Raw genomic sequence first — 57,671 nt, forward strand, 5'->3', positions numbered from 1 at the left:
ATTTGCGATTGCTACGCTGTAGGAACTTTGCTTATAGTTGCTGTGAAGGTAATCATTTTAGGAGTTTCATTAACAAATACATTAAAATTATCGGTCATATATTTTGCCTCTTGAAATTTTTCCACATTAAGGTTGATTTTAATATTAGTGAACTATATCTTGCAATAATTTTATGGTCTACGGGATTTTGAGATATTAAAAAGCAAAAACCACCGCAGTTTATCTAGATGCAGTGGTCTTTTATTTTCTTTTATTTAACCGTAATCGTTGGATCCCAGTAAAAGTAACCGTACAGAATCTGTTTGTTACTGTCATTCGGATCTAAAATATAAAGTCCAAACTGTACATAGAAATTCTCTGTTCCTGTAGCTTTTACTTTAGAGTCGATACTCGCAAAAGTAATATCAGCGCTGGCGGCAGGAAGACCGTTTTGAGAATTTAAATTAGGTACCGCAGCCTGTCTTCTTTCAACAGAATTGTACATAAAGCTGTTAAAAACCTGATCACCGGACCAGTATTTAATATTGTAGATGATCACAGCATCATCAGAATTTTGATAGATTGATGTTCCTCTGAAAGAAACTATATCTCCGGCTCTCGCACTGAAGTTCAGATCAGCTGTGCCCTGTCCGGAAATAGCGTTGGCATTTGAAACGATCATATGCTGACTGTTATGATCAATTCCTGTAGGATTATTAGGATCCTTACTTGGATTTGGATAAGTAGATCTTACATAATCTGTGTCAATAACGATCAGGACATCAATTTCCTGACTGGATGATTTTAGTTCTATATCTTCCATGATATTTAGTTTTTGTCTGGTGTTTCTTACTCGTATGGCTTTTCAGATTCCGCCCCGTTATTTAAGTGAATCCGGCTTCACCTTCTTGGATGTAATTACAATACAAATGTATACTGCTGAAAATGAAAATAGTAGAGTGAAAATGCTGAAATTTATGATTAGGTATTTGTACTTAATTAATCTCTTTGTAGTGATTTTTTATCAGCCCAAAAAAATACCCTGAAAAATTTGACTTTCCAGGGTACCCATTTTATAATGGTTAAATCTAATTTTCGTTTAAAAAGAAACCTCGTTCACTTCTTTTCCTCTCTGAAAATTCATTGTTTTCTGGCTGCCTTTATAGGCAATGTTGACAATGTTGATCTGCTTAGGAAAAGCGCTTAAAAGGATCGTATTTTTAATCTTTAAGGTATTGATATCCGAAACACCTCCGGTTTCAAAATATACCCATACAGTTTCTCCGCTGACCTGACTTCCTGTGAAGGTAATCGTTTTAGGAGAGCCATTGACAAATACATCAAAATTATTGTTCACATATTTTTTTACCTCTGCTTCAAATCCTGCCGTATTAGGGTTGATTTTAATAGCGTCAGAGATATGGCTTGTATTCATTTTTGTGGTAAACTTCAATGTCTTGCTTCCATCAATATAGTCCACTTTGGTCATTGAAGAGAAAAAGTCTACATACATAAAACTCATTAACACAAAAAATGTTAAAATTCCTGATATATATAAAAGTTTTTTCATCTTAATTAATAGATTTACAATCATAGTTGTTCGTTATAAGTCACAAATAATATGCCAATTAAAAATTTACATTCACAGAATACTTGTCATAAAATGCTTTAATATGTGCTACAGCCTCATCAGCAGTATCTACCACACGATAAAGTTCAAGATCATCTTCGGCAATCATTCCTTCTTTTAACAGAGTTGCCTTAAACCAATCCAGTAATCCTCCCCAGAATTCGCTTCCTACTAAAACGATTGGAAATTTTCCAATTTTATTGGTCTGAATCAGAGTCATCGCTTCCGTGAGTTCATCCAGCGTTCCGAATCCTCCAGGCATTACTACGAATCCCTGAGAGTATTTTACAAACATTACTTTTCTCACGAAAAAGTAATCAAAATTCATGGAATAAGATTTATTGATATAAGGGTTGAAATGCTGTTCAAAAGGCAGATCAATATTAAGGCCTATGGATTTTCCTTTAGCATTAAAAGCCCCTTTATTCCCCGCTTCCATGATCCCCGGGCCGCCTCCGGTAATAATTCCGAAACCTAGCTTGGTAATCTTTTCAGCAATATCTACAGCCATTTCATAATATTTGTTCTCCGGCTTCAGTCGGGCAGAACCAAATATAGAAACACATGGACCGATTTTAGCCAGTTTTTCATAGCCGTCTACAAATTCAGCCATGACCTTAAAGACCATCCAGCTGTCCTTGGTGATTGTTTCATCCCAGGTTTTCTGTCTGAAACTGTTATGTAGTTTTGTTTCGTTAATATCAAGTTCCGGATTTATTAAGCTTTCATCTCTGGTTTCATCAATTTCCATTGCAAAATTTATTTAAAGTGTTTTTCGGCTTCTATTACGGATGATGGTCTTCCAACGTCAATAAGAATACTGTCATGTACAAAACCATGTATGTGCTCGGTTTGCATCAGATCCAGATATTCTTCCATAACAGAGAATTTGCCTGTTCTTTTTATTTTTTCAAAGATGACAGGATTAATACAATGAATTCCGCTGAAAGCAAGGGCCTTAAAACCTTTATTGAATTCAGCCAGTCTTTGCTCTCCGGTTTGCACATTGAGCCAGCCTCTCAAAACCATATCATCATTGAAAAGGAGTTTTCTCGAACTTTCTCTGTCCGAAACCGCTAAAGTAGCAAAATCTTTTATCTTTTTGTGGTATTCTACCAGTGCATTGATATTCAGGTCGGTGAGAATATCAGCATTCATGATTAAAAAATCTTCTCCGTGATCAAGAAATTTTCTTGCAAATATCAAGCCGCCACCTGTTTCCAGCAGTTCGCTGGTCTCATCAGAGATTTCAATCCTGCATCCGAAATTATTGTTTTTCTTCAGGAAATCAACAATCTGTTCTCCGAAATGATGAATGTTGATAACAAAATCCTTTATTCCGAAGCTTTTAAGGTAATTAATATTTCTTTCGAGAAGTGGAACTTCATTCACTTTTGCCAAAGCTTTCGGATGGTGATCTGTAAAAGGTTTCAATCTGGTACCTTTCCCTGCTGCGAAAATTAGAGCTTTCATTTTTTATAATTGATAAATGGTAATTGATGAATGATAATACTTTGTATCATCAATAAATGAAATTAAATCATTTATCAATGATCACTTATCGTTTATTTATTCAGTTGCGGTTGTTCATCGTGTTGAAGGGTGACCTCAGTACCTTCAGGATATTTTTCTTTGATAAATTCTGCAATTTTTATAGCACAATATACCGATCTGTGCTGTCCGCCTGTACATCCGAAATTAATCTGCAGATGTTCAAAGCCTCTTTCCAAATAATTATCAATATTGATGGAAACGAGAGATTTTACCAGTTCTAAAAACTTTGGCATTTCCGTTTTTGTTTCCAGATATTCCTGAACTCCTATGTCATTTCCGGTCTGGATTTTATATTCTTCAACTCTTCCCGGATTTAAAATTCCGCGGCAGTCGAAAGCGAACCCTCCGCCATTTCCTGAGTTGTCTTTAGGGATTCCTCCTTTTTTGTATGAAAAACTGTGTATCTCGATGTGTAGCATATTCTTTTTTATCTTTTTTAAACCATTAAGGTTTATTTAGTTATCTTAAAATTGCTTTGTATCTGCTCAGATATTTCGATCTGTCAGTCTGAGCGGAGCCGAAGACTTACTTATTTATTATTTCCTCAATTTTTTGCTTTGCCTTCTCTGAGGTCAGTTGCTGAATTACTTTCTGCAGTTCCGGGTAATTGTTCATCTGTTGCCATGAGTCTGCAAATTGAGTAATATTCTGAATTCCTTGCTCCAGACTGGCCATGAAATGCTGTTTCCTCTGTATCATCCCCCGGAATCCGTAGGCTCCCAAGACTTGCAGAAATCGCATCATTTGAATAGGCATCACTGCATTTCTTAACTGAACCTTTGTTTCAGTATCTTCAAACTGCTCAATATAATATTCCAGCATTTCCTGTTTGAAATCGTCCGGGAAATTAGCTTTAGCCTGAAAAAGAAAAGAGATGACATCATACATTAATGGTCCTTTCATTGCCGATTGGTAATCGATGAAAGAGACCTCATTTCTTTCATTCACCATGATATTTCTTGCCTGAAAATCGCGGATCATAATTCCTTTAGGGTCAAGATTTTCAATAAGTACAGCAATTTTTTTGAACTCTTTAAGGAGAGTCGACTTGTTGTATTCAAGCTCCAGAAAATCGGCGACAAAATTTTTAAAGTAATACAAATCATGAATCACAGGAAGCTCATCATAGCTTTCATATTCAAAGGTTCTGGAAAAGTCGATTTTACCCTGGGTCTGCATCTGCAGTTGGTAAAGCTTTTCTAAGGTCTGCTTAACCAAAGATTGTACAGTGGGAGACAAGTGATCTTTTGCAATTACCTCAGAAAGAGTTTGCTGCCCCAAAAATTCCTGGATATACATCTTTCTGTCCTCTGAAACAGCAAGGATGGAAGGAGTATTAAGGCTCAGATCTGAGAATATCTGGGAATAGTAAAGAAAACTTTCATTTTCCGGGATATTTTCATTGTACGTGATAATGTATTTCTCGGTACCGGCAGCGGCCAGAAAATTGACCCTCGCGGAGCCGCTTTGAGCTAATGTGCCGAATTCGGAAGATTTTTTACCTACATGGTTTTCAAAAAATCGTTTTGCGTTTTCAGAAGTCATAATATGGAACAAATATACTAAATTAACGTGAGTTGGAAATTATAGTGTAAAGAAGTGATTAAGAAGGTGGAAGAGCATGAGAATGGTGGTGTAGAATTTTGATTTTATTGAATGTTTTTATGAAAAATTTTAAGCCTTATAGGCCAGATCGGTTGTTTTTTACTTTTGGTTTTTAACTTTCTTTATTCAAATTCAGGATATTACAGGCTAATTTTTATCTTTGTAGTATGCTGAAAGACTTTAAACCTGTTTTAGGTATTTTATTGCGTTTTATTGTTATCTACCTGGTGTTGCTTTTTGCCTATCAGTTTTATCTGAATAGTGGGAAAGACTCCGGATTGGATTCTTTTTCAAGAATGATTGCCAGTCAGGTAACTTCTCTGCAGAACGCGATAGGTTATCCTACAGAACTTTATGACGATGTAAAGAACGAGCAGGTTTGGTTTTATGTTAAACAGAATTATGTGACAAGAATGGTGGAAGGGTGCAATGCCGTTTCTGTCATCATTTTATTTGTATCTTTTGTTTTTGCCTTTTATAAGGGAATGAAAACTTTTGTTTTTGTGGGAGCAGGACTAGTGTTATTATACATGATAAACCTTTTGAGAATAGTAGGGTTAAATATCGTGATGTCCGACCATAAGGAATATGGAAAGATGTTTCACGATTTTATTTTTCCTGCTATTATGTATGGAAGTGTAGTTGTCCTTTGGCTGATCTGGATTAAATTTTTTGCCTTAAAACATGAAAATTCTTAGCTGGTTTCTGGTGATCGCAGGCGTATGCGGATTGATAGGAGTAAGAGCTTTGGAAGGAACTCTTTTTTATGACCCTTTTTTAGACTACTTTCACGAAGCCAATAAACATATTGAATTCCCTGCCTTCGAATGGGGAAGACTGATTGCTGGTCATGTTTTCAGATTTATTTTAAATCTTTTTTTTTCCTGTCTGATTATTTACGGTTTATTCAGAAATAAAGACTGGACAATACAGGGAGCAGTGATGATGATTGTCGTCTTTGTCATTACATTACCGATTTATCTGTATTGCATTCATAGTAAATTTGAAATAGGATATCTTTTTTCCTTTTATATGAGGAGATTCGTGATTCAGCCATTAATTATACTGCTGATTGTTCCGATGTTTTATTACAGAAAACAGATGATCAGTAAAGAAAGCAGGAAAAGCTAATCTGAATTTTATTCTTCCTCAATAATTGTGTGTTTATCCACACTCGTTACATTTTCCGGAGTCCATTCTACACGTTTGACGAAATCTTTTTCGCGGACAGGGCAGTCCTTGATCTGGCATACCGGGCATGAAATTGGTTTACAGTCATCCATATGAAAATTGAATTCAATCGTACGTTTAATGTTTTTGGCAAGGAGAATAATGACTTTTTCCATTTCATCATGAGCATCACGAAGGTCATAATACCATGGCAGGGTAATATGCGCATCAATATGTAAGGAGGAACCGAATTGCTGGATTTTCATATTGTGCACATCAATCCATTCTGTTTGTCTGTTTTCTTCAAGGATTTTAATCACCTGATTTAATATTTCAGGATCCTGCTCATCCATAATACCACTCAGAGATTTTCGAACGATTTTATAGCCTACAAATATGATGTAAAGCCCAAAACTTAATGCTACTGCGGAATCCAGCCAATAGATTCTGGTGAAGTACACAATAATTAAACTGGCAACTACTCCTAGAGTTGTAATGGTATCGGACTGAAGATGTTTACCGGATGAAATAAGAACCAGAGAATTTTCTCTTTCTCCTTTTTTTATGGAAATATATCCCAGAAGATAATTCACAACCGCGGTGGCAGCAATAATCCAGATCCCAAGATCAATTTTGCTCAGCGTTTTCCCTACAATAAGACTGTGAACACCTTCATAGATGATCATAACACCGGCTATGGCAATCAAAGCTCCTTCAATACCGGAAGTTACGAATTCTACTTTTCCATGGCCATACGGATGGTCATCATCTTTAGGTTTGGCTGCAAGATGGAGAGAATAGAGCCCCATGAATGCACTGATGACATTGACGATACTTTCCATAGCATCAGAAAACACAGCATCAGAATTGGTTAGCTTCCATGCAATAATTTTTCCGACAAAAAGGATGATTCCGAATGTGGCGATGAGCTTCTGAAATCCTATTTTCTCTTTATGGGCATTTTTCTGGGTGTTCATAATTGTGTTTGATAAAAAAAAGAATCTCAATTCTGAGACTCTTTTTAATTTTGTTAGTTTATACTAAGTTGTTTGCTACAAGGTATTCTGCGATTTGTACAGCGTTGGTTGCTGCTCCTTTCCTCAGATTGTCTGCAACGATCCAGAGGTTGAGCGTTTTAGGCTGAGACAAATCCCTTCTGATTCTTCCAACGAAAACTTCGTCTTTTCCTTCTGAATATAACGGCATCGGGTAGTGGTTGTTTTTCACATCATCCATTACAATGACACCAGGAGTTTCAGATAAGATTTTTCTTACTTCATCCAGTTCGAATTCATTTTCGAATTCAATGTTTACACTTTCAGAATGTCCTCCCTGAACCGGAACTCTTACAGCAGTTGCTGTTAAATTAAAGGTATCGTCTCCTAAAATCTTCTTAGGCTCCTTCATCAGTTTGATCTCTTCTTTTGTGTAATCATCATCAGCAAATACATCACAGTGTGGTAATGCATTTTTGAAGATCTGATAAGGATATACTTTTTCAGTAGATTCATCTCCGCTGATTTCACCGTTTAACTGGTCTACAGCAGCTTTACCTGTTCCTGTTACAGACTGGTAAGTAGAAACAATCACTCTTTTTAAATCATATTTTTTGTTCAATGGCCCAAGAACCATGACCAACTGAATGGTAGAACAATTCGGATTTGCAATGATTTTATCTTCTTTTGTTAAAACATCAGCATTGATTTCAGGAACGACTAATTTTTTGTCAGGATCCATTCTCCAGGCAGAAGAATTATCAATTACTGTTGTTCCTGCTTCTGCAAACAGAGGAGCGAATTCAAGCGAAGTAGATCCACCTGCAGAGAAGATAGCAATATCCGGTTTGGCAGCTATAGCGTCCTTCATGCTTACGATGGTAAATTCCTTCTGTTTATACTTCACCTTCTTGCCTACAGATCTTTCGGATGCTACCGGGATTAATTCTGTTACAGGGAAGTTTCTCTCCTCCAAAACTTTAAGCATAACTTGTCCAACCATTCCTGTTGAACCTACTACAGCTACTTTCATTGATTTAATTAAAAATTTAAGATTAAACTATTTATAAATTATAACGCATATAATTTTTTTGTCTTTTTAAGCCCCGAAAACTCTTGTCCAAGGGAATGCAAATGCAAATAAACCTACTGCAATCAGTCCCATAATTACTACTCCTAAAGAAATAGTATCATTGGATTTTACTTTTTTGTTGACGATTGTCATCAAAACTGCCGCAATAAGCATAGAGAATGGATGTTCAACATACTGGAATCTCAATGCCGCATTTTTCATTACTTCTCCCATATTTAATCCTTTGCTGAACGTGGTGATCAACATAATGATTCCCAATAAAAACTGAACGTGGAAGAAAATCATCGTGAAAAGTGTTGTTTTCTTCAAAAATTTGTTCACTTTTCCACTGAAACCGAACATGGTAGCCAAAAGTGCAATAACAAATAATGTTACCAAAAGAATTTCAAGATACCCGAAACCTTTATGGGCATTAAGTAAAATGTTGTAAAAATCCATAATCCTATTTTTTTGTACACAAAGATAACAAAAATCCCGGCTCAAAGCCGGGATTGATATTGAGAAAATCTAATATTGTGATATTATTAGAAGTTGAATGATAATGTTGCTGCCCAGGTAGTTCCGAAACCGAAATAAGCACGGTTACCAGTTGCTAGACCTTTGTACATCATACCAAGTTGTTCGTAAGTCTGATTTTGTGAATTAAGTGTTTTTCCATCAGCCAGATATTTTGGTTTATCATCAGCAAATACACTTGTAGCAGAATCAGAAATATATACAGTATCAAATAGGTTGTAAACGTTAGCTCCGATTGTGAAGTACTGAGCTTCGTTTTGTAATCTGATTTTGTAAGAGAAACCTACATCGAATAAGTTGAAGTCAGGTAATTTCAATACTCCTCTATCCTGTGCAGAAACGTTAGTAAATGTTCCTGCATCAATAGTAGAATAAAGTTTACCCACATATCTCCATGTTCCGAAGATATTAAGATCTTTTACCGGTTTTACAGTAAGTCCTAATGATGCAGTCATCTGAGGGATACTGTTATTGCTTGAACCTCCTACTTTTACTTTATCTAGGTATAGCTCGTTACCTGCTGAACCAGCTAAAGTAACAGGATTGTTGTTATCATCGAAAGAAGCTACACTAGCATTTCCTTTATAATAGTAATCTCCCCAAGAGAACATCCCCTGAACTTCCAAGAAACGGTTAGGTCTGTATACTCCATCAAATTCTACTCCCTGGTGAACTTCAGTAATTCCATTGATTTCAGAGTAACCTGTAGTAGTCGAACCGTCTGCTAAAGTGAAAGTCTGACCTGTTTTTCTCAACCATCTGTCTTTCCACTGTGTTCTGTATACGTTAACATTTGCAGTGAATTTTGCAGATCTGAATCCATATCCAACTTCAGCAGAAGAAATTTTCTCGTTAGTCAGATAAGGATTAATAAGTTGTTGGTTACTTGGATAAACTGTGTTAAGGAAAGGTTGCTTGCTGTAATATCCTAGGTTAGCAAAAACGTTATGTTGTTCATTAATATTATAGTTAGCTCCCCCTTTAATGTTATATCCGAAAAGGTTTTTAAATCCTGTTTTCGTGTTTACAGTCTGACCTTTTACTGTACTTCCGTCTACTATAAAGTTATCAATTCTCTGGTAACCTTGATTAGATACGGAACCTTGTAAGAATGCAGATAGATTGTCTTTAGTATATTCTACCTGTGCAAATCCACTATACCAAAGAACTTCTCCGTCATTGCTATATCCAATCTGGTCTTCAGATGGAGCTAGTTTACCTCCAAAAGGATTCCAGCTAAGTTTTTTATAATCATAAGTATTGCTTACGATTCTTGGAGCAAAATTTTGGTTTGCCTTGTCTTTATATCCTGCTGCTCCATAAAGATCACTAATAACCTGATAATGGTAACCATAATAATATCTGTCATCTGTTCCTATCGAGAAATTCCAGTTGTCATTGATTTTATGTTGGAAGTTTGCTAAGATACCATACCAGTTGTGAGAGTTGATACTTGATCTACGAATTAAAGTACTTCCAGCACCCGCAGTATTTAAGTTAACAGCTGCGTTAGCTGCGAAAATAGCATCGTAGTTAAAGTGACCAGCCGTATCGTAGAAATCAGTCATTCCTTTTCCTCCTACTTTACCTAAATCACCTGTTCCACCACCTCTACCGTTAGACATGTATAAAACAGTACTTAATTTAGACTTTTCACTCATTGTCCAGTCCCAGTTTAACATCATTACTGGTTTAGAGTAATAGTTAGATCTGTTTGCTAAAGCAACTTTGTTTCCTGAAGCATCAGTGTAGTAACCAAAGTCAGAGTTATATCTTCTGTAAGGACTTTTTCCATCATATTCAGGATTATAGTTGATATAATTTTGAATTGTTGGAGCAAAAGTTCGTTGATCGTGCCACTGAGGAGCAGATGTTATGGTAAACTGTAAGTTATGCTTTTTGTTGATTTCATAACCTAATGCAAAGAAATATGCATAAGATTCATAATCTGTATTTTCAATATAAGTACCTCCGGCTTGTCTGCTCATTAAGAATGATGCTGAAACACCATCTTTAGATTTTCCTGTATTGTAAGAAAATGAAGTTTTTAAATAGTCGTTGTTACCAACACCTAATCTGATTACCCCTCCTTTTTTCATATCAGCAGAACGGGTAAGGAAGTTTACTGTTCCTCCTACAGAAGCAATAGCTAATTTAGAAGACCCTAAACCTCTCTGAACCTGTAATGTACTTGTTACATCGGATAATCCGGTCCAGTTTGAGAAATAAACAGTACCACCCTCCATATCGTTAACTGGCATACCGTTTACCATTACAGCGATGTTTCTTGATTCGAAACCTCTGATTGTAAGACCTCCATCACCAAAACCACCTCCGGATTTTGTAGCGTAAACAGATGGAGTAGTGTTCAAAATCTCAGGTAATTCTTGGTTACCTAATCTTTCTGCAAGTTGTGCCGCTTTAATTGTAGATGCAGCAACAGGTGTTTTTCTATCTTTAGCGATATCCGTAACACCTCTTAAGATTACCTCCTCAATATCTTTGGACTTTTGTACTGTGTCCTGAACTTGTTGAGCGTAATAAACACTAGCTGTAGATAAAGTAATTACTGCAGTTAGTATCGATTTGTTGATTAATTTCATAATCGTTAGTAATAATTAGATTTAATTTTCTGCAAAATTCGCAAAATTAAATTTAACTATTATTAACTCAATGTTAATTTTTACTCAGTCTTAATAATGTTAAAGTGTTAAAAATCAGTATTGTGGCTAAAAATTGAATTTTTGTATGAAAAAAGTCATGTTATTGAATTTTTAACAAACTGGGGGTGTTTTTGTTAAAAATTCAACGCTATTTCACTGCTTTGAGACTCAAATCTATATTCTCAGCAGAGTGGGTAAGGGCTCCTACAGAGATATAGGTAACACCTGTAGAGGCAACTTCTTTCAGCATATCGCGGGTAATTCCTCCTGATGCTTCAGATTCACAAGAACCGTTGATCATTTTTACAGCCTCCTTCATCGTTTTTACATCCATATTGTCTAACATGATTCTGTCAACTTTAGCATTGATAGCTTCCTGTACCTCTTCAAGATTTCTTGTTTCAACCTCTATTTTTAACTTTTTCTTATTCTTTTTAACGTAATCCTTTGCCATTGCTACTGCATTGGTGATGCTTCCGTTGTAATCAATATGATTGTCTTTCAGCATGATCATGTCATAAAGACCATACCTGTGATTGGTTCCTCCGCCAATAGCCACTGCCCATTTTTCACACATTCTGAAATTGGGAGTCGTTTTTCTTGTATCTAAAAGTTTAGTTTTGGTTCCTACCAATCGAGAATCCCACTCATGGGTAAGGGTAGCGATACCGCTCATTCTCTGCATGCAGTTGAGCACAAATCTTTCAGTAGAAAGGATAGATCTTGCACTTCCCGTAACTATAAGCGCTACATCTCCGAATTTACATGGAGTTCCATCTTTAATGAAAACTTCAACCTTCAGGTTTTTGTCAAAAGTGTGGAAAATAATTTCTGCCAGCTCAACGCCTGCAAGAATACAGTCCTGTTTTACCAAAAGTTTAGCACTTTGTACAAGATCCTGTGGAATAGTAGATAGGGTAGAGTGATCCCCATCCTGAATATCTTCTTCAAGAGCGTTTTTTATAAATGTCTTTAATGCTTTATCTGTTACGTATGCTGGTCTTTTCATTGTGTGATTTCTGTTAGGCTAAGTCTTTATTGTAAAATGCTCCTTTATTCTCCGTCATTTCCATAGATTGGGTAATGATGAGATGGGCAACGGTTGTAAGGTTTCTTAATTCCGATAATTGGGGGGAAAGAATAGAATAGTGGTATATTTCATCTACAGCAGCGGCAATTTCCTGGTGCTTTTGTAGTGCCATATTCAGACGTCTGTTGCTTCTTACAATTCCTACCAGATCGCTCATCATTTCCTGAAGCTGCTTTCTGAGATAGCTTACGATGACCATTTCGTCCATGATTTTCATACCTTCTTCATTCCATTCCGGAACGGCTTTCAGGTCATCAAAGTTGAAACTGTTTTCATTCAGAAGCTCTACTGTTTTCATCGCGGCATTATGCCCGAAAACCAAACCTTCAAGAAGAGAGTTTGAAGCAAGCCTGTTGGCACCGTGTAGTCCTGAGTTGGTACATTCACCCACAGCAAAAAGATTTCTGATGGAGGATTGTCCGTCTCTGTCTACTTCGATACCTCCCATTAAATAGTGGCAGGCAGGTACAACAGGAATCAGCTGAGTGAAAGGATCAATTCCTTCATCTTTACATTTTTTATAAATATTCGGGAAATGTTCCAGGAATTTTTCATGGTTCATTTCCTTGCAGTCTAAGCCGACAAATTCGTCTCCGGTAATTTTCATTTCGGCATCAATGGCTCTTGCAACGATATCTCTTGAGGCTAATTCTTCACGTTCATCATATTTATGCATGAATTTTTCGCCCCTTTTGGTTCTTAATTTTGCTCCGTCTCCACGAACGGCTTCTGAAATCAAAAACAACATTCCATCCATTTTGCTGTACAGAGCTGTCGGGTGAAACTGGTAATACTGCATATTGGAAACCTTTCCTTTGGCACGGGCAACAAAAGCAATTCCGTCCCCTGTTGCAATCGTAGGATTGGTGGTGTTTTTGTAAACATGTCCTGCGCCTCCTGTGGCAGCAAGCGTTATTTTAGAAGTAATTTTTTTGATGGTTTTGGACTTCTCATCCAGAATGTAAGCACCGTAGCAGTGGATGTCTCCTTCGTTAAGTTCCTTTCCGGGAACATGGTGCTGTGTAATGATATCAATAACGTAATGATGATCCAGGATTTCGATATTCGGACTGTTATTGGCAGTTTCCAATAAAGCTCTTTCGATTTCAAAACCTGTAATATCTTTATGATGTACGATCCTGTTTTCAGTATGGCCTCCTTCTCTTCCTAAAGCAAATTTACCGTTCTTCATATCGAACTGTGCTCCCCATTCTACAATTTCGTTGAATCTCGCAGGAGCTTCTCTTACCACCATTTCTACGACGTCACGTTTGTTTTCACCGTCACCGGCACGCATGGTATCATCTATATGTTTCTGGAAATTGTCATTCTGAAAATCTGTAACGACGGCGAGACCGCCTTGTGCATACTTGGTATTGCTTTCGTCTTCATCAGACTTGGTTACAATAATGATTTTGGCATCAGGGTGCTGTTCAGAAACTTTAATGGCATAGGAAAGTCCGGAAATGCCGGAACCGATTACTAATACATCCGCTTTTATCATATGCTGGCTTTAGGTACAATCGTTTAAAATATTAAATAAATTTAAACAATTTTTCGTTTGGTTTTCTTACTTTTTTCATGTGCTGGAAATGATCTTCTTCGGAGCGGTAACCTAAAGCGAGGGTAACGGTTACTTTTTCTGTTTCAGGATTGATCTTCAGAATGTCTTCTATAAGATCCTGGCGGAAACCTTCCATAGGACAGGAGTCTATATTTTCAATAGCAGCGGCATACATAAGATTGGCCAATACTATATAAGACTGTTTTTCTGCCCAGTTGAAAATTTCATCATGTGTTTTCTGGTTAATATGCTGATTAATGCTGTTTCTGAAAGGATCAAGTTTTTCCATTGGAGTATCCCTTACTTCAGAAATATGATTAAAATAGCCCCGGATATAGTTCTCTTCTATAATTTTTTTTGAAATAATAACAATAAGATGAGAACAGGTGGAAATCTGAGATGGATTATAAAAGGCGGGAATTAATTTCTGTTTCATCTCCTCGCTTTCAACAATCACAATTTTATAAGGCTGAAGTCCCAGCGAACTGGCAGACAGCTTTCCTGACTCAAGAATGTTGTGAAGGGTTTCCTGAGGAATAATCTGATGATTGAATTTTTTTACAGAATATCTTCTGCTTAAAGCTTCCAAATAATTCATACGACAAATTTAAGCATTGAATATGAATAAAGAGTCTTTAAAATGAAATATCTCCTGCCTGTTCATACAAAAAAATCACCCCGGCCGGCGGGGTGATTCTTTTGATGTGTCGGAAAGTGTAATTATTCTCTGTTCTTTACAACAATCCAGCCTGAGAATTTTATCGGAGTACTGTTTTTATTATTTTCATTCCATGAAACAGAATACCAATAGTTTCCTGTAGGAACTTTTTTACTTCCATTGGTAGTTCCTGCCCATTTGTAACCATTGGTTTTATCGGCCTGGAACATTTTATAACCATACCTGTCGAAGATGGCTATTTCCAGGTTTTGTTTATTGGCCAAAGCTGAATAATCTATAAAATCATTCTTGCCGTCATCGTTAGGTGTAATAATATTGATAAGGTTAGGTACTGTAATATTGACTTCAACAGGAACGCAGTTATAACCGTCTCTTACATATACTTTTGCTTCTCCTCTGGCAATATTGGTAAACACATTGGAATCCTGCCAGTTGATATTATCCATAGAATACTGATAAGGAGGAGTTCCGCCATTGGCATATACTGTTACCGTACTTCCCGAAATATCAACCGTTGTAATAACCGGATTATCGGAAGGGTATACTGTTACTTTCTGGGTTGCAACACAATCTCCGGTTTTAAGTTTTACCCAGTAAGTTCCTACCCCTACATTTTTGATAGATTGAGTAGTAGCTCCTGTGCTCCATTCGTAGCTTTTGAAACCTGCGCCTGCATCTAAAGTAGTTGTATTTTCTATACAAATTGTCTTGTCTAGCAAAGTTCTTGAATAAACAGGAGGGATTACCGTTAATGTAACTTTAGCAATAGAATAACATCCGTTTGAGCTGAATACTTTAATATAAACTACACCGTTAGGAGCAATGTATGCTGCCGGAGTAGATATTGCATTGGTTCCACTGATGGCATCTGTCAGCGATGGATAGTATTCTTTTGTAAGTCCGCCCTGAGAAACGACAGCTCCTGTAAGATTAAAGGATGCCATAGACGGGTTGGTCTCAATAAAGCAGGATTTTATTTCAACATCATTCACAACCACAACAGGGTAAATATTCAATGTAATTTTAGAAGTACTCACACATCCCTGAGGAGTTGTTACTTTTACATATATTGTTGCTGCTGCAGACGCATAGGCAGAAGGATTTGTTATCTGGTTCGTACCGTTATTAAGGTCGTATAAAGTAGGATAGAATTCTTTGGTAACTCCGGCAACAGTTGTTACAGCAGCTGTGTTGAGGTCAAATGTTGCTGTCCCTGCATTATTGTTATTACATCCGGTCAGACTGGCATCTGTTGCTGCAAATGGTGTGGGGTTAAGCTGGATAACACCGTCGCCATTATCGCAAAGAGTAGACGTAGGATCCTTAACTACCACTTTGATCGTCGTATTTCCTGAATATTGAAAACTTGATGGATTGGCGATAGGCGTTGAGCTTCCCAATACATAATATGTGAAAATATAATTTCCGGGATTATTTACAAATTGGGAATTATAAGAAGTAAGGTCTACTGTACCATTTCCTGTAGCGGGATTTGTACAAACGAATGGGGTTATGGTATTGCTTAGGATAGGAACTTTATCTACAAATACCTTAACATTTTTAATAGAATGTCTTGCACTGGCACCTCCGGTTGCTGCAGAGAAACCAAAATATCCCTGCGACATTCCTACGGCACCTCCGGAAGGAGCAAAAGACTGATCTACAATAAGAGCACCGTTTATTCTCACTTTGATAATCCAGTTTGTCGGGTTGGTAAGATCTGTTTCTCCATTTACCTCAACATGTCTGTAAGTGTCTCCTACAAACGGATTGGTAGCAATAAGATCAGGGGAGTGAAAAGTGCTTCCCGGAGTCGTGTTGAACTCAATATTGTTCCCGGCTGTATTATTGGTACCATAAAGAATGTGAACTTTACTCATCTGGCCTTCAGTGGTATTGTTGAAGATATCAAAACCAACCATGAGCCCGGAAGCATTGGCCGGAATTCCCAGTCCTCCTCCTGATACAAATCCTGTTGGTGGATTAGCGAGATACCAGAAGGTGAAACCGTCTCCTTTTCCAAATTGTGTGGTTCCGTTTCCGTCTATTCTGAAATCGAATTCCACTTTCCACTTATCACAATAGCTCAGAGTGATAGGAGTGGATAATTTTACGGCCCCGTATCTGCTGGTCTGATCGGTTGTCAGTCTTACAAAGTCTCCGCTTACTACAGCATCAGAGACGAGGTCCCAGCCCGTTGTATTTACAGGGTTTCCGGTAAGTTGATAGGTTTGCGAAAGAAACCTTCCCGGCAGGCATAATAAGATAGCCAGTAAAAAAAAGAGTATATTTTTTTTCATAGTGGATGGATTATGATGTTATTGCTTCTTGATATAAAATTGTTTTTTAAGTTTAAATTATTAGTGAAAAATTAATATCTGATCCCAATCTCTGTTTGGGCAAATTCTGTTTTTTAACACCGAAACTACCCCAAATGAGGTAGTTTCTGATAGTAATTTTATTCCCTGTTTTTAACCAATACCCAGCCTGAGTATTTTGTTTCAGTATTGTCTTTATTGTTTTCGTTCCATGAAATGGTGTACCAGTAAGTTCCTGTAAGAACCTTTTTACCGGAAGCTGTGCCGTCCCAGGTGAAATTTCTCATTTTTCCGGCTTCATACAATTTATTGCCATATCGGTCGTAAACGATGAATACAAGATTCTTTTTGTAAGCCAGCGCTGAATAGTCAATAACATCATTTACATTGTCTCCGTTTGGAGTGATGGCGTTAATCAGGTAAGGAACGGTAATCTGAACTTCAACAGGGGTACAGTTGTAAAAATCTTTTACATACACTCTTACTTCGCCTCTTGCTAAACCTGTGAATATATTGCCAGGCTGCCAGTTCACTCCATCCAGAGAAAACTGATATGGAGGTGTTCCACCTGCTACATTTACTGTTATGGTGTTGTTGTCAATATCGATGCTGGAAATCACAGGATTTGCAGATGCTTTTACATTGACAGTCTGCGTAGTGATGCAGTTACCGGTTTTCAATTTTACCCAATAAGGACCTACTCCTACATCTTTAATCGATGAAGTTGTTGCTCCCGTGCTCCATTCATAGCCGTCAAATCCAGGTCCGGCATCCAGATCTGTTTTTTCTCCGATACAGATGGTTTTGTCTTTCAGGACAGAAGACGTTACAGGAGGTAATACAATAAGGTTTATTTTAGCAATATTAAAACAGCCGTTGGCATCCGTTACTTTAGCATACACGGCAGTAGTTGTAGATAAATACTGAAGAGGATTCATGATTTCATTGACTCCGTCCAGAGCATTCGCTATAGAGGTGTAATATTTTTTGGCAGCACCAGCACCTAAACTAGTAACATCTGCGGTAGTGAGATTAAAAATAGCACTGGTAATGTTATTTTCAATAAAACATGATCTTAGGGTAGCTTCCTGCACAGGAGTGTCCGGGTAAAAGGCCAGCGTGATTTTTGCTGTACCTGTACATCCCTGAGGGGTTGTTACTTTTACATATACTTCTCCGGGAGCAGAGAAGTAGTTGCCGGGATTTTGAATTTCATTCGTATCTGCATTAAGGTCTGCTAACGTTTTGTAGTATTTTTTAACAGCTCCGGGAACACCTGTAACATTTGCTGTATTCAGGTTGAAAGTGGCTGTTCCTGCTTTGTTATTGTTACATACCGTAATCGTTTTGTCTTCCGCTTTGAAAGGAGCAAGAACCAGCAAAATTTTACCGTCCGGATTATCACAAAGCAGCCCTGCATTATCTTTAATAACAACTGTTACTGTTGAGTTAGCGTTGAACTGATAATTGGTCGGATTAGCAATAGGTGTAGAACTTCCAAACGGATAATAGGTAAATGTATAATTGGAAGGGTTGCTGACAAATTGTGAGTTGAAAGTAGTCAGGTTTACAGATCCGTATCCGGTTGTAGGGTTGGGGCAGAATGACTGTGTTGCTGAATCCTGTAAAATAGGAACTTTATCCGTATAAATTTTTACATTTTTAATGGAATGTCTTGATCTTGCTCCTCCTGTAGATGCTGAAAAACCAAAATATCCTACTGTCATTGCAGCAGCAGTGCCTGAAGGCGCAAAAGACTGATTACAAATTACGTTACCGTCTATTGTTATCTTTATGATCCAGCTGGTAGGAGCTGCGGGATCTACCTGTGCTGTCACTTCCACATGTTTAAAAGTGGTTCCCTGAAACGGTTGTGTAGTATTCAGATCCGGTGAATGGAAAGAACTTCCGGGAACATTAAAGAACTCAACGTTATTGGTGTCTGTTGTATTTTGAACCTGCCCGTAAGCCACGTGAACTTTGCTCATGGTAGCAGTTGTGGTATTGTTATAAGTGTCAAGTCCTACCACAAGACCCACTGCATTTTGAGATACCCCAAGCCCGGATCCTAATACGCTGGCAACAGGAGGGTTGGCAAGATACCAGAAGGCAATTCCATCACCGTTGGAGGTTTGGTTGGAGTCCATTCTGAAGTCAAATTCCACTCTCCATTTGTCGCAATATTTTAAATTGATGGGGTCATTCAGCCTGATAGAACCGGACTGGTTGTTGGTATCCGGTGTAAGCTGAATAAAATCTGTGTTTACCTGGGTGGGAGAAACCATGGTCCAACCGGTAGTTGTTACCGGGTTTCCGATAAGCTGATAAGTCTGGGCAAAGGACTTCCCGGCTATACAGAGTAAAAAAACAGATAAATACAATAATAGATTTTTATTCATTTATAATGGGACTTAGATTAATATGTAAAGATATTAAATCCCAGTTAAATAATGTGTATTTAATGTTAATTTCGCTTAAATTTTAATAATATTTTAAAAAAATACTGCTAATTATGAGATAATGGTGAATATTATAGTATCTATTAAGTATTTACATTAATTAAATTAAAATAATGAATTGTTGTCCAGCCCTTCAAAATAAGTATCGATTTCAAGATCGGGAGAGCCCGCTGCAGCAACGGCCAATTTGTCGCAAAGCTCGTTTTCAAAGTGCCCGGCATGACCTTTTACCCAATGCATTTTTGGGGAGTGTTTGTTATACAGCTCTACAAATTTTTTCCATAGATCTGGATTTTTTACGTTTTTCCAGCCTCTTTTGATCCATCCGGCAATCCAGTTCTGGTTGATCGCATCAGATACATATTTGCTGTCTGTGTAAACGTGGATATCGTTTTCTGTAGATTTCAGTTTTTCCAATGCTGTAATGACCGCCAGAAGTTCCATTCTGTTGTTGGTCGTTTTCCGAAAGCCTTTGGAAAATGTTTTCTGGTAATTTTTTTCAGGAACACGCATGAGAATTCCATATCCGCCTTTTCCCGGATTTCCGCTGCAAGCCCCGTCGGTATAAATTTCGATTCTCAAACCTGTTTTTTAAAAATGGATGTATTGACTACAATTAAACTGATCTAAACTTGAGTCTTTCTTAAAACGGGAAATCATCATCGTCATCAAAATCATTCATTGAAGAACCGGAAAGTTTTGAGCTGTCCGGAAGATCAAATGCTGCTCCTGGCTGAATCGTTGTTTTAATCTTGTCAAAGCCGCTTGGTTCTCCAAAGTTGGAAGGATATCCTCCTCCGGCACCACCATCAAATGCTGCTTCAATATCACCGAATTTGGCAAAATGTTTTAAGAAAGATAATCTGACATCTGCTGTAGCACCATTTCTATGTTTTGCAATGATAAGTTCGGCCTGGTTTTCAGTAGAAGTTTCCTGTCCTTCTTCATCATTATCCCAAACGGTAATTTTATAATACTCCGGTCTGAAGATGAAAGATACGATATCCGCATCCTGCTCAATTGCTCCGGATTCCCTCAGATCTGAAAGCTGAGGTCTTTTTCCGGGACGGGCTTCCACACTTCTTGAAAGCTGGGAAAGAGCAATTACCGGTACGTTAAGTTCTTTTGCAATCGCTTTTAATGAACGTGAAATCATGGAGATCTCCTGTTCACGGTTTCCAACTCCTTTTCCACCGCCACCGGCTGTCATCAGCTGAAGGTAGTCGACCATGATAAGTCTCACTCCATGCTGCATCACTAATCTTCGGCATTTTGCACGGAAGTCGAATATGGAAAGGGAAGGTGTTTCATCAATATACAAAGGAGCGTTTTCCAGTTCAGATACATTGGAAAACAGTCTCTGCCATTCTTCATCATCCAGGGTTCCTTTTCTTAGTTTCTCTGAGGAAATCCTTGTTTCAGAAGCAATCATCCTGGTGATAAGCTGTACTGAGGCCATCTCGAGAGAGAACAGAGCCATAGGAATTTTGTGGCCTACTGCAATATTTCTTGCCATGGAAAGAAGAAAGGCTGTTTTACCCATCGCCGGACGGGCGGCAATAATGATGAGGTCAGAATTCTGCCATCCTCCGGTTTCCTTATCCACATCTCTGAATCCTGAAGGAACTCCGGAAAGTCCCTGCTTATCTTTTAACGATTTAATCGTATCAATAGCTTGTTTTACCAATGAGTTGGCAGTATCGAATCCTTTCTTGATAGTTCCATTGGTAATCTCGAAGAAAGACTGCTCTGCCTTGTCCAGAAGTTCAAAAACATCTGTAGATTCTTTATAGGAAGAATCAATTACGTTAGCAGAAACATTGATAAGGCTTCTTAAAATATACTTTTCAAGAATAACACGTACGTGATATTCGATATGGGCGGACGAGCTTACTCCCATGGTGAGGTCAATAATGTAATGATCACCACCTGCCTGGCTCAGCTTGTCTTCTTTTTTTAAATCCTGAATGATGGTCATTAAGTCTACCGGGTGGTTGCCTTCATACAATTTGAGAATAGTAGAAAAGATGACCTGATGTCTGGGATCATAAAATACCTCCGGGGTAAGAAGGTCAATGGAGTGGTCAAGACCTTTTTTGTCAATCAAAAAAGTTCCGATAACCAGTCTTTCAAAGTCCACTGCATTGGGAGGCATTTTTCCATCCGCAATAGACAATTCTTTTGCAAAGTTTCCGTGTGTCAGGGATGATAATGTTTCTTTCTGCGCCATGGTGCAAAGATAGTTTATTTAAAAAATAATCAAAAAATAGTATTCAACAAATTATTAGCAGTCTTTCGTAAAATGCTGTAAACAGGAGGTTGGTCTTGTTGATAAAAAAAATCACCCCGGTCTGAGGTGATTTTTCAAAAAAGATGAAGTATAACTTATTCTTTATTTTTTACCAATACCCATCCTGAATATTTAGTTTCGGTATTGTTTTTATTGTTTTCATTCCAGGAGATCGTATACCAGTACGTTCCTGTTGGAATTTTCTTACCAAAGGCAGTTCCGTCCCATGTAAAGTTATTGAATTTCTTCGCTTCATGAAGCTTGTTTCCATATCTGTCATATACAATGAAGATAAGGTTTTTCTTGTAAGCTAATGCTGAATAGTCGATAACATCATTTACATTATCTCCGTTCGGGGTAATGGCGTTAATAAGATTAGGAACTGTTATTGTTACCTGGATAGGTGTACAGTTATAAGTATCTTTTACGTATACCGTATTTTCTCCTCTTGGAAGTCCTGCGAATGTGTTGGAATCCTGCCAGTTAATACCATCTACGGAATATTGATAAGGAGGAACTCCTCCTGTAGCTGTTACAGTAATATTATTGTTGGTAATTTCGATTCCTGATACCACTGGCTGAAGGCTGGCATGTACACGTACTTCCTGAAGAGTGAAGCATTTCCCGGTCTGAAGCTTTACCCAATAAGCACCAACACCTACATTGCTGATAGATTGTGTAGTTTCACCAGTGCTCCATTCGTAGCTTACAAATCCAGGACCTGCATCCAGGGTAGTTTTGGCTTCAGCACAAATTGTTTTATCTTTTAATACCGCTGATTTTACAGGAGGTAATACTACCAGGTCTATTTTAGCAATTGAATAACACTGTTTGTCATTATCCACTCTTGCATATACTGTTTTGCTTTCTGAAAGATAGTTTAATGCTGCTATAATAGGATTTGTCTGTGCTTTCGCATCAGCTACTGTTGTGTAATACTTAATAATAGTTCCGGTAGGGGTTGGAACAGGTACACCAATATCTGCTTTGGAAAGATCAAATGTCGAACGCGTCACATCATTATCGATGTAACAGTTTTGGAGTACAGCATCTTTAAGCACAACCGTTGGGTAGAATAATAATCTGATGGTTGTGGTGGCAATACATCCGAAGGAAGAAACTACCTTTACATAGATGGTAGACTCAGCAGAAACATAGTTGGCAGGATCTGTAATTTCATTAATATCTGCATTCATATCTGCCGCCGTTTCATAATACTTGATCGTTGCTCCGGTTCCTCCAAATACATTGGCTGTTGTTAAGTCATATTTTGCAGTACCCGCTCCGTTGTTGTTACAGGAGTATAAAGTAGCCGAATTGGCAGAGATACCCACATTCACAAACTTGAATTTTCCGGTTATGAAACATCCGTTGATAGGATTGGTCGGATTGGTGGGATCCTGGTATACGATTCTGTAATAATATATTGTGGTTCCGTCTACGGTAGTTACTGTAAGAGGATTCTGTCCTGTAAGGGCGTCGTTGGTTGTTTTGTGATAAGTAACCTTGAAGTTCGTGCTGTTACCATTAATAATCGCTGCAGATAACGTTGTAAAATCAAACTGGGTAGGTAACGCACAAACCATCACCTGATTAGGATCGGTAGGAGTAGCTCCCGGAATACCCGGCGCAATAAATGGATTAGGAGAAAGAACCGGATCATTAAATGCTGAACTTAAGCTTGCAGTCCCTGTCCATTCTAAAGAAAAACCATTAACAGATCTACTGAAGTTGTCAATAACCAGATAATAAGTCTGGCCAACTAACACATCCATATAAGGACTCCATTTACCATTGTTCATGCTTGATGTAACACCTGGAGGATTGGTAGGAAATACCGCTGGTGGAGCAAGAGTCAGATCGAGACCTGTATCTCCTGAAGTACCGCTATAGTTACATCTTATGGGCTGTATGAAAACGTGATCCGCATTCTGTAACGAAGCACAGCCGTTAGCTGTTGGTCCGTAAACTGCAAAATCATAATCATCATCCTGATCGTTAGGTTTTATTGTAAATGCCAGTGTTCCTGGTGTGGATACTGTGAAAGTGTACCAAACTGTATATCTTTCATTGGTACTGAGGCATCCACCGTTCTGGTTAAGAATTTCTATTATATTCCCCGGGCCTGAAGGGGTGTATGAAATGTCAGAATTACCACAGATGGGAATTGCTGTGACACAATCTGACTGTGAAAAGGCCATTTGCGTTATCAATAAAATAAAAAGGAGTAATATTTTTTTCATTGTTAAAACTTTTTTTTGTTAAACAAACTTGAAATCAATAAATGTTTATCATTATTTGTAAAAGAAAAAGCCGCCAAAGCGGCTTTTTGTATTCTGAGGTGTTTTATTCTCTGTTTTTTACAACAATCCAACCAGAAAACTTGAAAGGAGTATTCTTCTTGTCATTCTCGTTCCATGTTACAGAATACCAGTAGGTGCCTGTTGGTATGTTTTTGCCGCCAATTCGGCCATCCCATTTGTAACCATTGGATTTGTCTCCCTGGTGGATTTTTGTTCCATATCTGTCAAAGATACTCAAAATAAGATTCTGTTTGTCTGCCATCGCAGAATAATCTACAACATCATTGATACCATCTCCGTTTGGAGTAATCATATTGATAAGATTAGGAACAAGTACCGTAACTTCAATAGGCTCGCAGTCATAAGCATCCTTTACATACACTTTGTAAGTTCCTCTTGCTACATTAGAGAATGTATTGGAAGCCTGCCATAAAATTTTATCCATAGAGTACTGGTAATCCGGAGTTCCTCCAATAACATTGATCGTTAATGTAGTGTTGGAAATGTCAACATTGGTAACAACCGGCTGCTCAGAAGGATATACCGTTACTTTTTGAGTGGCAACACATTCCCCTGTTTTTAATTTTACCCAGTAAACTCCTACGCCTACATCTTTGATGGACTGTGTTGTAGCGCCAGTACTCCATTCATAGCTTTTGAATCCAGGTCCCGCATCCAAAGTGGTAGTATCTTCCATACAGATGATTTTGTCTTTCAATACACTGGATGTTACCGGGGCAATTACAGTTAAACCAATCTTTACCACTACATAACAACCTCTGGTGTCAGACACTCTTACGTATACTAAACCACTTGGTGCAATATAATTAGCATTTAAAATCTCGTTGGTTCCGTCAATTGCATCGGTCAGTGAAGGGAAGTATTTTTTAGTGATACCTGCCTGGGGCGTAATAACAGCAGCATTATCAAGGTTGAATAAGGCTGTGGAAGGATTCGCTTCAATAAAACATGATCTTAATTCTGCATCTTTCGCAATGATTTGCGGATAGAACTTAAGCGTAATTTCAGCAATATCACTACATCCGAATACCGAAGTTACCTTTACATATATTTTACCCTCTGCGGAAACAAACTGATAGATGTTGGTAATCTCATTAATTGAGTTATTCAGATCGTATAAAGTATAATAATATTTCTTGGTTGCGGTGGGGTCAGGGAAAACATCTGCAGTCGTAAGGTCATAAGTTGCCGTACCTGCATTATTATTGTTACAGCTTGTTAACGTTACGTCTGTTGCCTTGATGGTACCATCTTTGAATTTAAATTTACCGGTCTGTCTGCATTTATTAATAGGGCTGTCAGGATTTGTCGGGTCAGTATAATTGATACTGTAGAAATAAACACCAACAGGAGTTACCGTTTGAGGACCCACAAGAGGGTTGTTGCCGGTTAAGGCATCATTTTGACTTGTATGATAGCTGATGCTGAAATTTGGATTGCCGTTAAGAATTCCTGCTGATAACGATGCAAAATCAAAAGTCGCCGGATTAGAACATATGATGACTTCTCTTGGGTCATTAGGGTTAGCCCCTGGGATTCCCGGAGGTACAAATGGGTGAGGCTGTATATTCGGATCGGTGAACGGAGAAGATAAAGTAGCCGTTCCGCCCCATGATAATTTGAATCCGTTAGCTGTTTCTCTGTGGTTATTCACAATGATATAGTAAGTCTGGCCAGGCAATACATCCATGTATTTTACCCATTTGTCTCCTGTAGCGGTTTCACTAAGATCTGTAGAGGTCATATTAAGACCTGTATTCCCACTTAGTCCGGAATAGGAACAACGTATCGGGGTACCAAGGTTTGAGCAGGATTTGTCAGGCCCGTAAACACCAAAGTCATAATCGTCACTCTGGTCGTTAGGGATGATTTCAAAGGTAAGGGTTCCGCCTGTAGCTATAGTAAAAGAATACCATACCGAGTACTTTTCGTCAGAAGTTAAACATCCGCCCAGATCTTCGGCAATGTCTCCGTGACCGCCTGGTGTATATGAAATGTCAGAGTTACCGCAGACCGCCATTGCAGTACCACAATCTGACTGGGCAAATAAAATATGTGAAAATATGATTAAGAAAACAAGTAATGTTTTTTTCATGAGAATTAATTTTTAAAAACAAATATTAAAACTGTTTAATTACTAAAAATTGCTGTTTTTTATCTGATATAAAAGAGTGTTTCACTATAATGAATTTCCAGATCTTTCATAATAAAAAAACTGATCGTCCCAATTAGCTCAGGAGATCATGCATTTTACTTATTGTTAGTTTGTTCCGATCAGTTGTTTTCCCCAGTTGGGTGAACTGGATGCAGTGCCTGATGTTTCAAATTCTTTGGCTGCTTTTTGATAAAACTTTATAGCTTCAGCCTTGTTTCCCTGCTTTTCAGCAATTTCAGCTTTCAGAAAGGAAAGTCTTGGATTGTTCTTTAAAGTTGTTTCTGCCTTATTCATGAAACTTGTCACAGTCTTTAATTCCTTTTGAGGATCTGCCGCTGTTTTTATTCTGATTTTCTGAAAATGAATAAGCGCAAGAAGAAGGTTTACTTCTCCATTGTTCTTTTCAGAAGCAAGGGATTGCATGGCCAGTTTTCTTGCAGTCTCATTAGGCTCTCCAAGAGGGCTGTTCGGACTGTTATTTAAAAGGAAATTCGTTTTAATATATAATGCTGCTGCTGCATAATAATTAGCCTGCCATTTATCTGAAGTTTTAGCTTCTGAAAACCTGGAAAATAGCATATCGTAATCGTTTTCTGTTTTAGCGTTATCGAATTGTAAAACAGCTTGTTGTAAGGTTTGATCTGAAAAAAATTGAGCATTCATCAGAGAACCTGTCACGAGAAAGCTCAAAATTAGTAAAAGTTTAGTCATAGGGGGATATTTTATGAAGCAAATATAAAAAATTATTAACGTTAAATTAAAGATTTTAGGATATATTTAATGAAAGTAATGTATTGGTTTTAAATGTGGTATTTTATTATTGGGATTCAATAATGCATAGATCGTAAATATATGAGCGGTTTTAATAAATATTTGAGATCGAATTCTTCAATAAATTTTAAAAAAACAAGTATAAAACAAAAATCAGAATAGAAAACGTTCTATTCTGATTTTAAGTATTTCGGATTTTGATTTTTCAAATATCCGATTTTAAATAGGCTGGTAAACAATAAGTTAATATTGCATCTTTCTCAATTTAGGATTGGTGCTTCCTACAAGCAGTGCAACTAAAACAGTCATACAGCCGCCAAATACAACAGAGCGCACTACTCCCAGTAATTTGGCCATAAGCCCGCTTTCGAACTGTCCCATTTCATTACTGGACATGATGAAAATGGAGTTCACACTCAGAACGCGTCCTCTGATATGATCAGGCGTTTTTAACTGAACAATGGTACCGCGGATAACAACAGAAATCCCATCCAGCATTCCGCTCATCACCAGAAACATAAAAGACAGCCAGTATAGTTTTGATAACCCGAATCCGATGATGCATAACCCGAATCCGGTAACAACCGCAAGAAGTATTTTCCCTTGATTTTTCCGAAGAGGAACAATAGACAAAATAGTAATAATACACATGGAGCCAATATCTGAAGCAGCGTTCAGTAAGCCGAAACCTTCAGCTCCCGACTGTAAAATATCAGTCGCAAATACAGGGATCATAGCTACCGCACCGCCGAAAAGTACGGCAAACATATCAAGGCACAGCGCTCCCAGAATCTCTTTGGTTTTAAAAATATACGAAATCCCTTCACGCATACTTTCCACTACATTTACTGTTTCCTTTTTATATTCAGAATGCTGTTTGTGTAGCTGCCAGAAGAATAACGACGCAACAAATATTAATGTTAAAATAGCAACCAGGGTCCATTTTACCCCGATAAACCCAATAAGAACACCGCCAATAGCGTGGCCGCAAACTGAAGATATCAGGAACGTTGCCTGGTTTAAGGTTACTGCATTCGGAAGGTTTTCTTTCTTTACGATTTTAGGAATCATGGAAGGAACAATAGGACCGATAAAGGCTCTTGCTATCCCTGTGAAAAAAATAACGCCATAAATATAATAGGTAATCTGATGACCTGTAAAGTGCATTTCCACATTAAAGAATGCGGGAATCAGCAGAAGCCCGATCAGAAAAATATAAGCATAATTACAAATAAGAAGCAGCCTCTTCTTTTCATTCATGTCAATAACATGTCCGGCATACAGCGCAAAGCTTACCGCAGGAATTACCTCAGAAAGTCCGATAAGGCCTATGGAAAAAGGATCTTTTGTTAATTGATATACCCACCATCCTAATAAAGTGGCAAGCATTCTGAAAGCTAAAACAATAAAAAATCTCCCGGTGAGAAGATTTCTGAACTCAACATTTTGTAATGTTTGTAACGGGGTAAAGGAAATCATGAACAAAAATAGCCCTAAAAATTTATTTAGGGCCATTTATATGTCAGTTTTTGAAAGATATATTAAATAAGTCTCAAAAGATAATATCTATTTTAGTCTGCTCTTGTAGAACTTAGTACGATAGCGGCAACACCAGCTGCGCCAATGATGGTAGCTCCTGCAGCAATTCTTGCCTTTCTTCTGTCTTTTACAGCAGCCACATTGGCTTTAGGAATAATTACTTCTGTACTGTCTTTTTTACCGGCTGTACCCACCAGATTTTCACCAACAACGTTTCTGAATAAGATGGTCTGCTTTGGTGAGCCATCTCTCATCGTTACTTTATATATTTTTCCGGCTTCAAGATTAGAGTAGTTGTTTTTTGAAATATCTTCGCTGTATTTTGTAGTAGCACAAGATGTAATAACAAATAAAGATGTTAGTAAAGATGATTTCAACAGTACAGATGCTTTCATTATTTTCTTTTAGTTTTTCAAATTTATAATTTTTTTTGAATATACGTTTTTGGAATTGAAAAAATATGATTAAAATTTGTAAATTCCCAATAAATCTGCAATCTTTCTGTCATTAGCCAATCTTGGTGTCTTATTCTGGCCCCCTAATTTTCCCTGGGATTTGGCATATTCATGAAATGCACCTTTTTTAAGTCTCGTAATCTGCAATTTCTGTAAAATATTCCCTGAAATCAAATCATCATAGTAAGTATTTCTTTTACGAAGCTGCAGATCAAGGTCATCCCTGAATGCTTCCAGGTTTTCAGGTTCTTTTTCAAATTCAATCAGCCATTCGTGACAGGGAAGTCCTTCATCCGGATTTACCTGCGGAGCCAGATGGAATTCTGTGATCTGTGCCGGATATTTTTCAAGGGCAGCTTTCATTGCTTCCTCTACTTCAAAAGCAATCACGTGCTCTCCAAATGCAGAAGTAAAATGTTTTGTTCTTCCGCTTACCAAAACCCTGTAGGGATCTTTGCTGATAAATCTTACAACATCTCCTATAGAATAGGCCCACAAACCGGAATTGGTCGTAAGAATTAATGCGTAATCTTTATGAAGCTCAACTTCTTTTAAAGTTAATCGCCTTGCTCCGGGCTTACCATATTCTTCCAAAGGAATGAATTCATAGAAAATCCCGTGATTGGTTAATAACAGTAATCCTTCTTGAGTATAATCATCCTGGAAAGCAAAAAAACCTTCAGAAGCTGGAAAGGTCTGAACAATATCTACTTTACCTCCCAATAGCTCCTCCATTTTATCACGGTAAGGTTCGTAATTAACACCTCCGGTTACAATAAGCTGAAGATTAGGGAAAAGCTGTTTGATTTTTTTACCGTGTTTCTCTGTCAGTTTCTCAAAATACATGATCAGCCATGGCGGAATTCCAGAAATCAGAGTCATATTTTCATGTTCCGTTTCTTCAATAATTTTATCTACTTTGGTTTCCCAGTCTTCCATAATATTGGTTTCCCAGCTTGGCAGACGGTTTTTCTGAAGATAATTAGGAATATGATGCGCTACAATACCTGATAGCCTTCCCGTTTTTATTCCGAATACTTCTTCCAGTTCCGGGCTGCCCTGAAGAAAAATCATTTTCCCATTCACGAAATCAGCATTGTTTTTTCTGCTGATATAATGAAATAAGGCGCTTTGAGCTCCGGCAATCTGAAACGGCATTCCTTCTTTGGAGATCGGAATGTACTTAGAACCGGAAGTGGTTCCTGAAGTTTTGGCAAAATACTCCGGAGTTTCTGTCCATAGAATATTAGCCTGTCCTTTTTTTACCCTTTCAATATAAGGTTTCAGATCTTCATAATCAGCTACAGGAACTCTGTCCTGAAATTCTTTTACAGAATGAATATTTTCAAAATCATGTTCCCGCCCGAAAAGTGTTTTTTGAGCAGTATTCACCAGAGAAAGGAGTAAATCTTCCTGGTTTTTCTCAGCATTTTTTTTGAAATCCTCTGCTTTTTGGACGTGTTTTTTTGCCCAGATCAGCGCTGCATTTTTCTTGAAGAAGTTTAACATGGGTCAAATTTATAAATAAGTAGAGAATCTGAAATGATTTTTGTGAAGGTTCACATAAAAAAACCGATGGAACAGGTTCCACCGGCTTTTCGAAATTTGATTATGAAAATAACAACTATATGTTAATGTTATGCTTATTTGTTTGCTTTGTACCTTTTATCAGGAGTGCCGTCTTTTTTCAGGTGTTTGTTTTCTTTATATCTCTTATCCGGAGTACCGTCCTTTTTCATTTTGGCAGCCGGTTGTGCAGGCTTAACTGCTTTTGCATCCATTGCCGGTTGGGCAGCTTTCACTTCAGCTGGTTTTGCAGCTGTAGTTGCTTTTACAGGCGGGTGTGCTGGAGCACTTTTAGCGGGAGCAGTCTGCTGAGCAGTAGCAAGTCCTAATCCCAGGATTAAAGACATTGCAGATAAGAATTTTTTCATAAGAATTATTGTTTGTTTTTGTTGAATAAAGATATACAAAAAGCAGGCAAAAAAACGGGGATTCTCAAACTTAACTAAAGTTTATTACAGCTTAAAAAAAAATTAAAACACTTCATTTACAATGAAAAAGCCTGTCTCCGGAAATGGAAACAGGCTTGCATAATATATAAATAGACATGGCTAGCGCGTACAGTTGGCTGTCCACGTTTTACCATCCTTTGCGTATAGGATTTTTAAAACATTGTTATCAATTCTTATGTAAGAAGTTGCTGTAGATCCAATCATAACAAGGGTATGATCTCCTTCCTGATTAAACTCTATTCCGTTAAGATCCGGAATGCTGTTGGAGAAAGCAAAATTATATTTGGTACCGCTGGCAATCTTTGTTACAAATACACTTCCGTCATCTGTGCTGATATTGGTGGATCCTCCGTCATTATAAGAAACTTTTCCTTTATAAGTTCCTGCGAAAAATTCATTGTTTACCGGATCATCATCTTTACTGCACGACGAAAAAGATAATGCTGTAAATACCAACAGCATCATAACTCCTAAGATTTTAATTGCTTTTTTCATAATATTATTCTTAAATGTTTGGTTATATCTTAAAAGCCAAACTCTATGCCACGGAGAAAATAGTTGATTTTTTTAACAGGTTATTAAATAAAATTGTAAAAAATTAAGAATTGTGGTGCTAAGTCCTTCATTTTAAACTATCAGTCTTTTCGTTTTTTAGAGGAAGATAAAAAATATGCGTACCTTTGTATATCATAAACGGTTTCGGAAAACTCCCGAAATCGCTTTGTCGTTTATACCATTACTTATTTATGCAGTTAAAATCCATCAATGAAAAGTTCCTTCCAGACCTTATGCAGAAAGAGTTTGGAAAAGAAATTTTTACCCACTTAGAAAACAATCAGCATATTGCTGTAAAAGGAAGTGCCGGATCCTCAGTTTCTATTTTTGTGGCGGAGCTATTTTTGGTTCAGAAGAAAAATATTCTTTATCTGGTAGATGATAAGGAGGATGCTTTGTATGCCAATACGGAGATGGAGGATCTTTTGGGTAAGGATAAAGTGTTATACTTTCCGGCAACCCACCTTGAACCTTACCAGGTAGAAAAGACTCAGAATGCGAATCTGGTTTTAAGAACGGAGGTCCTCAATAAAATAAATTCCGGAAGATCTCCGAAAGTGATTGTGGCTTATGCTGGAGCTTTATCTGAAAAGGTATTGAAAAAGGAAGATTTTAAAGCAATTTCTCATCATATAAAAGTTGGGGATCAGCTTGATTTTGATTTTGTGGATGAACTGCTTAATCATTATCACTTCCAGCAGGCTGATTTCGTTTCAGAACCGGGAGAGTTTTCTGTAAGAGGAGGAATTGTAGATGTCTTTTCCTATTCATATGAAAAGCCGTACAGAATTACTTTCTTCGGTAATGAAGTGGAAAGTATTAAAACCTTTGATATCGAAACCCAGCTTTCGGTAGATAAAGTAAAAGATTTTCAGCTGGTGTCCAATATGAACTTTTCTGTGACGGGAACCAGAGTTTCTTTGCTGCAGTTATTGCCTGCGGAAAGTTTTGTAATTTCCAGAAACGGAATGGTGGGAATGCAGAAGATAAGAGCGTTCTACGAAAAGTCTCTGGAAAAATATGATAGCTTAAGTAAAGATATTGCTCACAGGACTCCGCAGGAACTTTTTATTTCTGATCAGGAGTTTTTGTTCGATTATAAAAAATTCAAAACGGTTGATTTTGGAGAAATCATCATTGAAGGATTGAAAGAAGTAACTGAAGTAAAAATGGAGCAGCTTCCACAGCCTTCTTTTCATAAAAACTTTGAACTGCTGATCGAAGATATTGAAGAAAAGCAGAATGACGGATTTGATACCTGGATTTCCTTTTCAACAGAAAAACAGAAAGAAAGGCTGGAGTCTATTTTTGAAGAACTTGAGCATGAGCTCCCATTTAAAAGCTTTAAGTCTGAACTGCACGAAGGATTTGTTGATAATGGGCACAAACTGCTGGTTTATACGGATCATCAGATCTTTGACCGTTACCAGAGATATAAAGCGAAAAATACTTTTGCAAAATCTGAACAGCTTACCCTGAAAGACCTGATGTCTCTGAAAATCGGGGATTATATTGCCCATATCGATCATGGAATCGGGAAGTTTATGGGATTGGTGAAAGTGAACAATGACGGAAAGATTCAGGAATGTTTCAAACTGACCTATAAAAACGGGGACTTATTATATGTAAGTATTCACTCTTTACATAAGATCTCAAAATATAATGGGCCGGATGGAAAAGAAATCGTTCTGAGTAAACTGGGATCTCCGACCTGGAAATCTTTAAAACAGAAAACAAAAGCGAAGGTAAAGCAGATTGCATTTGACCTTATTCAGTTGTATGCTCAGAGAAAAACGGCAAAAGGGTTTGCGTATACTCCGGATTCCTACCTGCAGAATGAGCTGGAAGCCAGCTTTATTTATGAAGATACTCCGGATCAGGAAAAGGCTACCGTAGATGTGAAGAGAGATATGGAAGCTGATACGGTGATGGACAGGCTTGTGTGCGGAGATGTAGGTTTCGGTAAAACGGAAGTTGCAATCAGGGCCGCATTTAAAGCGGCTACGGATGGAAAACAGGTTGCAGTATTAGTGCCTACAACCATTCTTGCTTTTCAGCATTACAGAAGTTTTAAAGAAAGGCTAAAAGATTTTCCGGTAAATGTTGCTTATGTCAACAGATTCAGGACAGCCAAGCAGAAGTCAGAGACTTTAGAGGCTTTAAAGAACGGAAAAGTAGATATCATCATCGGGACGCATCAGTTGGTAAGCAGTTCTGTGAAATTTAAAGATCTTGGTTTATTGATTATTGATGAAGAGCACAAATTCGGAGTTTCAGTAAAAGATAAATTGAAAACGCTGAAGAATAATGTTGATACCCTTACACTTACAGCCACTCCTATTCCGAGGACTTTACAGTTCTCATTGATGGCAGCGAGGGATTTATCCGTTATCAAAACACCGCCGCCGAACAGGCAGCCTGTAGATACACAGTTAATAGGATTCAATGAAGAAACGCTTCGTGATGCGGTTTCTTACGAGCTGCAGAGAGATGGCCAGGTATATTTTATCAATAACAGAATCGAAAACCTGAAAGATATTGCAGGGCTTATTCAAAGGCTGGTTCCGGATGCGAGAGTAATTACGGGACATGGGCAGATGGAAGGAAAACAGCTTGAAAAGAATGTTCTGGATTTTATGGAAGGTAAGTATGATGTTCTTGTATCCACTACCATTGTAGAAAGTGGGGTAGATGTGCCGAATGCCAATACTATCTTTATCAATGATGCACATCGGTTTGGGATGGCGGATCTGCATCAGATGAGAGGAAGGGTAGGACGAAGCAACAGAAAAGCATTCTGTTATCTGATCACTCCTCCTTATGATATGATGACCTCCGATGCCAGAAAACGTCTGGAAGCTATTGAACAGTTTTCAGATCTGGGAAGTGGTTTCCAGATTGCGATGAAAGATCTGGAAATCCGTGGTGCCGGTGATCTTCTGGGTGCCGAACAGAGCGGGTTCATCAATGAAATGGGGTTTGAAACTTATCAGAAGCTAATGCAGGAAGCTTTAGAAGAGCTGAAAGATGATGCTGATTTTGAAAGTCTTTTTGAAAATGAAGAAGACAGACAAAAGCTTTTCAAATCTGTGAAGGATGTCAATATTGATACTGATTTAGAGTTGATGCTGCCGGATTTCTATATTTCCAATACTGAAGAAAGGCTGCTGCTGTATCAGAAAATTGCTGAAATTACCAACGAAGCAGATCTTCATCAGTTTGAACTGGAGCTGATTGACCGTTTTGGAGCTTTGCCGAAAGAAGCTGTCAATCTCTTAAAAAGTGTTTCCCTGAAATGGCTTGCTGCTGATATTGGCTTTGAAAAGATTGTCATGAAAAACGGAGTATTTTTAGGCTATTTCCCGGGAAATCCTCAGGATAAATTCTATCAGACAGACAGATTCAGGCATATTATTAATTATCTGACCCGGAATCCGGCTGAGGCCCAGCTTAAAGAAAAGTCCGGAAAAGAAGGTAATCAGTTGATGATGAGAAAAGAAAGAGTTAAAAATGTAGATGAGGTTAATCTGTTGTTGAAAGCAATCATTGAACATGATTAAATTTTAATTCCTGTTTACTGGAAATAATATCATAAAAATTATTAGAAACGTGTAAAAAACTTAATTTTTGCACGTTTTTTTGTGATTCTTATCATGTTTTTATTTTGTAATATTCCTGTTGAGGAGAATTAAGGTAGTTTTTGAGCATTTAAAATCACTTTTCAATGATTAAAAGAATCCTGTAAGTCCCCGTACAGTAAGGGTTTGAGACGTTATATGATTTTTTTGAGATGTTGAAAGTAGAGTTATGTAGAAATAATTCTACTTTTATGTGTGATTAATTCTATTCTGTAATGTGTTTATTTCTATAGGTTTATAGATGTATAACTGGAATTTTTTGGACTTCGTTGTGTACCTTTGCAGTCCTTAATTATGAAAACAATAATACATTGCTGCGTGGCTGGACTTCTTTCAATCTATGCCAACGCACAGGTGGGAATCGGTACTTCAAAGCCTAAATCCGTTCTTGACGTGAACGGAAAAACCACCTTAAGAAAAGAACTTAGAGTAGGAGGTACTTCAACTCAGGCCGGAGAGGCCGGGTTAAACGGCCAGGTTTTGGTTTCTCAGGGCGAGGGTTTGCCTCCTGTGTGGAAATCTTTGAATGTTTCCTTTATGGAAGAGGGACAGTATAAGCTGATTAATTCTTATCTGTCGTCGGATCAAACGGGTATTATTTCACTTACGGACGGTGTTGCCGGTGATGGTATCTACACCAACAAAGTTGGGGATAACATTTCTGATATCACAAAAGGGAATTGGAAAAAAATAGACGGGCTTAGCAATACTTTTACCATCAAAAACGGGAGAAACAGGCTTACTTACCAGTTCCAGACCGGTATTGAAATGAAGGCTTCCACAGCTACTACAATACAAAGCGTCAGATTTACCTGCGGTGTTTTCAGAAACGGAGCACTGGTAGCCGTACGCCCGGATAGAATCGCTTCCAATAACAACAGCGGAAAAGCCGGACTTCAGGATTATATCTTTACCCTTAACTATACTGAGCAGAACGTTCCTGTAGGTGTTCATAATATTGACATTGCATGCAGAAAGATTGATACTTCAAGCGCTGCTTCGCAATTTGCGATCGGACGTAATGTGCAGTCTTCAAATGGAGCTTCCAGTGCATTTACTCTGGAATCTACCATGAAAATGGATGTTATCGAATACGTGAGCTATAAAAACAACTAATGATGAAAAAACTATTATCAACACTGCTTTTTAGCATAAGTCTTTTGGCAACAGCTCAGGTAGGAATAAAAACAGAGTCCCCAAAAGCAAAACTTGATGTAAACGGAGATGTGAATTTCAGAAATAAAATCGGGGTTTTTAATTCTGCTGATAATTCTGTTTTTCATGGAAATAATGACCAGATACTGGTTTCTCAGGGTGAAGGTTTTCCACCGATGTGGAAATCACTTCGGATTCCTGAATACGAACCTAATAAATTTTACCTGATTTATAACAACTCATTCTCGGATAATACAGGAATTACCTTTACCTCTTCCGAAAATTCTTCGGTAAGTATGACTTCGAGAGGAGGAACATTTACACAGGGAAAACAATATAGTACTCTTACCAACTTCAAGAAAATAGACGGGCTTTCACATGTAATCAGTGTATTCAGTACCCAAAGTAAAGCTTATTTTCAGTTCGAAACTGTTGTACAGGCAGATTTTGGGGCGGTAGGAAGTACAGACAACTCTATAGACTATGCTTGCGGAATTTTTGTGGATGACAAACTGGTCAACCTGAGACAACGAAATTTGAAAGCCATTACTACGTCATATCCTTTCCTTACTCATACTCAGATCGGGATTGTAGACAATCTTTCCAAAGGAGACCATACGGTAAGTGTGGCATGTACAAGACTAGGTTCCTATGGTGCTTCGGGTACAGGAAATAAACTTTCCATTGGAACTAATGTGTATAGCAATATCAACAGCTTTATTTCACAGTCTTCCCTTAAAATAGATGTGTATGAAGTTCCGGAAGTATTTAACACGATTATAAATTAAGAAGGATTATGAAAAAAATATTATTTGTTACATCTCTTTTGTTAGCAGCTGCAACAAATGCCCAGGTGGGTATTAATACTCCTAATCCGACTAATATGCTGGATGTGAACGGAGATCTTAACGTAGGAAAAGAATTAAGAACAGGAGGTACTGATTTACTGAAAGGTTCTGCCGGTACAGCTGGTGATATATTTCACAATAATGCGGATTTAGGTACAAATGACTGGAAAGCTATTAAAATTGCTGACGGGCAGGGAAGTATGTCTCTTTTTTCTATCAACACTGTTGCAGATAAAACAGGAATCAGCTTTTCTGGTGCCAGTGGTGCTACTAGCCCCTATGGTAATGGAGATCCTCTGACGGGAGGCTGGACTGTAATCCCAGGAACAGTAGATACATTTTCTGTTACCAACGGTACCAACAAAGCTACTTTTTCATTTCAGACCACTGTTCAGAAGACAGGTACAAATTCTGCAAGTTTTGCCTGTGGTGTTTTTATAAATGATGCCCTTAGAGCAGTGAGAACGGACGTATTATTGGGGGACAGCGGTGCTTATAAAATTTTTAACCTTAATGCTACGCTTACCGATCTTACTCCCCAAAATCAGTATTCCGTTAAAGTAGCCTGTATAAAAAGAGCCATTGCAGGAACAGTACTTGGAATAGGAACAGCGGTTGATACTGCTTTTCTCAACAGTGATATGTCGCAGTCTGTTTTGACGACATCCATATTGCAGCCTTATTAATTTTCATGATCATACAATAATAGGAAATCTAAAAACGTTATGTTTTTAGATTTTTTTTGTTTATTAACTCTATTTCTTGTGAATTTGTTCAGATAAAGTAAAGTGTATTATCAAAAATTGAATTATATTTGGACAAGCTAAAAAAATTCTATATGGTAAAAAACTATTTTTTTAAAATGTTTGCCGGTATTGCTTTTCTTGGGCTGCTGACAGCATGTACTACTACCTCTGATCCCACAGAATCCATCCCGAATCCGGATGACGGGCCACCTCCTAAAAAGATTTTATCGAAGGTTAGTTCGAATAATGTTACTCAGGAAGAGTATGCTACTACAGCGGTAACCGGAGATCTGCAGACAGCAGTATCCAAAGATGAGTCTTTTAGCGGAAGTGCTTATTATACAGCAACGGTAACATACACCAATAAAAATATCACTAAAGTTAAATATGTAAGCTCAGCAGCCTCCAGCCTCACTTATGAATTCAATATTGTTCCTGATGCTACAGGTAAAAAGATTTATAATGCTACTTCTACAGCCACCGGAGCAACGCCGTCAGTGTCTGTTGTAAGTGACTATGCGTTTACCTATAGTGCAACGACCAACAAGCTTACCAAAATTCTTGAGAAAAGAAAAGAAGGTGGAATCAGTGCCTATAACAGATTTATTGACTACAGTTTTGTGTACAATGGTGATAATGTTATTCAGGTTGTTTGTTCCAAAGGTCTGCTGGATATCAATGGAAACCCGAATATGAGTACGGCCGTAATAAGCAAGTATAGTTTCCAGAACTATGATAGTCAGAAAAGCCCATATTCTACCTTGCCATCAGTATATTTCATCACCCGAAGTCTGATCAATCCGGCACAATTCTATAAAATATCTCCGAACAATCCCACTTCTATGTTTATAGAATTACCATCACCGGCTGCGCCTGTTAATACGGCTCAAAGCTATTCTTATGATAATCAAGGGTATGTGGTTGTTGAGAAAAATCAGAATGTAACTTTTACCTATAAAAATTTATAGTAGAAATATAGTTATTAATCTTACCAGAATATAAATAATATTACAAGTTTTAGGCAAAAAAAAATTATATTTGTCAAAAAAATAATCAATTACAAGGAAATGAAGCAAATTTTCTATTTTATTTTACTGATCGCAGGTTTCTCCTCAGTACATTCCTGCAAGGATATGCTGGATGAGGATGGAAATCCTTTGCTGGATCTTAACGAAACAGGAGGATTAAGCGGTCCCAGAGCATTATACAGAGAAATTACAGATAAAGACACCATCGCAGAATATCGTTATAGCGGGCTTCTTGTGACTAAAGTAATCACAGACAGTGCTTCTATCACTGATATTATGTACAGTGGCGATAAAATCAGCCAGATTAATTTTAACGGTTTCCTTGATCTGGACGGAAACGGGAAACTGGATAAAGACAGTGTATCCTACACCCAATTATTCTCTTACGGAAACAACAGCAAACTTCAGACGATTTCTGAAAACCGTTCTATTTTCAGAAGAACTCCGCCTGTAATACCTGGAGATCCTCCGGGACCACAGACTTTGTTGAGAAAAGAGAAAACATCTTATCAGGTTAAGTATAGCACTGCCACAGGAAAACTGGATTCAATCATTATGAGAAACGGTCCGGATGTTCCAGGAGCCCCACTTAATTTCACCGATTATTCTAAGACAGCTTATACTTACGTAGGAGATAATGTTTCTAAAGTAGTAAGACACTACGGAACAATGACAGGAGGAGCATTTGGTGCCGTTACCGGAAAATACAGCTACGAATACTATGCATATGATGAGCAGGTAAGCCCATTCACATTGTTGCCGCATGTATATAAAATCTCAAGATTATTATCTACGATAATCAATGATAAAGAAAGTCTTATCTTGTCTCCGAACAACCCTAAGAGATGGTCGGTAACAGATCTTACACCGCCAATTCCAACACCGGTTGTAAAGAGTACCAATTACGTTTATGATCCTCAGACTTACATGACAAAAGGATATGGTGTTAATTACATCTATAAACCACAATAGAAGAATTTTTTTAACAATATTCAAACTCAATCTTTCCTAAGATTGAGTTTTTTATTTTTTATACCTTAATTTTGCAAAAAATTTCTGATGAAATATTTAATTGTCGGGCTTGGTAACAAAGGCTCTGAATATGAAAATACACGACATAATATAGGATTTAAAGTAGCTGAGAAAATAGCGGAAACCCTTGAAGTATCATTCAATACCTCCAATTTTGGCTGGCTGGCAGAAGGAAAGCACAAAGGCAGAAAAGTTTTTGTTCTGAAACCGGACACCTATATGAACCTTTCCGGAAATGCAGTGAAATACTGGATGCAGAAAGAAAATATTCCTTTGGAGAATGTTCTTATTATAACTGATGATCTTGCTTTGCCTTTCGGGACTTTAAGATTGAAAGGAAAAGGTTCAGATGCAGGGCATAACGGACTTAAAAATATCAATGAAGTATTGCAGACTCAAAATTATGCAAGACTTCGCTTTGGAATCTCTGCAGATTTTGCTGCCGGAAGACAGGTAGATTATGTATTAGGAACGTGGAATGAGGAAGAAGCTGAAAAGCTTACGGAAAGAATTGAGACCTTTTCGAAAGCTGCTCTTTCTTTCGTTTTTGCCGGATTGAATAATACGATGTCCACTTTTAACGGGAAATAATTTCAGAAGAGAAAAACTGCAATGACCATATAGTTTATAGAATAAATGACTGCCTTAAAAACAAGGCAGTCATTTATTTAAGGTATTGTTAAAATTTTTCTGCTGGTTTTATAATTAATTGATCGTCTTTCCTGATAAATAATATCCACATCCAAGGAATAAATGATAATAAAAAGGATAGAATAATATTCTGCATAAATATTTCATTTGCTACAGGGTTTGTTTGAAATTCCAATACTGCCTGGCTAATGGTGAACCCTTGTTTTATCAATAAAGCGATAACAGTGATTATATTTGCTGCAAATATGCTTATAACGCTTGTGAAGAAGATGATGTATCTTGTCAGTTTTCCACGAAATCCTTTGAAATAATCATAACCTAAAAAACCAAGAAGGGCGATAACAAATGCCATTCCTGAGGAAATACCTCCTAAATATACTGCAAGTAAAACCCAAAGTATAATGGCAGGAATTGAGAAAACAACGGACCCTAAAAATCCTGTCAGATAGTTTTTCTCTTTTGAAATTCTTTCTTTTTCAACTTTTTTGAACTTATTATCTGTCTGTTTAAAACAATTATCACAAAGGAGTATACCAGTATGGTTCAGATCGTAATAGGTAATTTTTTCATTTGTTTCACAACTATGACATCTGTTTTGCTCCGGTATGTTTAGTTTTTTTAATAAATCAACCACAAAATCAAAAAGAGCATAAACAGTCTTTATCTTAGTAGGCATTAAATTTTCAGTGAATTTAAAATAAATGGTATTTTCTCTGATTTCGAAGAGAGTGAATTTTAGCCGTTTTTTATTGATGGTTAGTTCTGTTTTGATTTGCTGCCTTTGCTCCTCCGTTAAATAGCCGGTTGTTACCGAAACATATTTGAATTGTGGAGTGTGTATGATACTTGCGTCTGAAACGTTGAAAAAATAACCTTTGTAAAGTCCGAACACCTTATGGTTTGTTTTATGCCATCCAAGGTCTCTGGCTATTTTTTTTGCTTTTGGAAAAATCATATTCTATTGAGTTTGTGGTCATGGTTTATTGAATATATTATTTCAATTGCTCCAATATATAATTATTTTCCGATAATGAAAACAAACTCTTTTTAAAATAAATATACTAACCGTTTACGCCAGTTTATTGACAAGATAGGTTTTATAATTATCTTATTTTATGATGATATACGATAAAAAATAAATGCCACCGGAATTCCGGTGGCATTTTGTGTAAATTATAATTGAATTTTAAAAGAATATTACTTATTACAACCAGGTTACAGCACCTGTTTCAACGTCATAATTGGCTCCCACGATTTTAATTTTACCCTCAGCTTCAAGATTTTTAAGTGTTGAACTTTGCTTACGGATATCTTCTATTGCACTTCTTACGTTTTGCTGATTAAGCCTTTCAAGAAGCGAGCTGTTTTTTGATGAACGTTCTTCGTTTTCTTCAATGATTTCATTGATGATCGGGTTGAAATGGTTGATAAGGTGGTTTAGGTTATCCATTCCCAGTCCTTCAATTTGTGCGGCATCAAGGCCTCCTTTCAACGCCCCGCACTTGGTGTGTCCTAATACTACAATAAGCTTGGAACCGGCAACATTGCACCCGAATTCCATAGATCCCAGAATGTCCTGATTTACAAAGTTACCGGCAATCCTGATACTAAAGATGTCTCCCAATCCCTGGTCGAAGATAAGCTCTGCAGACGTACGGCTGTCTATACAGCTTAAAACTACTGCAAATGGCCACTGTCCCTCACGTGTTGCATTCACTTGTTCAAGAAGGTCTCTGTTTGCTTTAAGGTTGTTTACAAATCTCTGGTTTCCTTCTTTTAAGAATTCCAATGCTTTTTCAGGAGTAATAGTAGACTGGGTTTCGTATGTATGTGCTTTCATATTTTTATTGTTTTCGAATTTAAAGTTAAAAAAATTAATTAATTATTGAGATTACATGGCTCTTTTGTGAGTTACCAGGATATGAGAATCCTCACTTCTTTCGTAATCTCTGTATGAAGTTTTAAAGCCTATCAGTTCTACATTGATGTCTTGTTCCTTTGCACGGATATTGGCGAAATCCTGGATCATTTCCAGTACATCGGTGGCAATATAGGACGTACTTCTTGCATCAATGATCACTGTAGAATTTGGTTTTATATTTTTAAGAGTTTTTTTGATGGCTGCCTTATTTAAAAATGATACTTCTTCAGCAAGCTTGATATTGATTCCATCAGCGTCATCCAGCCTTTCTCTGCTTAAATAATAAGCTCTTTTCATATTTCCCTGAAGAATATAGAAAACGGAGATGGTAAGACCAATTCCTACTCCTTTTAGCAGATCTGTTGCTACTACAGCTACAACGGTTGCTACAAACGGTATGAACTGGAATTTTCCCAAGTGCCAGAAATGTTTGAACGTAGCCGGCTTTGCCAGTTTATATCCTACTAAAATTAATACCGCAGCCAATGTAGCTAATGGAATTAAATTGAGAACAGCAGGAATAGAAAGAACACAGATCAATAAGAAGACTCCATGAATGATTGCCGAGATTTTTGAGGTGGCCCCAGCATTGGCATTCGCAGAACTTCTAACCACAACAGAAGTCATTGGAAGTCCTCCAATAAAAGAACTTACAAGGTTTCCGATTCCCTGGGCTTTAAGCTCAAGATTGGTATCTGTAATTCTTCTCTGTCTGTCTAACCGGTCTGAGGCTTCAATACAAAGTAACGTTTCAATAGATGCTACAATCGCAATTGTTGCTCCTACGATCCATACTTTTGGATTAGTAAAACCATTGAAGTCCGGAGTCGTGATCAGATTTTTAAAATCATCAAAAGACTGTGGAACCGGAAGGGAAACCAAATGCTGGGTTTCGATAGCCAGAGAGCTTCCGGACATCTTAAAGAGTTGATTCAAAAGAATACTTATAATTACGGCAACCAACGCTCCCGGAAGCATTTTCATTCTTTTCAGTACGTGGATTTTGTCCCATGCGATAAGGATCGCTACAGAAACCAGAGTAATAACAATGGCTCCCGGATGGATCGCTCCCAATAATTCTGTAAAATATCCGAAGTTCAGGCCGTTATCAAAAATAGATTCATGGCCTTCATAATCTTTATCGAATCCTAAAGCATGCGGAATCTGTTTTAAAATAATAATGATTCCTATGGCTGCCAGCATTCCTTCAATAACATTATTCGGGAAATAGTTGGAAATACTTCCGGCTCTTACAAACCCTAAAACCAATTGAATAAGTCCTGCAATAATCCCTGCACAAAGGAAGAGTTCAAATGCGCCAAGATCTGTAATTGCTGTTAAAACGATAGCTGTCAGACCTGCAGCAGGCCCGGAAACTGAAATATTTGAATTACTGATTGTTCCTACTACCAGGCCTCCTACGATACCGGCAATAATACCGGATAATGGTGGTGCACCTGATGCTAAAGCAATTCCTAAACACAACGGAAGTGCTACTAAAAATACCACGAGTCCTGAAGGAAAATTTTCCTTGATTCCTCCTATTAATGATGTCTTTTTCATAATGTGAAGCTGTAAGGTATAGCCGGCTTATTTGTTTTTAAATAAGTCAGTTATAAAAAGTTGAGAAAAAATAATTTTTTAATGTACATGAGTCTCCGATATCAAAAAATGATATGGAAATGGTATCAAAAAAATCTAACTATAGGAGTTACGCTTCCGGAGGGGGAGAAAATATAGTAAGTAAAGGTGAAAGATGAAAAGAATCATCAATCAGAATAAAAGACATACCCTGAACATCAGGTTCTGAAAACTTCAGATAATCAAATACATCTAAAGGTTTCGGAATGGTCTTTTCGTAAACAATGAATGAGGATGGGTGAGAATGAGGCTCTTCTTCATTGATTATTACATTCGTTCTTGCAATATCCCAGCCCGCAACCGCAGCAATGCCCGGCAGCGCTGTAAAATTCAGAAAAAACGTTAATACAATAATACTCCAGAATTTCATTTTACCTTCTTTTTGGAAAAACTATTTAGTCTTTCTGCTCATTACCCAATCTGAACCTGTAAGATTATAGATCTTTTGGATATCTTTTAAGATTTTCTCAAAATCAATCTCCAGATCAATGATTTTACCTGTTCTAAGGTCAAATACCCAGCCGTGAACAATAGGATACTCTTCTAAAATGTATCTTTCCTGTACACAGGCCATTTTGATTACGTTGATGCACTGCTCCTGAACATTCAGTTCTACAAGTCTGTCATAACGCTTGTTTTCGTCCTCAATAGAATCCAGCTCCGTCTGATGTAATCTGTACACATCACGAATGGTTCTCAGCCATGGATTCAATAATCCCAGATCCTGAGGTGTCATCGCTGCTTTTACACCGCCACAGTTGTAATGTCCGCAGACAATAATATGTTTTACTTTCAGATGTTCTACAGCGTATTGAATAACTGCTGTGGAACTCATATCTAAAGTATTAACAACATTGGCAATGTTTCTGTAAACAAAAACTTCTCCGGGTTTTGCTCCCATCAACTCTTCTGCAGTAGCCCTGCTATCCGAACATCCGATATACAGATAATCGGGATGCTGAGTTTTGGCAAGTTCATGGAAGAAATCTGGATCTTCAGCTACTTTGGACTCTACCCATTTTTTATTGTTTTCGAAAATAACCTCGTACGATTGTGACATAATTTTAAAATGTATAATTATTTATTTCGTTTAAATTATTTCCAAAATCAATAGACTAAATCAATAATTATGCAAAAATATAATTTTTGCTAAATAATAAATCACTTTTAACAAAGTTTAATATTAAAATATGCTTAAAATCATATTCACTATTCCAATATTATTTGTACTACAGCTATTGAGGAACTTCAAACGTTTAAAAAGCAGGATAAAATTACGAAGTATAAATTAAAATTTGTGATTTGTGAATTAAAATATTCTTAATTATTTAGGTGACCTCAATTGTTCTTTTGAAATAGTTAATAAAAATACTTTGTATTTGCCAAAAAATGAATAATTTACATCTCTTCCTAATCTCTCTATCTGATGTCTGATTTTGGTCTGCGATCTATTTTTTTACTAGCATTTGATAGTGGATGTAATTCTAAAAAATCATCTTAATGGAATTAAAAAAATATGGGAATCCCTCACCAGAAGAATTTCTAAAAAGCTAAAGCATAGAGATTGAGGGGTGATCATTGGCTGATTTGATTTGCTTCTTACGATGTGAAGAACTACAAATTTACTTTCTCTTCAAATGTATGTGATCTTACCGGAAAATGTATGAGGAATTTTTATAATCAATACTGGGTTTACTACACCTTACGGTTGATATAATCCTTTGTTGCATCTGCTGTAGGGATGATTTTTGCGGGATTCCCTATAACAACAGAACCGGAGGGAACATCAAAATTGACATAAGAATTGGGAACAATCAATACATCATTCCCGATGGTGATATTTCCTACAATGACAGCATTGGTGCCTATCCAGACTTCGTCGCCAATTACAGGATACCCTTCATTTTTTCCGCGGTTTTGCTGCCCTATGGTCACTCCATGAGCGATATTGCAGTTTTTCCCGATCACTGTTTTCGGGTTGATGACAAGGCTTCCAAAATGTCCTAAATAAAAGCCTTCACCAATCTGCGTTTCAGGATAAATCTGGAAACCATATTTGATCTGATAATGTCTTAATACAATTCTCCAGAAAATATTCAGAAGAGGGGTTTTCTGATACTTCTGTGCTTTTCTCAGAATATAAACAAAGTGAAGATTGGGATTGATGCATTTTTTCCAGATCTGAAACGTTGAAAGCCACTTTCCGCTTTCCCGGTAAAAGTCTTTTTGAATGATTGAATAATCGGCCATCGTCAATGTTTTTATACTTCGTCAATTATTTTCTGAAGATGTTCCACAGATTTTTCCAGAACAAACGGAAGCTCTGTTTCCGAAATTCGTTTTTTGTATTCTTCAGCAATATTTTTATCCGTAAGAAACTTTTTCATTCCTTCATAAATTCCTTCCTCGGAATTTGCTGTGATATTTCCAAGCTTTCCATCCTGCAGAAGATCTCTGATGCCGGAAATATCCGTAGCAGAAATAGGTTTGTTGAGGATAAGAGCTTCGGCAATGATTGTTGGGAATCCTTCATGTCTTGAGGACATAATATAGAAATCCGCCTTTTTCATATATGGGTAGGGATTACTGCTGAAACCAAGCATTTTTGCAGTATCCTGAAGACCAAGTGTATTGAGTTGATCCTGAATAGTATTAAAATCATACCCGTCGCCGATGATCAGAAGCTGATGTTTCAATCCCTCATCAATAAGTTTTTTGTGAACATTGAGTAATCTGTCGTATCCTTTCTGAGGATATACGGTTCCTACCGTTACAAAAGTGGGAAGATCACTGTTGAAAGGATAATCATTAACTTCAATATCCGCCTTTCTTAACGTATCGTTTTTGTCAATAGGGTTGAAAATCTTAATCACAGATGCTTTTTCAGCTTCACTTTTAGCCAGATTGTGCATCCCTTCCTGAAGTTTGTTGGAAATGACCAGAATTCTGTCGAACCTGAAAAACTGTCTGATGACTTCCGGAGTATATTCTTTTAAATTGAAAATATCATTCTGTACCCAGATAATCTTTTTCGAATCTTTTTGAGGACTGGAGAGAATTTCCTGATGCATCGCATGAATGGCAGCAATCTCTACATCGTATTTTTTATTCTTTAAAACAAATTTATAAAGAAGGGAAGGGAACCAAAGGAACATTTTCTGATAAAGAACCCTGTAGGCTTTCACAGGAATATCCTGCAGCCTGTTGGTGGTAATCATTTCTCCTTTTGTCAAATAGTACAGTGTCACCCATGATGGGACCTCTTTAATATATAATCCCGAATAGAGATTTAGCAGAAGGTCAACTTCATACTTATCAGCAGGCAGATTCTTCAAAAAGTTGATTAATACTTTCTCTGCACCACCATGACGTAATGAACCTATACGAATGAGGAGTTTTTTCTTTTTCAATTTGTTTTTTTCTATTTTATGATTTTACAAGATAAATTTATTTAATTTTTCTTGCTTTTTTATACTTGTGAGGAAGATTTTCTTTGATATAGGCATCCAGCTTTTTTCTGTCTTTTTCCAGTTCACGGGGATATTCAGGGTTGTTTTTAAGAACAATGTCACCATAATCTTCAATAGTGCACAAAAATTGAGCCGGGTTTCCAATAAAGACCGTATTGTCTGGCATAGACTGTGATAATACAGAGTTGGCACCCAAAATACAGTTGTTTCCAATTTGTACATCCTGCATAATAACAGCATTGAGACCAATGGTACAGTTATTTCCGATTTTTATTCTTCCCAGTATTCTTGCATCTTCATAGCCCGGAAGTTTTCTGAGCAGAGTAGTCGTTCCGCCATGGTTCACAAATCTTACATCTCCGGCAATGTTGACATTATCACCAATTTCGATAAGGTAAGGTTCAGTTCCGAAATACACTTTATCAGGCATATTAAAGTTTTTTCCTACTTTCATACCCCTGTATTTTGCCACTTCAAGGCTGGCTCTATTCAAAAAAGAATGATAGAGAGAGTCTATTTTTAATAAGATTCTGAATATAAAAATCATCACAAGTGTAAATTTGTTTTCGTTACTTTTGCAAAGAAAGAGAATTTATTAATATGATGAAAATTTCAAAAATAGAATATTATCTTCCTCAGCAGGTGTTAACTAACGAGGATCTTGAAAAGCAGTTCCCTGAATGGAGCTCCGAACGTATCCAGGAGAAAGTAGGTATTTCCCAGCGCCATATTTCTTCTGACAGCGAAACCGTACTGGATATGGCTGTGCAATCTTCAGAAAAAATTTTCGAAAACTATGACAGAAACAAGGTAGATTTTATTTTGTTCTGTACGCAGAGTCCAGAGTATTTCCTTCCTACAACGGCCTGTATTTTGCAGGACAGATTAGGGCTTAGAAAAAATATCGGAGCTATAGATTTTAACCTTGGCTGTTCAGGATTTGTTTATGGATTAGCGTTTGCAAAAGGACTGATTGCTGCTGGAATTGCAAAAAGTATTCTCTTGGTTACTTCAGAAACGTACACCAAACATATTCATCCTGATGATAAAGGAAACCGGAGTATATTCGGAGATGCCTCTGCCTCTGCTATTATTGAAAAGGCTGAAGGTAATGATTATCATTTCTGCCTGGGAACAGACGGAAGCGGTGCGGAAAATCTTATGGTGAAAAAAGGAGCTTTTAAAAAAGACTTCGAACTGAATCCGGAACACGAATTCGGCCCCGAAAATATTTATATGAACGGCCCTGAAATTTTTAATTTTACGATTGAAAATATTCCGGGACTGGTAAAGGAAACATTGGAAGTGAACGGAATGACCATGGATGATATCGATCATTTTGTTTTTCACCAGGCCAATTCTTTTATGCTGAATTATTTAAGAAAGAAAACAAAAATACCGGCAGAAAAGTTTTATATTGACATGGAAAAAACCGGGAATACTGTTTCTGCAACAATTCCTATTGCTCTTAAAAATATGATGGATAAAGGAATGCTGAAAGAAGGAGATAAGGTTTTAATGGCAGGATTTGGAGTTGGATACTCATGGGGTGCCACTATTATGGAAATTTAAAAGAACAAACATTTAAAATTATAAAATATGAAAACATCCGTTTTTTTAGAAAAACTACAGGAAGAATTGGAAGAAGATGAAACATTGACTACTGAAACGAACCTGAAATCTTTAGAAAGCTATGATTCTATCAGTTTACTTTCTGTTATTGCTTTTGTAGACGAAAATTTCAGCAAAAAAATTGATACCAAGCATTTTAAAGATATTGAAACCGTTTCTGATCTGATGAATGTTATAGGAAAAGAAAATTTTGAGGATTAATGGATGCTTTCTCATTAAAAAATAAAATTATTCTCATTACAGGCGCTTCTTCCGGAATCGGGAGAAGCTGTTCTGTAGAATGCAGCAAAAGCGGTGCTGATCTGATTCTTGTAGGAAGAAACCAGGAAGAACTGATGAAAACCGTTTCTATGCTTGATCCTGGAACAAAAGTTGAAACCATTACTGAAGATATTACCCAATCTGAAAACCTTGAAGCAATGATTGCAGATAAAGTATCAGTTTTAGGGAAAATATCAGGGTTTATTCACTGTGCCGGTATCGAAAAAACGTTACCATTAAAAAAACACAATCCTCAGCTGTATCAGGATATATTTGCTGTCAATGTCATTGCAGGACTTGAAATTGCTAAAATTTTATCTTTAAAAAAATACAAAGACGAAAACTCCAGTTTCGTATTTATTTCTTCTGTTGCAGGAATGGTGGGAGAGGCGGGAAAAGCGGCTTATTCTGCCAGTAAAGGAGCAATCATTTCCGGAGCACGTTCCTTGGCTATGGAACTTTCACGAAGTAATATTCGGGTCAACAGCATTAGTCCGGCAATGGTTAATACCCCGATTTTAGAGAAAATGTTTGAAAATATCGGAGAAGAAGCTTCATTAGAAATCATAAAAAAACATCCGCTGGGAATAGGTGAACCTAAAGATGTAGCGAATGCCTGCATTTTTCTGTTGTCTGATGCCTCAAGATGGGTTACGGGCAGCAACCTTGTGATTGACGGAGGCTATTCTGCACAGTAATTACTTTTTGTACAGTGTTTCTATAATGTTTTCTACGCTGTCGAATATTTTCTTGTTATCGAATTGATCTTCAATGGTTTTTAGATTGTTTCTGATATGAGCTATCAGTTCTTGGTCTGTCAGGAATGTTTTCATGGCTTCATACATTTCATCTACCTCATAATTGATGAGATATCCTGTTTCCCGGTCTTTGATCATAAGGCCTACATCACCTACTTCTGTTGCAATAATGGGCTTCTGCAGGATTAAGGCTTCAGCAATGACCAGCGGCCATGCTTCAGATTCTGAAGGAAGAATAAAATAATCTGCTTTTTTGATATAAGGATAGGGGTTCATTTGGTTTCCAGCCAGAATAAATGTTTTTTCAACATTATTTTTGGCTGCCTGTGCCTTGAGGTTGTTCATTTCATCACCGTCACCGATGACAATGATGCTGTGATGAAACCCCTCATCCATAAGCTTTTTATGTGCGTCGATAAGTTTATGATATCCCTTTCTGGAATGAAGTCTTCCAATAGATGCAAAAACAGGCCCTTCCGGAAATTTGCCAGCTTTTTCTTCTGCCTTACGTTTAATTTCCTCGATAGGAATAGGATTGATAATCACACTCTCCGCCGGATAATTAAGATTAGGGTAATGCTGGTGCATCATATCTTTTATCTTGTGGGAACAGTATACCATATGGTCAAATTGGGGAAAACTCTTTAAAATATCCGGAACCAGAGGCTGGAATTTAGGAACATTAATTTCAGAGTGAAACCATCCGATTTTTTTTGAATTCTTATTGGTTGAATTCAGAATGGCATCATAGTCTCTGTAATCCATCCCGATCTCAATGTCAAAAGTATCATTGATAACACGATCTGCAATGGCAGGGGTATTTTTCAGTTTTCTCAGTCTTATTCTTCTTTTAACGAGCTGAAGTTTCTGTAAAATAGAATTGCTGGAAAAATCTTCTTTTCCATCGGTAAGGTATATTTTTCTGATATGCTTCGGAAGTTCATCACGCAGTTTTCCCTGGTTAAGAGTGAGACATACGGTGATATCAAATTTATCAGGGTTAAGATTATTGAGAATACTTAACATCACTTTTTCTACGCCACCCATTTCCATTGAGCGGTGTCTGAAAAGAATTTTTATTTTCCTGTTTTCCGACATTATCTGAAAATTTTTTGTAAAGTAAAGAGTTTTTTATTTGTTTATAAAATTTCGTTTTTGATATTCAGGAAGCATACAATCTCTTTGATGCTTTTTCTTGTCCTGCAAAAGATCATCCGGAAAATCAGTTCCGTAATCCTGCCGGGCGGGTTTAAAAAAATAATTATAGTAATTCCTGTATAAAGCTTCAATGTTATAAGCATCTTTAAATCCTGGGAATTTCATCCGATTTAAAGAGAGTCGAAAACCAGATCCTGTTTGTTGATGACACGTGTGTTAGCAGGGATGTCTTTATAAATAGTGCATCCGGCACCAATAATACAATTATCACCTATTGTCACCCCTTTTAGTACAGTTACATTACTTCCAAGCCAGCAATTGTTTCCTATTTTTATGGGAGCTTTTGAAAATTCGGAAGGATGTATTTTTATTGCAGGGGACGTCTCATAGGCATGATTATGATCATAGAGTTTCACATTTTCACCGAATAAAGTATTGTTGCCTATTGATATATGTTCTAAACAGTTTATAGAACAGAAATTGTTCATAAAAAAGTGGTTTCCTATTTCCAGGACAGCATTTTTATTGATCAGGATGCAGGTGTAATTTCTGAAGTCTGCGGCTGAGCCAATGCTTAGCTTTTTTAAATTGTTATCCAAAATAAAGCGGTTACCAACACCTAATCTGAGGTTTTCAAAAAATACATTGGGATGTTTTTTCAGCAGAAACAGTTGTTTTTTCCTGTTTATTTTTTCAAAAAAATCATAGAACATATACTATCTTTTGATCATTTGGGTTATACAAATATACCTTTTTTTAATGTAAAACCATGTTTTTGTTTATAAACATCCGTTTGCAGAAGTCATCCGGATTAAAACAAATAGAGGGTAACGCATTATACTTCCCTATAAAAGTTATCTATTGTTCTGGTTATTTTTCTAAAAAACCTGGATATTAATGTATTTTGCTTTTTAAAAATAAAATCGGGAAGTCTCGAAATCTGTTGAATATCTGTGTTATAAAGAACTTTAATTCCTCTCCTTGTAAGGGTGTTATATAATACCTGATGCCAGTTTTTGTAAAGCTTTTCTTTTTTACCTTTATTTTGAGAAACCCCCTGTGAATGAATTCTATATAAATACAGGCTTTTGTTGATAAAGACAAATTCCCCCCTCTCATAAAGTTTCAGGTAAAGGTCCTGATCTACAGAAGAGGACAGGGTTTCATCAATCGTATTCCAATTGATAAATTGATCTCTTTTAAAAGTAAAAAAATGGGCAATTTCAAAATTGATATTAAAAAAGTTCTTGCTTCCGTTCTTTATCCTTCCCGAGTGGGGAAACAGCTTCTGGACAGTCAGATGCTCATCACATATATAAAATCTTGAATAAGTCCCTATAATATTCTGATTAGAATAGGCTTTTATACTTTTTTCGAGGGCATCATGGGTAAGTGCATCATCAGGGTCTACAAAGCCGCATACATCACCGGTTGCCAGTTCTATGCATTTGTTCTTGGTATATCCTACCCCCCGGTTCGTTTCATTTTCATATAAAAAAAAGCGCTTATCGTTGCGTATAAGTTCCCTTAAGGCATCTTTTTCCTCCTTCTCTGAGCAGTCATCTACAATAATAACTTCCCAATCGGTGTATGTCTGTTGAATAATACTTTCATAGCAATCTTTGAAATAGACTGCATTATTGAAGTGGGCAACTAATATTGAAAATTTCATCTTAGGTAATTTAAATTGAGCAGATTATTCTAATGGCAATGTTATATCATTAATAAAAATAACATATAGTAACTCATTTGAGTTGCTGAATTGGGAAACGTTAACGATTTTTATCAAAGAATAATTTACTCCCGGTAAGCTCAAAAGGATTTTCAGACATGTTTTAAATTTTTTTCGTTGTGTATGCTGTAAATATAGCAAAATTTTAGACTTTGAAATTAATATTAAGAAAGGTTTATCAGTCTGTCTGTACAAGGTATGCTGTCTAATTGTGACAACGTGGTAGGTTTTACAATGAAAATAAAAAAAAAACTTTATTTTTGCCTCAATAAAAACAACACAGTGATTGAAATAGGTAGAGTTCTCAAAACTTTTATAGGGTTTTTAAAACGACCCGGTCTTTATCCGGAATTAGGCCGGAAAATTATTAAAAATACAGTCAATCGAGGAAATGCCTTTAAAGGGAAGGATAAAACAAACTCATGGGCTGCAGGAAGATGCATTTCACAGGAAGAAGCGGTTTCCAAGCTTTTCGGACTTGAAATTAAGGCTTTCCGCAATGAATATCAGGAGGTTTTAGCCGAAGCTGCACAGAAAGAAAAAAATTGCCCTGTGAAAATGGGAGGGCCGGGAGCGCTGGAACTTATTTACTATGCCTGCGAATTTACCCATGCACAGAATGTGGTGGAGACAGGCGTTGCCTACGGATGGTCTTCATTGGCATCTCTCTTATCTCTTGCAAAGAGAGGCGGCACACTATATAGTTCAGATATGCCTTATCTGGCTCAGGATGGGGATCAGTATGTAGGATGTGTAGTTCCTGAAAACCTGAAAAGTAACTGGAAGCTCTTCCGTTTTGCTGATAGAGAATCGCTTCCTAAGATTTTTGCTGAAAATGGTGTATTTGATGTTCTTCACTATGATTCCGATAAAAGCTATAACGGGAGAATGTGGGCTTATGATGAACTTTATGCACATTTAAAAAAAGGCGGGGTTTTTATCAGTGATGATATCGGTGATAATTCTGCCTATCAGGATTTCTGTGACAAGAAGAATATAGAAACAACAGTAGTAGAATACGAGGGAAAATACATCGGAATTTTTATCAAGTAGACCAGGCGGGAAGTCTGTTGCTGGGGATCATTTAAATCTGGGCCATGGAAAGTTTAAATATACTTATAATACGTCTTTTTTGACCGTTCTTATGAAAATACCTCAGATTACGTTTACGCGGTTTATTGCGGCAATGGCTATTGTCATTTCCCATTTTAATAAAGATATGTTCCTCTACAATATAGATTACATTTCAAATGTTTTTCTAAAGGCAAATGTAGGAGTAAGTTATTTCTTTATACTTTCGGGATTTATCATGGTGGTAGCCTATCATAAGAAAGAAAGGATAGATTATTTCGATTATTACAAAAACAGGTTCGCAAGAATTTATCCGCTTTATGTATTGGGTCTTTTGCTTTATCTGGTAACAAGGTATTCCAATTTCAGCTTCTATAAAGTTTTTTTATATCTGTTTGGTCTTCAGAGCTGGATTCCTGGAGAAGCAATGATCCTGAATTTTCCAGGTTGGTCTATTTCTGTAGAATTTTTATTCTATTTGATTTTTCCTGTTCTTTATAATTATTTCTATGTCAAAGGGAATAAAAGTATTTGGGTGATTACCGTCATGCTCTGGATTATAACACAGATATTTTCGGGGCTGTATGTGGAATCATCTTATTATGAAGGCCCGCATACACAAAGTCATGAACTGCTTTACTATTTTCCTTTAATGCATATCAACGAATTTTTAGCAGGAAATCTGGCGGGAGTATTTTTTGTGAATCATCATCAGCGTAAGAATTATGATGTACCTGTGATGATCATTTTTATCCTTATCATATTGTCACTTATTTTTATTCCTCTTTTCTTTCACAATGGCTTAATGGCTATATTGTTTATCCCTTTTATTGTTCTTATATCTAAAAATAATGGGTTGATTACCAGGTTGTTTTCTTTAAAACAACTGGAATATCTGGGAGAAGCGAGTTATGCCGTTTATATTACCCATATTCCTGTATTATATATACTGAGGGAAGCCATACAATGGAGTGGCCATAACATAGGAATCGATAAAGTATTTGGGATCTATATTATTGTTTTAATATGTACTTCGGTTTTGTTTTATCAGTTTATTGAAAAACCTTTGAGAAATTCTCTGAAAAAGATACGAATAAGATAAAAATGTATTAATTTACATCAACATATCTGCACACAATTATGAAATCAAAATTTACCATTCCCTATATTTTCCGGACAAGCAGAAATAAGTGTATTTCTCTAAAAACTGTCAGGCAGCTATATGAAAAAGAAATGTATATTTATTTCCGGAAGAAATCCATTGTTTCAGGAGCCTGTATCTCATAACTTTTAAAAACACATTATGTTATTCAATTCAATAGGATTTCTTATTTTTTTACCTATAGTATTCTGTTTATACTGGTTTGTTTTTAATAAGAAATATCAGAATCAAAATAAGCTTTTGCTATTGGCAAGCTTTTATTTCTATGCGTGCTGGGATTGGAGATTTTTGTTTTTACTGATGTTTTCCATTGGTTTGGATTATTTTTCAGGTATTAAGATCGAAAATAGCAGGAATAAACGTGAAGCAAAATTTTGGCTTACTTTAAGTATTGTGATCAACCTGGGATTTCTGGGATTTTTTAAATACTATAATTTTTTTATTGAAAGTTTTGCAGATCTCCTCGGTGGTATGGGATTTAAGGTGAATATCTGGCTGCTGAATGTGATTCTGCCGGTGGGAATTTCATTTTACACTTTCCACGGGCTCTCTTATGTAATTGATGTTTATAAGAAGAGGATCCGTGCTGAACGCAGTTTTATTGACTATGCAGTTTTTGTAAGTTATTTTCCTTTACTGGTGGCAGGACCTATAGAAAGGGCAACCCATCTGTTACCCCAGATTCAGAAAAAAAGAACATTCAGCTACGAGCAGGCCGCAGACGGGATGCGTCAGATTCTTTGGGGTTTCTTCAAAAAGATGGTGATTGCTGATAATTGTGCACCATTAGTGAACGAGATTTTTACCCATTACCAAACAGAAAGCCCTGCCAATCTTTTAATCGGAGCTGTTTTGTTTGCTTTCCAGATTTATGGGGATTTTTCAGGGTATTCAGATATTGCATTAGGAGTTTCAAGACTGTTTGGAATAGAACTTCTCAAGAATTTTGCCTTCCCTTATTTCTCCAGAGATATTGCTGAGTTTTGGAGAAGATGGCATATTTCATTGTCTTCCTGGTTCAGAGATTATCTTTATATCCCATTAGGAGGTAGTAAAGGAGGACTGGGCATGAAAATAAGAAATACATTTATCATTTTTCTTGTCTCCGGATTCTGGCATGGTGCCAACTGGACATTTATAATCTGGGGTGGCCTTAATGCCTTATTCTTTATGCCACTGCTGATTATGGAGAAAAACAGAACCAATATAGAAGTTGCAGCGCAGGGAAAATGGTTTCCATCCTTTAAGGAAATCCTGCAGATACTGATTACCTTTTCAGCTACCTGTATCGCCTGGATATTTTTCAGGTCAGAATCTGTACTTCAGGCATTTGAGTATATCAAACGTATCTTCAGCCTGGAACTGTTCTCCTTTCCGGCGCAGATGCCGGTGAAAGTTTTTGCTTTGACTGCCTGTATGCTGATTATAGAATGGATTAACAGGGAACAATTCCACGGGCTGCAGATAAGAAGATTCAATCCGTGGGTACGCCGTATTCTTTACGGAATCATCATCTATATCATTCTCCGGTATGCCAATTTCGGGAATAATGAATTTATTTATTTTCAGTTTTAATATGAAAAAGTTTTTATTTAAAATATCATTTTATATCATCGGAATTCTGCTCATATTCGGAGTTTTGGGGTCGTTTGCGGATGGAAATACAGATGATAACTATATGCATTTCGCAGTAAAAAAACCACAGAATATTATTCTGGGAGATTCTAGAGGAGCTCAGGCAGTTCTTCCCCGGCTTTTAAATCAAAAATTGGGAAGAGACTTTGATAATTTTGCATTGAATGTTGTACAGTCTCCGTACGGACAAATTTATTATAAGGCATTACAAAGAAAACTGGACCCGGAAACCAAAAACGGATTATTTATTATCACTGTAGATCCATGGAATCTATCCTTGGATAAAAATGTGAAAAAAGAAGAAGACTTTCCGGAAAATCATTCTCCGTTGAAGAATATGTATTTTTATGATCTCTCTCCGAATTATGAATATCTGCTGAGAAATTACGTTCGAAGTTGGTTTAAGATTTACACGGAGAGAGAAGAAGCAGGGAGATCAAGCACCTATCTGCATAAAGATGGTTGGATGGAAGTAACGGTGAACATGCAAAAAGATTCTGTAGCGAAAAGAGAAATTGAGAAAGTAAACTTCTACAAACAATTAGCTCAGAAACAGAATATTTCCCAAGCCAGGATTAATGCCTTAGAAGACATTATCAAATTTCTTAAAAGTAAAGGAACTGTTTATCTGGTAAGAATTCCTGCTTCAGAAAAATTGGTAGCACTGGAACAGTCTTATTCACCCAATTTTAATGAAAAAATGGAAGATATCT

Annotated in this window: 52 protein-coding genes (1 of these 52 cut by a window edge); 16 read left to right on the top strand and 36 right to left on the bottom strand. The window is 37.0% G+C overall.

The window, feature by feature from the left end; all coding sequences use genetic code 11:
• Positions 1-250: 250 nt before the first annotated feature.
• The 6 genes from V0410_RS16970 to V0410_RS16995 all read right to left on the bottom strand — a co-directional run bounded on the left by V0410_RS16970 (position 251) and on the right by V0410_RS16995 (position 4,708).
• Positions 251-802 carry an inclusion body family protein gene (locus tag V0410_RS16970; protein WP_110008398.1) on the bottom strand — a complete coding sequence of 184 codons (552 nt, stop codon included), beginning with the start codon at positions 800-802 and terminating at the stop codon, positions 251-253.
• A gap of 276 nt (positions 803-1,078) precedes the next feature.
• Positions 1,079-1,549, bottom strand: coding sequence for a DUF6702 family protein (locus V0410_RS16975; RefSeq protein WP_227941116.1), 471 nt, complete (start codon positions 1,547-1,549; stop codon positions 1,079-1,081).
• Between the two features lie 58 nt (positions 1,550-1,607).
• Positions 1,608-2,360, bottom strand: a complete 753-nt coding sequence (locus V0410_RS16980; RefSeq protein WP_110008400.1) for a TIGR00730 family Rossman fold protein — start codon at positions 2,358-2,360, stop codon at positions 1,608-1,610.
• A gap of 8 nt (positions 2,361-2,368) precedes the next feature.
• A complete protein-coding gene (locus tag V0410_RS16985; RefSeq protein ID WP_330744985.1) occupies positions 2,369-3,082 on the bottom strand; it encodes a nucleotidyltransferase family protein in 714 nt (237 codons plus the stop codon).
• A gap of 92 nt (positions 3,083-3,174) precedes the next feature.
• Positions 3,175-3,582: a RapZ C-terminal domain-containing protein gene (locus V0410_RS16990; protein ID WP_330744986.1), complete on the bottom strand. Its 408-nt coding sequence runs from the start codon at positions 3,580-3,582 to the stop codon at positions 3,175-3,177.
• Positions 3,583-3,688: 106 nt separating this feature from the next.
• Positions 3,689-4,708 carry an aminoglycoside phosphotransferase family protein gene (locus V0410_RS16995; RefSeq protein ID WP_330744987.1) on the bottom strand — a complete coding sequence of 340 codons (1,020 nt, stop codon included), beginning with the start codon at positions 4,706-4,708 and terminating at the stop codon, positions 3,689-3,691.
• A 227-nt stretch (positions 4,709-4,935) separates the two neighbouring features.
• On the opposite strand from V0410_RS16995, the gene xrtF reads away from it, so the two are divergent.
• Both xrtF and V0410_RS17005 read left to right on the top strand, forming a co-directional pair.
• Complete coding sequence (gene xrtF, locus V0410_RS17000) at positions 4,936-5,466, top strand: exosortase family protein XrtF (protein WP_330744988.1); 531 nt, start codon at positions 4,936-4,938, stop codon at positions 5,464-5,466.
• Complete coding sequence (locus V0410_RS17005; protein ID WP_202841741.1) at positions 5,453-5,899, top strand: exosortase F system-associated membrane protein; 447 nt, start codon at positions 5,453-5,455, stop codon at positions 5,897-5,899. Before xrtF ends, V0410_RS17005 begins: the two co-directional genes overlap by 14 nt.
• 8 nt (positions 5,900-5,907) lie before the next feature.
• On the opposite strand, the gene V0410_RS17010 is transcribed toward V0410_RS17005, so the two are convergent.
• The 19 genes from V0410_RS17010 to V0410_RS17100 form a co-directional block, all read right to left on the bottom strand.
• A complete protein-coding gene (locus V0410_RS17010) occupies positions 5,908-6,915 on the bottom strand; it encodes a cation diffusion facilitator family transporter (protein WP_330744989.1) in 1,008 nt (335 codons plus the stop codon).
• 58 nt (positions 6,916-6,973) lie between these two features.
• Positions 6,974-7,966, bottom strand: a complete 993-nt coding sequence (locus tag V0410_RS17015) for an aspartate-semialdehyde dehydrogenase (RefSeq protein WP_110008407.1) — start codon at positions 7,964-7,966, stop codon at positions 6,974-6,976.
• Positions 7,967-8,032: 66 nt separating this feature from the next.
• On the bottom strand, positions 8,033-8,464 hold the full coding sequence (locus V0410_RS17020) for a hypothetical protein (protein WP_034691532.1): 432 nt from the start codon (positions 8,462-8,464) through the stop codon (positions 8,033-8,035).
• A gap of 86 nt (positions 8,465-8,550) precedes the next feature.
• The gene (locus tag V0410_RS17025; RefSeq protein ID WP_330744990.1) at positions 8,551-11,145 is read right to left on the bottom strand and encodes a TonB-dependent receptor; all 2,595 of its coding nucleotides are present in this window, start codon (positions 11,143-11,145) and stop codon (positions 8,551-8,553) included.
• Positions 11,146-11,353: 208 nt separating this feature from the next.
• Complete coding sequence (gene nadC, locus V0410_RS17030; RefSeq protein ID WP_330744991.1) at positions 11,354-12,214, bottom strand: carboxylating nicotinate-nucleotide diphosphorylase; 861 nt, start codon at positions 12,212-12,214, stop codon at positions 11,354-11,356.
• A gap of 13 nt (positions 12,215-12,227) precedes the next feature.
• Complete coding sequence (nadB, locus tag V0410_RS17035) at positions 12,228-13,799, bottom strand: L-aspartate oxidase (protein WP_137904406.1); 1,572 nt, start codon at positions 13,797-13,799, stop codon at positions 12,228-12,230.
• Positions 13,800-13,830: 31 nt separating this feature from the next.
• A complete protein-coding gene (locus tag V0410_RS17040) occupies positions 13,831-14,457 on the bottom strand; it encodes an NAD(P)H-dependent oxidoreductase (RefSeq protein ID WP_330744992.1) in 627 nt (208 codons plus the stop codon).
• Positions 14,458-14,579: 122 nt separating this feature from the next.
• Complete coding sequence (locus tag V0410_RS17045) at positions 14,580-16,838, bottom strand: T9SS type B sorting domain-containing protein (protein ID WP_330744993.1); 2,259 nt, start codon at positions 16,836-16,838, stop codon at positions 14,580-14,582.
• 158 nt (positions 16,839-16,996) lie between these two features.
• Positions 16,997-19,255, bottom strand: coding sequence for a T9SS type B sorting domain-containing protein (locus V0410_RS17050; RefSeq protein WP_330744994.1), 2,259 nt, complete (start codon positions 19,253-19,255; stop codon positions 16,997-16,999).
• Positions 19,256-19,420: 165 nt separating this feature from the next.
• The gene (gene rnhA / locus V0410_RS17055; protein ID WP_330744995.1) at positions 19,421-19,897 is read right to left on the bottom strand and encodes a ribonuclease HI; all 477 of its coding nucleotides are present in this window, start codon (positions 19,895-19,897) and stop codon (positions 19,421-19,423) included.
• Positions 19,898-19,958: 61 nt separating this feature from the next.
• Positions 19,959-21,545, bottom strand: coding sequence for a replicative DNA helicase (gene dnaB, locus V0410_RS17060; RefSeq protein ID WP_330744996.1), 1,587 nt, complete (start codon positions 21,543-21,545; stop codon positions 19,959-19,961).
• Positions 21,546-21,700: 155 nt separating this feature from the next.
• Positions 21,701-23,848 carry a T9SS type B sorting domain-containing protein gene (locus tag V0410_RS17065; protein ID WP_330744997.1) on the bottom strand — a complete coding sequence of 716 codons (2,148 nt, stop codon included), beginning with the start codon at positions 23,846-23,848 and terminating at the stop codon, positions 21,701-21,703.
• A gap of 103 nt (positions 23,849-23,951) precedes the next feature.
• On the bottom strand, positions 23,952-26,024 hold the full coding sequence (locus V0410_RS17070; RefSeq protein WP_330744998.1) for a T9SS type B sorting domain-containing protein: 2,073 nt from the start codon (positions 26,022-26,024) through the stop codon (positions 23,952-23,954).
• A 165-nt stretch (positions 26,025-26,189) separates the two neighbouring features.
• On the bottom strand, positions 26,190-26,795 hold the full coding sequence (locus V0410_RS17075; protein WP_330744999.1) for a tetratricopeptide repeat protein: 606 nt from the start codon (positions 26,793-26,795) through the stop codon (positions 26,190-26,192).
• Positions 26,796-27,098: 303 nt separating this feature from the next.
• Positions 27,099-28,334 carry an MFS transporter gene (locus V0410_RS17080; protein WP_330747718.1) on the bottom strand — a complete coding sequence of 412 codons (1,236 nt, stop codon included), beginning with the start codon at positions 28,332-28,334 and terminating at the stop codon, positions 27,099-27,101.
• 92 nt (positions 28,335-28,426) lie between these two features.
• The gene (locus V0410_RS17085) at positions 28,427-28,789 is read right to left on the bottom strand and encodes a hypothetical protein (RefSeq protein WP_110008421.1); all 363 of its coding nucleotides are present in this window, start codon (positions 28,787-28,789) and stop codon (positions 28,427-28,429) included.
• Positions 28,790-28,858: 69 nt separating this feature from the next.
• The gene (locus tag V0410_RS17090) at positions 28,859-30,358 is read right to left on the bottom strand and encodes a GH3 auxin-responsive promoter family protein (protein WP_330745000.1); all 1,500 of its coding nucleotides are present in this window, start codon (positions 30,356-30,358) and stop codon (positions 28,859-28,861) included.
• A 134-nt stretch (positions 30,359-30,492) separates the two neighbouring features.
• The gene (locus tag V0410_RS17095; protein ID WP_330745001.1) at positions 30,493-30,783 is read right to left on the bottom strand and encodes a hypothetical protein; all 291 of its coding nucleotides are present in this window, start codon (positions 30,781-30,783) and stop codon (positions 30,493-30,495) included.
• Positions 30,784-30,963: 180 nt separating this feature from the next.
• Positions 30,964-31,359, bottom strand: a complete 396-nt coding sequence (locus V0410_RS17100; RefSeq protein ID WP_330745002.1) for a hypothetical protein — start codon at positions 31,357-31,359, stop codon at positions 30,964-30,966.
• A gap of 251 nt (positions 31,360-31,610) precedes the next feature.
• Between V0410_RS17100 and mfd the strand changes: the two genes are divergently transcribed.
• The 7 genes from mfd to pth all read left to right on the top strand — a co-directional run bounded on the left by mfd (position 31,611) and on the right by pth (position 40,457).
• Positions 31,611-34,979, top strand: a complete 3,369-nt coding sequence (gene mfd / locus V0410_RS17105; RefSeq protein ID WP_330745003.1) for a transcription-repair coupling factor — start codon at positions 31,611-31,613, stop codon at positions 34,977-34,979.
• A gap of 372 nt (positions 34,980-35,351) precedes the next feature.
• Positions 35,352-36,173 carry a hypothetical protein gene (locus V0410_RS17110; protein WP_330745004.1) on the top strand — a complete coding sequence of 274 codons (822 nt, stop codon included), beginning with the start codon at positions 35,352-35,354 and terminating at the stop codon, positions 36,171-36,173.
• A gap of 2 nt (positions 36,174-36,175) precedes the next feature.
• A complete protein-coding gene (locus tag V0410_RS17115) occupies positions 36,176-37,000 on the top strand; it encodes a hypothetical protein (protein ID WP_330745005.1) in 825 nt (274 codons plus the stop codon).
• Positions 37,001-37,008: 8 nt separating this feature from the next.
• Positions 37,009-37,746 carry a hypothetical protein gene (locus tag V0410_RS17120; RefSeq protein WP_330745006.1) on the top strand — a complete coding sequence of 246 codons (738 nt, stop codon included), beginning with the start codon at positions 37,009-37,011 and terminating at the stop codon, positions 37,744-37,746.
• Between the two features lie 152 nt (positions 37,747-37,898).
• Positions 37,899-38,774, top strand: coding sequence for a hypothetical protein (locus V0410_RS17125; protein WP_330745007.1), 876 nt, complete (start codon positions 37,899-37,901; stop codon positions 38,772-38,774).
• A gap of 99 nt (positions 38,775-38,873) precedes the next feature.
• Positions 38,874-39,806 (top strand): hypothetical protein, encoded by a 933-nt coding sequence (locus V0410_RS17130; RefSeq protein ID WP_137904398.1) that lies wholly within the window; start codon positions 38,874-38,876, stop codon positions 39,804-39,806.
• Between the two features lie 87 nt (positions 39,807-39,893).
• Complete coding sequence (gene pth, locus V0410_RS17135; protein ID WP_330745008.1) at positions 39,894-40,457, top strand: aminoacyl-tRNA hydrolase; 564 nt, start codon at positions 39,894-39,896, stop codon at positions 40,455-40,457.
• Between the two features lie 88 nt (positions 40,458-40,545).
• Here the strand turns inward: pth and V0410_RS17140 are convergent, their stop codons facing one another.
• The 8 genes from V0410_RS17140 to V0410_RS17175 all read right to left on the bottom strand — a co-directional run bounded on the left by V0410_RS17140 (position 40,546) and on the right by V0410_RS17175 (position 48,003).
• The gene (locus V0410_RS17140; protein ID WP_330745009.1) at positions 40,546-41,472 is read right to left on the bottom strand and encodes a hypothetical protein; all 927 of its coding nucleotides are present in this window, start codon (positions 41,470-41,472) and stop codon (positions 40,546-40,548) included.
• Between the two features lie 249 nt (positions 41,473-41,721).
• Positions 41,722-42,357: a carbonic anhydrase gene (locus tag V0410_RS17145; protein WP_330745010.1), complete on the bottom strand. Its 636-nt coding sequence runs from the start codon at positions 42,355-42,357 to the stop codon at positions 41,722-41,724.
• Between the two features lie 51 nt (positions 42,358-42,408).
• Entirely contained in the window at positions 42,409-44,001 is a 1,593-nt protein-coding gene (locus V0410_RS17150) for a SulP family inorganic anion transporter (protein ID WP_330745011.1), read from the bottom strand.
• Between the two features lie 148 nt (positions 44,002-44,149).
• Positions 44,150-44,449: a hypothetical protein gene (locus V0410_RS17155; protein ID WP_227941089.1), complete on the bottom strand. Its 300-nt coding sequence runs from the start codon at positions 44,447-44,449 to the stop codon at positions 44,150-44,152.
• 21 nt (positions 44,450-44,470) lie between these two features.
• Positions 44,471-45,139, bottom strand: a complete 669-nt coding sequence (locus V0410_RS17160; RefSeq protein ID WP_227941088.1) for a carbonic anhydrase — start codon at positions 45,137-45,139, stop codon at positions 44,471-44,473.
• A gap of 635 nt (positions 45,140-45,774) precedes the next feature.
• The gene (locus V0410_RS17165; protein WP_110008441.1) at positions 45,775-46,329 is read right to left on the bottom strand and encodes a serine O-acetyltransferase; all 555 of its coding nucleotides are present in this window, start codon (positions 46,327-46,329) and stop codon (positions 45,775-45,777) included.
• A gap of 11 nt (positions 46,330-46,340) precedes the next feature.
• Positions 46,341-47,489, bottom strand: coding sequence for a glycosyltransferase (locus V0410_RS17170; protein WP_330745012.1), 1,149 nt, complete (start codon positions 47,487-47,489; stop codon positions 46,341-46,343).
• A gap of 37 nt (positions 47,490-47,526) precedes the next feature.
• Positions 47,527-48,003 carry an acyltransferase gene (locus V0410_RS17175; RefSeq protein WP_227941083.1) on the bottom strand — a complete coding sequence of 159 codons (477 nt, stop codon included), beginning with the start codon at positions 48,001-48,003 and terminating at the stop codon, positions 47,527-47,529.
• A gap of 146 nt (positions 48,004-48,149) precedes the next feature.
• Here V0410_RS17175 and V0410_RS17180 point away from each other — a divergent pair, with 146 nt between their 5' ends.
• From V0410_RS17180 to V0410_RS17190, 3 genes are read left to right on the top strand one after another with little or no spacing between them, the layout of a single operon-like run.
• Positions 48,150-49,121: a 3-oxoacyl-ACP synthase III family protein gene (locus V0410_RS17180; RefSeq protein ID WP_330745013.1), complete on the top strand. Its 972-nt coding sequence runs from the start codon at positions 48,150-48,152 to the stop codon at positions 49,119-49,121.
• Between the two features lie 27 nt (positions 49,122-49,148).
• Positions 49,149-49,382, top strand: coding sequence for a phosphopantetheine-binding protein (locus tag V0410_RS17185; RefSeq protein ID WP_047380387.1), 234 nt, complete (start codon positions 49,149-49,151; stop codon positions 49,380-49,382).
• Complete coding sequence (locus V0410_RS17190) at positions 49,382-50,140, top strand: SDR family NAD(P)-dependent oxidoreductase (protein WP_330745014.1); 759 nt, start codon at positions 49,382-49,384, stop codon at positions 50,138-50,140. The genes V0410_RS17185 and V0410_RS17190 overlap by 1 nt, the downstream gene beginning before the upstream one ends.
• On the opposite strand, the gene V0410_RS17195 is transcribed toward V0410_RS17190, so the two are convergent.
• The 3 genes from V0410_RS17195 to V0410_RS17205 all read right to left on the bottom strand — a co-directional run bounded on the left by V0410_RS17195 (position 50,141) and on the right by V0410_RS17205 (position 53,030).
• Positions 50,141-51,298, bottom strand: a complete 1,158-nt coding sequence (locus V0410_RS17195) for a glycosyltransferase (protein ID WP_330745015.1) — start codon at positions 51,296-51,298, stop codon at positions 50,141-50,143.
• Between the two features lie 230 nt (positions 51,299-51,528).
• Positions 51,529-52,071: an acyltransferase gene (locus V0410_RS17200; RefSeq protein WP_330745016.1), complete on the bottom strand. Its 543-nt coding sequence runs from the start codon at positions 52,069-52,071 to the stop codon at positions 51,529-51,531.
• A gap of 122 nt (positions 52,072-52,193) precedes the next feature.
• Entirely contained in the window at positions 52,194-53,030 is an 837-nt protein-coding gene (locus tag V0410_RS17205; RefSeq protein ID WP_330745017.1) for a glycosyltransferase family 2 protein, read from the bottom strand.
• 342 nt (positions 53,031-53,372) lie between these two features.
• Here V0410_RS17205 and V0410_RS17210 point away from each other — a divergent pair, with 342 nt between their 5' ends.
• The 4 genes from V0410_RS17210 to V0410_RS17225 all read left to right on the top strand — a co-directional run.
• Positions 53,373-54,143 (top strand): class I SAM-dependent methyltransferase, encoded by a 771-nt coding sequence (locus V0410_RS17210; protein WP_330745018.1) that lies wholly within the window; start codon positions 53,373-53,375, stop codon positions 54,141-54,143.
• Between the two features lie 91 nt (positions 54,144-54,234).
• Positions 54,235-55,263 (top strand): acyltransferase family protein, encoded by a 1,029-nt coding sequence (locus V0410_RS17215; RefSeq protein ID WP_330745019.1) that lies wholly within the window; start codon positions 54,235-54,237, stop codon positions 55,261-55,263.
• Between the two features lie 201 nt (positions 55,264-55,464).
• Positions 55,465-56,898: an MBOAT family O-acyltransferase gene (locus tag V0410_RS17220; protein WP_202841678.1), complete on the top strand. Its 1,434-nt coding sequence runs from the start codon at positions 55,465-55,467 to the stop codon at positions 56,896-56,898.
• Between the two features lies 1 nt (position 56,899).
• Positions 56,900-57,671, top strand: partial view of a hypothetical protein gene (locus tag V0410_RS17225; protein WP_330745020.1) — the 5' portion only. 146 nt of this gene lie beyond the right edge of the window; 772 of the gene's 918 nt are visible here — the first part of the coding sequence; the start codon lies at positions 56,900-56,902; its stop codon lies off the right edge, out of view.

Origin of the sequence: Chryseobacterium sp. CP-77 (genome assembly GCF_036362765.1) — a bacterium.
Lineage (GTDB): Bacteria > Bacteroidota > Bacteroidia > Flavobacteriales > Weeksellaceae > Chryseobacterium > Chryseobacterium cupriresistens.

Excerpts from the sequence above, each read along its gene's own strand:
- V0410_RS16970 (WP_110008398.1), bottom strand. The coding sequence starts at position 802 with ATGGAAGATATAGAACTAAAATCATCCAGTCAGGAAATTGATGTCCTG.
- V0410_RS16975 (WP_227941116.1), bottom strand. The coding sequence starts at position 1,549 with ATGAAAAAACTTTTATATATATCAGGAATTTTAACATTTTTTGTGTTA.
- V0410_RS16980 (WP_110008400.1), bottom strand. The coding sequence starts at position 2,360 with ATGGAAATTGATGAAACCAGAGATGAAAGCTTAATAAATCCGGAACTT.
- V0410_RS16985 (WP_330744985.1), bottom strand. The coding sequence starts at position 3,082 with ATGAAAGCTCTAATTTTCGCAGCAGGGAAAGGTACCAGATTGAAACCT.
- V0410_RS16990 (WP_330744986.1), bottom strand. The coding sequence starts at position 3,582 with ATGCTACACATCGAGATACACAGTTTTTCATACAAAAAAGGAGGAATC.
- V0410_RS16995 (WP_330744987.1), bottom strand. The coding sequence starts at position 4,708 with ATGACTTCTGAAAACGCAAAACGATTTTTTGAAAACCATGTAGGTAAA.
- xrtF (WP_330744988.1), top strand. The coding sequence starts at position 4,936 with ATGCTGAAAGACTTTAAACCTGTTTTAGGTATTTTATTGCGTTTTATT.
- V0410_RS17005 (WP_202841741.1), top strand. The coding sequence starts at position 5,453 with ATGAAAATTCTTAGCTGGTTTCTGGTGATCGCAGGCGTATGCGGATTG.
- V0410_RS17010 (WP_330744989.1), bottom strand. The coding sequence starts at position 6,915 with ATGAACACCCAGAAAAATGCCCATAAAGAGAAAATAGGATTTCAGAAG.
- V0410_RS17015 (WP_110008407.1), bottom strand. The coding sequence starts at position 7,966 with ATGAAAGTAGCTGTAGTAGGTTCAACAGGAATGGTTGGACAAGTTATG.
- V0410_RS17020 (WP_034691532.1), bottom strand. The coding sequence starts at position 8,464 with ATGGATTTTTACAACATTTTACTTAATGCCCATAAAGGTTTCGGGTAT.
- V0410_RS17025 (WP_330744990.1), bottom strand. The coding sequence starts at position 11,145 with ATGAAATTAATCAACAAATCGATACTAACTGCAGTAATTACTTTATCT.
- nadC (WP_330744991.1), bottom strand. The coding sequence starts at position 12,214 with ATGAAAAGACCAGCATACGTAACAGATAAAGCATTAAAGACATTTATA.
- nadB (WP_137904406.1), bottom strand. The coding sequence starts at position 13,799 with ATGATAAAAGCGGATGTATTAGTAATCGGTTCCGGCATTTCCGGACTT.
- V0410_RS17040 (WP_330744992.1), bottom strand. The coding sequence starts at position 14,457 with ATGAATTATTTGGAAGCTTTAAGCAGAAGATATTCTGTAAAAAAATTC.
- V0410_RS17045 (WP_330744993.1), bottom strand. The coding sequence starts at position 16,838 with ATGAAAAAAAATATACTCTTTTTTTTACTGGCTATCTTATTATGCCTG.
- V0410_RS17050 (WP_330744994.1), bottom strand. The coding sequence starts at position 19,255 with ATGAATAAAAATCTATTATTGTATTTATCTGTTTTTTTACTCTGTATA.
- dnaB (WP_330744996.1), bottom strand. The coding sequence starts at position 21,545 with ATGGCGCAGAAAGAAACATTATCATCCCTGACACACGGAAACTTTGCA.
- V0410_RS17065 (WP_330744997.1), bottom strand. The coding sequence starts at position 23,848 with ATGAAAAAAATATTACTCCTTTTTATTTTATTGATAACGCAAATGGCC.
- V0410_RS17070 (WP_330744998.1), bottom strand. The coding sequence starts at position 26,024 with ATGAAAAAAACATTACTTGTTTTCTTAATCATATTTTCACATATTTTA.
- V0410_RS17075 (WP_330744999.1), bottom strand. The coding sequence starts at position 26,795 with ATGACTAAACTTTTACTAATTTTGAGCTTTCTCGTGACAGGTTCTCTG.
- V0410_RS17080 (WP_330747718.1), bottom strand. The coding sequence starts at position 28,334 with ATGATTTCCTTTACCCCGTTACAAACATTACAAAATGTTGAGTTCAGA.
- V0410_RS17085 (WP_110008421.1), bottom strand. The coding sequence starts at position 28,789 with ATGAAAGCATCTGTACTGTTGAAATCATCTTTACTAACATCTTTATTT.
- V0410_RS17090 (WP_330745000.1), bottom strand. The coding sequence starts at position 30,358 with ATGTTAAACTTCTTCAAGAAAAATGCAGCGCTGATCTGGGCAAAAAAA.
- V0410_RS17095 (WP_330745001.1), bottom strand. The coding sequence starts at position 30,783 with ATGAAAAAATTCTTATCTGCAATGTCTTTAATCCTGGGATTAGGACTT.
- V0410_RS17100 (WP_330745002.1), bottom strand. The coding sequence starts at position 31,359 with ATGAAAAAAGCAATTAAAATCTTAGGAGTTATGATGCTGTTGGTATTT.
- mfd (WP_330745003.1), top strand. The coding sequence starts at position 31,611 with ATGCAGTTAAAATCCATCAATGAAAAGTTCCTTCCAGACCTTATGCAG.
- V0410_RS17110 (WP_330745004.1), top strand. The coding sequence starts at position 35,352 with ATGAAAACAATAATACATTGCTGCGTGGCTGGACTTCTTTCAATCTAT.
- V0410_RS17115 (WP_330745005.1), top strand. The coding sequence starts at position 36,176 with ATGAAAAAACTATTATCAACACTGCTTTTTAGCATAAGTCTTTTGGCA.
- V0410_RS17120 (WP_330745006.1), top strand. The coding sequence starts at position 37,009 with ATGAAAAAAATATTATTTGTTACATCTCTTTTGTTAGCAGCTGCAACA.
- V0410_RS17125 (WP_330745007.1), top strand. The coding sequence starts at position 37,899 with ATGGTAAAAAACTATTTTTTTAAAATGTTTGCCGGTATTGCTTTTCTT.
- V0410_RS17130 (WP_137904398.1), top strand. The coding sequence starts at position 38,874 with ATGAAGCAAATTTTCTATTTTATTTTACTGATCGCAGGTTTCTCCTCA.
- pth (WP_330745008.1), top strand. The coding sequence starts at position 39,894 with ATGAAATATTTAATTGTCGGGCTTGGTAACAAAGGCTCTGAATATGAA.
- V0410_RS17140 (WP_330745009.1), bottom strand. The coding sequence starts at position 41,472 with ATGATTTTTCCAAAAGCAAAAAAAATAGCCAGAGACCTTGGATGGCAT.
- V0410_RS17145 (WP_330745010.1), bottom strand. The coding sequence starts at position 42,357 with ATGAAAGCACATACATACGAAACCCAGTCTACTATTACTCCTGAAAAA.
- V0410_RS17150 (WP_330745011.1), bottom strand. The coding sequence starts at position 44,001 with ATGAAAAAGACATCATTAATAGGAGGAATCAAGGAAAATTTTCCTTCA.
- V0410_RS17155 (WP_227941089.1), bottom strand. The coding sequence starts at position 44,449 with ATGAAATTCTGGAGTATTATTGTATTAACGTTTTTTCTGAATTTTACA.
- V0410_RS17160 (WP_227941088.1), bottom strand. The coding sequence starts at position 45,139 with ATGTCACAATCGTACGAGGTTATTTTCGAAAACAATAAAAAATGGGTA.
- V0410_RS17165 (WP_110008441.1), bottom strand. The coding sequence starts at position 46,329 with ATGGCCGATTATTCAATCATTCAAAAAGACTTTTACCGGGAAAGCGGA.
- V0410_RS17175 (WP_227941083.1), bottom strand. The coding sequence starts at position 48,003 with ATGAAAGTAGGAAAAAACTTTAATATGCCTGATAAAGTGTATTTCGGA.
- V0410_RS17180 (WP_330745013.1), top strand. The coding sequence starts at position 48,150 with ATGATGAAAATTTCAAAAATAGAATATTATCTTCCTCAGCAGGTGTTA.
- V0410_RS17185 (WP_047380387.1), top strand. The coding sequence starts at position 49,149 with ATGAAAACATCCGTTTTTTTAGAAAAACTACAGGAAGAATTGGAAGAA.
- V0410_RS17190 (WP_330745014.1), top strand. The coding sequence starts at position 49,382 with ATGGATGCTTTCTCATTAAAAAATAAAATTATTCTCATTACAGGCGCT.
- V0410_RS17195 (WP_330745015.1), bottom strand. The coding sequence starts at position 51,298 with ATGTCGGAAAACAGGAAAATAAAAATTCTTTTCAGACACCGCTCAATG.
- V0410_RS17200 (WP_330745016.1), bottom strand. The coding sequence starts at position 52,071 with ATGTTCTATGATTTTTTTGAAAAAATAAACAGGAAAAAACAACTGTTT.
- V0410_RS17205 (WP_330745017.1), bottom strand. The coding sequence starts at position 53,030 with ATGAAATTTTCAATATTAGTTGCCCACTTCAATAATGCAGTCTATTTC.
- V0410_RS17215 (WP_330745019.1), top strand. The coding sequence starts at position 54,235 with ATGAAAATACCTCAGATTACGTTTACGCGGTTTATTGCGGCAATGGCT.
- V0410_RS17220 (WP_202841678.1), top strand. The coding sequence starts at position 55,465 with ATGTTATTCAATTCAATAGGATTTCTTATTTTTTTACCTATAGTATTC.